This window comes from Streptomyces sp. NPDC058691 (assembly GCF_042714775.1).
Taxonomy (GTDB): Bacteria; Actinomycetota; Actinomycetes; order Streptomycetales; family Streptomycetaceae; genus Actinacidiphila.
This window is the reverse complement of record NZ_JBHXSO010000011.1, coordinates 1-55,712: the sequence shown is the minus strand read 5'-3', so window position 1 is coordinate 55,712 and position 55,712 is coordinate 1. Positions and strand designations below refer to the sequence as shown.

52 protein-coding genes are annotated in these 55,712 nt (G+C 73.4%); 28 read left to right on the top strand and 24 right to left on the bottom strand.

All coding sequences use genetic code 11. The annotated features are described in order from the left end of the window. Positions 1-49: 49 nt before the first annotated feature. The gene (locus tag ACFWVC_RS10415; RefSeq protein ID WP_384281621.1) at positions 50-1,087 is read right to left on the bottom strand and encodes a DUF2637 domain-containing protein; all 1,038 of its coding nucleotides are present in this window, start codon (positions 1,085-1,087) and stop codon (positions 50-52) included. Between the two features lie 422 nt (positions 1,088-1,509). Here ACFWVC_RS10415 and ACFWVC_RS10410 point away from each other — a divergent pair, with 422 nt between their 5' ends. The 5 genes from ACFWVC_RS10410 to ACFWVC_RS10390 all read left to right on the top strand — a co-directional run bounded on the left by ACFWVC_RS10410 (position 1,510) and on the right by ACFWVC_RS10390 (position 5,013). Then, positions 1,510-2,331 carry a GntR family transcriptional regulator gene (locus tag ACFWVC_RS10410; protein ID WP_384281620.1) on the top strand — a complete coding sequence of 274 codons (822 nt, stop codon included), beginning with the start codon at positions 1,510-1,512 and terminating at the stop codon, positions 2,329-2,331. 22 nt (positions 2,332-2,353) lie between these two features. Further along, positions 2,354-2,500, top strand: a complete 147-nt coding sequence (locus ACFWVC_RS10405) for a chaplin family protein (protein WP_384281618.1) — start codon at positions 2,354-2,356, stop codon at positions 2,498-2,500. A 363-nt stretch (positions 2,501-2,863) separates the two neighbouring features. Then, a complete protein-coding gene (locus ACFWVC_RS10400; protein ID WP_384281615.1) occupies positions 2,864-3,523 on the top strand; it encodes a fasciclin domain-containing protein in 660 nt (219 codons plus the stop codon). Positions 3,524-3,676: 153 nt separating this feature from the next. Further along, positions 3,677-4,264, top strand: coding sequence for an ECF RNA polymerase sigma factor SigK (gene sigK, locus ACFWVC_RS10395; RefSeq protein WP_384281613.1), 588 nt, complete (start codon positions 3,677-3,679; stop codon positions 4,262-4,264). Then, positions 4,261-5,013, top strand: coding sequence for an anti-sigma factor domain-containing protein (locus tag ACFWVC_RS10390; RefSeq protein WP_384281610.1), 753 nt, complete (start codon positions 4,261-4,263; stop codon positions 5,011-5,013). Before sigK ends, ACFWVC_RS10390 begins: the two co-directional genes overlap by 4 nt. A gap of 32 nt (positions 5,014-5,045) precedes the next feature. Here ACFWVC_RS10390 and ACFWVC_RS10385 read toward each other — a convergent pair whose 3' ends face one another. The 3 genes from ACFWVC_RS10385 to ACFWVC_RS10375 form a co-directional block, all read right to left on the bottom strand. Continuing rightward, positions 5,046-5,816, bottom strand: a complete 771-nt coding sequence (locus tag ACFWVC_RS10385) for a hypothetical protein (RefSeq protein WP_384281959.1) — start codon at positions 5,814-5,816, stop codon at positions 5,046-5,048. Positions 5,817-6,082: 266 nt separating this feature from the next. Then, entirely contained in the window at positions 6,083-7,540 is a 1,458-nt protein-coding gene (locus ACFWVC_RS10380) for an aldehyde dehydrogenase (protein WP_384281608.1), read from the bottom strand. Positions 7,541-7,617: 77 nt separating this feature from the next. Further along, entirely contained in the window at positions 7,618-8,457 is an 840-nt protein-coding gene (locus ACFWVC_RS10375; protein ID WP_384281605.1) for an oxidoreductase, read from the bottom strand. Between the two features lie 171 nt (positions 8,458-8,628). Between ACFWVC_RS10375 and ACFWVC_RS10370 the strand changes: the two genes are divergently transcribed. After that, complete coding sequence (locus tag ACFWVC_RS10370) at positions 8,629-9,177, top strand: TetR/AcrR family transcriptional regulator (RefSeq protein ID WP_384281602.1); 549 nt, start codon at positions 8,629-8,631, stop codon at positions 9,175-9,177. 21 nt (positions 9,178-9,198) lie between these two features. Here the strand turns inward: ACFWVC_RS10370 and ACFWVC_RS10365 are convergent, their stop codons facing one another. Then, positions 9,199-10,845 carry a PucR family transcriptional regulator gene (locus ACFWVC_RS10365; RefSeq protein ID WP_384281599.1) on the bottom strand — a complete coding sequence of 549 codons (1,647 nt, stop codon included), beginning with the start codon at positions 10,843-10,845 and terminating at the stop codon, positions 9,199-9,201. A gap of 269 nt (positions 10,846-11,114) precedes the next feature. Between ACFWVC_RS10365 and ACFWVC_RS10360 the strand changes: the two genes are divergently transcribed. The 4 genes from ACFWVC_RS10360 to ACFWVC_RS10345 are packed head-to-tail and all read left to right on the top strand — an operon-like array spanning position 11,115 to position 16,141. Next, the gene (locus tag ACFWVC_RS10360) at positions 11,115-12,023 is read left to right on the top strand and encodes an FAD binding domain-containing protein (RefSeq protein ID WP_384281596.1); all 909 of its coding nucleotides are present in this window, start codon (positions 11,115-11,117) and stop codon (positions 12,021-12,023) included. Beyond that, positions 12,014-12,592 carry a (2Fe-2S)-binding protein gene (locus ACFWVC_RS10355; protein ID WP_384281591.1) on the top strand — a complete coding sequence of 193 codons (579 nt, stop codon included), beginning with the start codon at positions 12,014-12,016 and terminating at the stop codon, positions 12,590-12,592. Before ACFWVC_RS10360 ends, ACFWVC_RS10355 begins: the two co-directional genes overlap by 10 nt. A gap of 5 nt (positions 12,593-12,597) precedes the next feature. Beyond that, the gene (gene pucD, locus ACFWVC_RS10350) at positions 12,598-14,979 is read left to right on the top strand and encodes a xanthine dehydrogenase subunit D (RefSeq protein WP_384281588.1); all 2,382 of its coding nucleotides are present in this window, start codon (positions 12,598-12,600) and stop codon (positions 14,977-14,979) included. Between the two features lie 22 nt (positions 14,980-15,001). Then, positions 15,002-16,141, top strand: a complete 1,140-nt coding sequence (locus ACFWVC_RS10345; protein WP_384281583.1) for an XdhC family protein — start codon at positions 15,002-15,004, stop codon at positions 16,139-16,141. Here ACFWVC_RS10345 and ACFWVC_RS10340 read toward each other — a convergent pair. Together ACFWVC_RS10340 and ACFWVC_RS10335 are read right to left on the bottom strand one after the other, a co-directional pair. Next, complete coding sequence (locus ACFWVC_RS10340; RefSeq protein ID WP_384281579.1) at positions 16,125-18,872, bottom strand: SpoIIE family protein phosphatase; 2,748 nt, start codon at positions 18,870-18,872, stop codon at positions 16,125-16,127. The genes ACFWVC_RS10345 and ACFWVC_RS10340 overlap by 17 nt on opposite strands. A gap of 142 nt (positions 18,873-19,014) precedes the next feature. Further along, positions 19,015-19,575: an NADPH-dependent FMN reductase gene (locus ACFWVC_RS10335; RefSeq protein ID WP_384281574.1), complete on the bottom strand. Its 561-nt coding sequence runs from the start codon at positions 19,573-19,575 to the stop codon at positions 19,015-19,017. 116 nt (positions 19,576-19,691) lie between these two features. Here ACFWVC_RS10335 and ACFWVC_RS10330 point away from each other — a divergent pair, with 116 nt between their 5' ends. Further along, positions 19,692-20,198, top strand: coding sequence for a MarR family winged helix-turn-helix transcriptional regulator (locus ACFWVC_RS10330; RefSeq protein WP_384281569.1), 507 nt, complete (start codon positions 19,692-19,694; stop codon positions 20,196-20,198). Between the two features lie 78 nt (positions 20,199-20,276). Here the strand turns inward: ACFWVC_RS10330 and ACFWVC_RS10325 are convergent, their stop codons facing one another. The 3 genes from ACFWVC_RS10325 to ACFWVC_RS10315 form a co-directional block, all read right to left on the bottom strand. Next, positions 20,277-21,071 carry a S1 family peptidase gene (locus ACFWVC_RS10325; protein WP_384281565.1) on the bottom strand — a complete coding sequence of 265 codons (795 nt, stop codon included), beginning with the start codon at positions 21,069-21,071 and terminating at the stop codon, positions 20,277-20,279. A 336-nt stretch (positions 21,072-21,407) separates the two neighbouring features. Next, positions 21,408-24,209, bottom strand: a complete 2,802-nt coding sequence (locus ACFWVC_RS10320; protein WP_384281561.1) for an ATP-binding protein — start codon at positions 24,207-24,209, stop codon at positions 21,408-21,410. Between the two features lie 375 nt (positions 24,210-24,584). Then, positions 24,585-25,442, bottom strand: a complete 858-nt coding sequence (locus ACFWVC_RS10315; protein ID WP_384281556.1) for a response regulator transcription factor — start codon at positions 25,440-25,442, stop codon at positions 24,585-24,587. Positions 25,443-25,535: 93 nt separating this feature from the next. On the opposite strand from ACFWVC_RS10315, the gene ACFWVC_RS10310 reads away from it, so the two are divergent. Together ACFWVC_RS10310 and ACFWVC_RS10305 are read left to right on the top strand one after the other, a co-directional pair. Beyond that, positions 25,536-27,212: an AMP-binding protein gene (locus ACFWVC_RS10310; RefSeq protein ID WP_384281551.1), complete on the top strand. Its 1,677-nt coding sequence runs from the start codon at positions 25,536-25,538 to the stop codon at positions 27,210-27,212. A 17-nt stretch (positions 27,213-27,229) separates the two neighbouring features. Next, positions 27,230-28,852: an AMP-binding protein gene (locus tag ACFWVC_RS10305; RefSeq protein WP_384281956.1), complete on the top strand. Its 1,623-nt coding sequence runs from the start codon at positions 27,230-27,232 to the stop codon at positions 28,850-28,852. Here the strand turns inward: ACFWVC_RS10305 and ACFWVC_RS10300 are convergent. From ACFWVC_RS10300 to ACFWVC_RS10290, 3 genes are read right to left on the bottom strand one after another with little or no spacing between them, the layout of a single operon-like run. Next, the gene (locus ACFWVC_RS10300) at positions 28,839-29,390 is read right to left on the bottom strand and encodes an AAA family ATPase (RefSeq protein WP_384281548.1); all 552 of its coding nucleotides are present in this window, start codon (positions 29,388-29,390) and stop codon (positions 28,839-28,841) included. The genes ACFWVC_RS10305 and ACFWVC_RS10300 overlap by 14 nt on opposite strands. 21 nt (positions 29,391-29,411) lie before the next feature. Next, complete coding sequence (locus ACFWVC_RS10295; RefSeq protein WP_384281543.1) at positions 29,412-29,879, bottom strand: hypothetical protein; 468 nt, start codon at positions 29,877-29,879, stop codon at positions 29,412-29,414. A 20-nt stretch (positions 29,880-29,899) separates the two neighbouring features. Continuing rightward, positions 29,900-30,679, bottom strand: coding sequence for a hypothetical protein (locus ACFWVC_RS10290; RefSeq protein WP_384281537.1), 780 nt, complete (start codon positions 30,677-30,679; stop codon positions 29,900-29,902). A 256-nt stretch (positions 30,680-30,935) separates the two neighbouring features. On the opposite strand from ACFWVC_RS10290, the gene gcl reads away from it, so the two are divergent. Then, positions 30,936-32,723 (top strand): glyoxylate carboligase, encoded by a 1,788-nt coding sequence (gene gcl / locus ACFWVC_RS10285; protein ID WP_384281532.1) that lies wholly within the window; start codon positions 30,936-30,938, stop codon positions 32,721-32,723. 84 nt (positions 32,724-32,807) lie between these two features. Here the strand turns inward: gcl and ACFWVC_RS10280 are convergent, their stop codons facing one another. The 4 genes from ACFWVC_RS10280 to ACFWVC_RS10265 all read right to left on the bottom strand — a co-directional run bounded on the left by ACFWVC_RS10280 (position 32,808) and on the right by ACFWVC_RS10265 (position 36,313). After that, positions 32,808-33,353, bottom strand: a complete 546-nt coding sequence (locus tag ACFWVC_RS10280) for an EF-hand domain-containing protein (RefSeq protein ID WP_384281525.1) — start codon at positions 33,351-33,353, stop codon at positions 32,808-32,810. A gap of 176 nt (positions 33,354-33,529) precedes the next feature. Beyond that, positions 33,530-34,258 carry a hypothetical protein gene (locus tag ACFWVC_RS10275; protein WP_384281520.1) on the bottom strand — a complete coding sequence of 243 codons (729 nt, stop codon included), beginning with the start codon at positions 34,256-34,258 and terminating at the stop codon, positions 33,530-33,532. Positions 34,259-34,526: 268 nt separating this feature from the next. Further along, positions 34,527-35,468 carry a 2-hydroxy-3-oxopropionate reductase gene (locus ACFWVC_RS10270; RefSeq protein ID WP_384281516.1) on the bottom strand — a complete coding sequence of 314 codons (942 nt, stop codon included), beginning with the start codon at positions 35,466-35,468 and terminating at the stop codon, positions 34,527-34,529. After that, positions 35,465-36,313 carry a TIM barrel protein gene (locus ACFWVC_RS10265; RefSeq protein WP_384281508.1) on the bottom strand — a complete coding sequence of 283 codons (849 nt, stop codon included), beginning with the start codon at positions 36,311-36,313 and terminating at the stop codon, positions 35,465-35,467. The genes ACFWVC_RS10270 and ACFWVC_RS10265 overlap by 4 nt, the downstream gene beginning before the upstream one ends. Positions 36,314-36,469: 156 nt before the next feature. Here ACFWVC_RS10265 and ACFWVC_RS10260 point away from each other — a divergent pair, with 156 nt between their 5' ends. The 9 genes from ACFWVC_RS10260 (at position 36,470) to ACFWVC_RS10220 (ending at position 44,525) form a co-directional block, all read left to right on the top strand. After that, positions 36,470-36,721 (top strand): hypothetical protein, encoded by a 252-nt coding sequence (locus ACFWVC_RS10260; RefSeq protein WP_384281502.1) that lies wholly within the window; start codon positions 36,470-36,472, stop codon positions 36,719-36,721. Next, positions 36,718-37,116 carry a helix-turn-helix domain-containing protein gene (locus ACFWVC_RS10255; protein WP_384281496.1) on the top strand — a complete coding sequence of 133 codons (399 nt, stop codon included), beginning with the start codon at positions 36,718-36,720 and terminating at the stop codon, positions 37,114-37,116. Before ACFWVC_RS10260 ends, ACFWVC_RS10255 begins: the two co-directional genes overlap by 4 nt. 117 nt (positions 37,117-37,233) lie before the next feature. Beyond that, on the top strand, positions 37,234-37,746 hold the full coding sequence (gene uraD, locus ACFWVC_RS10250; RefSeq protein ID WP_384281491.1) for a 2-oxo-4-hydroxy-4-carboxy-5-ureidoimidazoline decarboxylase: 513 nt from the start codon (positions 37,234-37,236) through the stop codon (positions 37,744-37,746). Continuing rightward, positions 37,743-38,081, top strand: a complete 339-nt coding sequence (gene uraH, locus ACFWVC_RS10245) for a hydroxyisourate hydrolase (RefSeq protein WP_384281486.1) — start codon at positions 37,743-37,745, stop codon at positions 38,079-38,081. The genes uraD and uraH overlap by 4 nt, the downstream gene beginning before the upstream one ends. Before the next feature lie 7 nt (positions 38,082-38,088). Continuing rightward, on the top strand, positions 38,089-38,976 hold the full coding sequence (gene pucL / locus ACFWVC_RS10240) for a factor-independent urate hydroxylase (protein ID WP_384281480.1): 888 nt from the start codon (positions 38,089-38,091) through the stop codon (positions 38,974-38,976). A gap of 11 nt (positions 38,977-38,987) precedes the next feature. Continuing rightward, entirely contained in the window at positions 38,988-40,373 is a 1,386-nt protein-coding gene (locus ACFWVC_RS10235; protein ID WP_384281475.1) for an 8-oxoguanine deaminase, read from the top strand. 179 nt (positions 40,374-40,552) lie between these two features. Then, complete coding sequence (locus ACFWVC_RS10230) at positions 40,553-41,992, top strand: hypothetical protein (RefSeq protein ID WP_384281472.1); 1,440 nt, start codon at positions 40,553-40,555, stop codon at positions 41,990-41,992. Further along, positions 41,989-43,149: a hypothetical protein gene (locus ACFWVC_RS10225; RefSeq protein WP_384281468.1), complete on the top strand. Its 1,161-nt coding sequence runs from the start codon at positions 41,989-41,991 to the stop codon at positions 43,147-43,149. Before ACFWVC_RS10230 ends, ACFWVC_RS10225 begins: the two co-directional genes overlap by 4 nt. A 254-nt stretch (positions 43,150-43,403) precedes the next feature. Then, positions 43,404-44,525, top strand: coding sequence for a substrate-binding domain-containing protein (locus tag ACFWVC_RS10220; protein ID WP_384281466.1), 1,122 nt, complete (start codon positions 43,404-43,406; stop codon positions 44,523-44,525). Here the strand turns inward: ACFWVC_RS10220 and ACFWVC_RS10215 are convergent. Then, positions 44,503-45,603: a PP2C family protein-serine/threonine phosphatase gene (locus ACFWVC_RS10215; RefSeq protein WP_384281461.1), complete on the bottom strand. Its 1,101-nt coding sequence runs from the start codon at positions 45,601-45,603 to the stop codon at positions 44,503-44,505. The two genes, ACFWVC_RS10220 and ACFWVC_RS10215, sit on opposite strands and share 23 nt — an antisense overlap. A 174-nt stretch (positions 45,604-45,777) precedes the next feature. Here ACFWVC_RS10215 and ACFWVC_RS10210 point away from each other — a divergent pair, with 174 nt between their 5' ends. Further along, the gene (locus ACFWVC_RS10210; protein WP_384281457.1) at positions 45,778-46,098 is read left to right on the top strand and encodes a nuclear transport factor 2 family protein; all 321 of its coding nucleotides are present in this window, start codon (positions 45,778-45,780) and stop codon (positions 46,096-46,098) included. Between the two features lie 9 nt (positions 46,099-46,107). Here ACFWVC_RS10210 and ACFWVC_RS10205 read toward each other — a convergent pair whose 3' ends face one another. The 3 genes from ACFWVC_RS10205 to ACFWVC_RS10195 form a co-directional block, all read right to left on the bottom strand. Continuing rightward, positions 46,108-46,713, bottom strand: coding sequence for a class I SAM-dependent methyltransferase (locus ACFWVC_RS10205; RefSeq protein ID WP_384281452.1), 606 nt, complete (start codon positions 46,711-46,713; stop codon positions 46,108-46,110). Between the two features lie 106 nt (positions 46,714-46,819). Then, a complete protein-coding gene (aceB, locus tag ACFWVC_RS10200; RefSeq protein WP_384281447.1) occupies positions 46,820-48,448 on the bottom strand; it encodes a malate synthase A in 1,629 nt (542 codons plus the stop codon). A 164-nt stretch (positions 48,449-48,612) separates the two neighbouring features. Further along, positions 48,613-49,266, bottom strand: coding sequence for an NTP transferase domain-containing protein (locus tag ACFWVC_RS10195; RefSeq protein ID WP_384281443.1), 654 nt, complete (start codon positions 49,264-49,266; stop codon positions 48,613-48,615). A gap of 47 nt (positions 49,267-49,313) precedes the next feature. Between ACFWVC_RS10195 and ACFWVC_RS10190 the strand changes: the two genes are divergently transcribed. Both ACFWVC_RS10190 and ACFWVC_RS10185 read left to right on the top strand, forming a co-directional pair. After that, positions 49,314-49,967 (top strand): histidine phosphatase family protein, encoded by a 654-nt coding sequence (locus ACFWVC_RS10190; RefSeq protein WP_384281438.1) that lies wholly within the window; start codon positions 49,314-49,316, stop codon positions 49,965-49,967. 176 nt (positions 49,968-50,143) lie between these two features. Next, positions 50,144-50,455 carry a DUF5955 family protein gene (locus tag ACFWVC_RS10185; RefSeq protein WP_384281953.1) on the top strand — a complete coding sequence of 104 codons (312 nt, stop codon included), beginning with the start codon at positions 50,144-50,146 and terminating at the stop codon, positions 50,453-50,455. 42 nt (positions 50,456-50,497) lie between these two features. Here ACFWVC_RS10185 and ACFWVC_RS10180 read toward each other — a convergent pair whose 3' ends face one another. Together ACFWVC_RS10180 and ACFWVC_RS10175 are read right to left on the bottom strand one after the other, a co-directional pair. Next, entirely contained in the window at positions 50,498-51,379 is an 882-nt protein-coding gene (locus ACFWVC_RS10180; protein ID WP_384281432.1) for an LLM class F420-dependent oxidoreductase, read from the bottom strand. 96 nt (positions 51,380-51,475) lie between these two features. Further along, entirely contained in the window at positions 51,476-52,240 is a 765-nt protein-coding gene (locus ACFWVC_RS10175) for an IclR family transcriptional regulator (protein WP_384281426.1), read from the bottom strand. Between the two features lie 313 nt (positions 52,241-52,553). Here ACFWVC_RS10175 and allB point away from each other — a divergent pair, with 313 nt between their 5' ends. Continuing rightward, complete coding sequence (allB, locus tag ACFWVC_RS10170; RefSeq protein WP_384281420.1) at positions 52,554-53,915, top strand: allantoinase AllB; 1,362 nt, start codon at positions 52,554-52,556, stop codon at positions 53,913-53,915. Further along, the gene (gene alc, locus ACFWVC_RS10165; protein ID WP_384281417.1) at positions 53,912-55,021 is read left to right on the top strand and encodes an allantoicase; all 1,110 of its coding nucleotides are present in this window, start codon (positions 53,912-53,914) and stop codon (positions 55,019-55,021) included. The genes allB and alc overlap by 4 nt, the downstream gene beginning before the upstream one ends. Before the next feature lie 6 nt (positions 55,022-55,027). On the opposite strand, the gene ACFWVC_RS10160 is transcribed toward alc, so the two are convergent. Further along, positions 55,028-55,615: an Imm21 family immunity protein gene (locus tag ACFWVC_RS10160; protein ID WP_384281413.1), complete on the bottom strand. Its 588-nt coding sequence runs from the start codon at positions 55,613-55,615 to the stop codon at positions 55,028-55,030. Positions 55,616-55,712: the final 97 nt, after the last annotated feature.

Sequence of the window (55,712 nt, the reverse complement as noted above, 5' to 3'; positions counted from 1 at the left end):
GGAAGTCCCGGGCCGGGGCAGCGAGGTGACGCGAGGAAGTGGGGGAGGGTCAGCCGTACTGGCGCTCCAGATCCGCCAGCTTGCGCTCCAGGGAGTCGAGCTTGGGCAGCGCCATGGTGTCGTCCTCGGCGGTGAGGTCGATGGTGGTGCGCAGGGCCTCTTCACGGACGGGTGACAGCGCGGGACGGGAGCGCGAGGGCAGTTCGGCCTTCTCCGGCTCTATGGCAGGCTCCGCGGAGGCCTGGGTGCCGGCCGGATTGGCGCTGGGCAGCTCGTACTTGCTGCCACCGCGGTTCCAGATGCGGTGCTGCCGGTTGATGGCCTTGATACGCGCGCGCTCCAGCCGCTCGTGCTCGCGGCGGCGCATCGCCTCCTGGTCCTTGCGGACCCGCTCGTCGCGGACCTCCTCGACCGCCTCGTCCAGGGTGCGGACGTTCTCGAGCAGCATGAGGGACCAGGCGCCGTACGTCTCGCGCGGGGCGCGCAGCCAGCGGACCATGCGGATCTGCGGCAGCGGGCGCGGAATGAGTCCCTGCTCGCGCAGGGCCGCGCGGCGGGTCTGCTTCAGGGCCCGGTCGAAGAGCACGGCCGCGGAGAGCGACATGCCGGCGAAGAACTCCGGGGCGCCGGCGTGGTCGCCGCCGCGCGGGGCGTGCACCCAGTTGAACCAGGCCGCGGCGCCCGCGAACAGCCAGACCAGGATGCGCGAGCCGAGGGCCGCGTCACCGTGGCTGGCCTCGCGGACCGCGAGCACGGAGCAGAACATCGCGGCGCCGTCGAGACCGAACGGCACCAGGTACTCCCAGCCTCCGGACAGGCCCAGGTTCTGCTGGCCGAAGCCGACCAGGCCGTGGAAGGACAGGGCCGCGGCGACGGAGGCGCAGCCGAAGAGCAGGACGTACGAGGCCGTGCCGTACATGGCCTCCTTCTTGCGGCGCCGCTCCTCCGAGCGCTCCCAGGAGTCGCCCTGGGCGGCCTCCTCCTTGCGGGCCTTGCGGTTGCGCAGGAACACCGCCGCGGCGGCGAGGACCGCCACGAACACGGCGCCCGAAAGCGTCCAGTCAAGCGTTATGTCCGTAAATCTCATACGTGCGATTCCTTGCGTCGCAGTACCGTCGCGCTCGGGCCGCGAGACGGCGTTCGCGCGACATCCTGGCGAACGCCTCGGGCGCGTGAAGCGGTTTCGGGACAAGAGAACGCCAACGGAGTGGTGGCGTGGGGAGAGACCGACAGAATACTCGAACTGAGGAGCGCGATTAGCGCAGTTGACCTACTTGAAACCTGCCGCCTGACCTGGCGTCAGGCCGTTCGGCGGGTGTGCTGCGGGGTGTGTGTCCGGTGGTCCGGACAAAAGATCCAAATGAGGTGAGCCTAGCCTTGCTTCGCTTCAGGGGGCACGACGGGAGGTAAGTTCTCGAAGCAGGTCGTGGAGAGTGTTGCAATAGAGGGCGGCGCGCACCGACCGTAGGAGTGCGCCAGGCGCACACCGACCCGTCCGAAGGAGCCCCCGTGGAGTACGCCCCCCGAGCCGCGCGGCGTCCCGAGGCGGCCACCGCCGCCGCGGCCTCCGGGCTGCCGCCCGGCCACGACGAGCTCGTCCGGGGTGCCCATCCGCATGCCGAGCCGCGCCGCGAGGCCGAGCCCCGCCGGGACGCCGTTCCGGGCCAGGCCGAGGCGCTGCCCCGGCCGCGCCGGATGCCCGAGCGGCACTCCGTGCGCGACCAGGTCCTGCGCGCGCTGCGCGGCGCCCTGGTCACCGGTGAGCTGCGGCCGGGCGCCGTGTACTCCGCCCCGGCGCTCGCGGAGCGCTTCGGGGTCTCGGCCACACCCGTCCGCGAGGCCATGCAGCTGCTGGCCCGCGAAGGCGCCGTCGAGGCCCTGCCCAACAAGGGCTTCCGGGTCGCCGAGCGCAGCCGCCGGGACCGCGCGGAACTCGCCGAGGTGCGCGCGCTCATCGAGGTGCCCGTCGTCCTGCGGCTGGCCCGCACCGTGCCGCCCTCCCGCTGGGAGCAGCTGCGGCCGCTGGCGGAGGCCACCGTCGCCGCCGCCGCGCTCGGCGACCGTGTCGCCTACGCCGAGGCCGACCGGGCCTTCCACCGCGCGCTCCTGGAGGTCTCCGGCAACCGGCAGCTCGTCGCCGTCGCGGAGGAGCTGCACCGCCGCGCCCAGTGGCCCGTCGCCGAGGACCACGCCCGCGCCGGCGGCGCGCCGCGCGGAATCCGCGCGGAACTCGTCGCCGACGCCGGCGAGCACGCCGCGCTCCTGGAGGCCCTCGTCAGCGGGGACCTCCCCGTGGTCGAGGCACTGACCCGCGGCCATTACGGCGGCTGAAGGGCCCCAAGGACCACGCACCTTGCGTCCCAGCGCCATCCGGGGCGGGAGGCGCGGAGCGCTGTCGGGCCACGTGCTCCAGGCACCGGTGACCTTCCCGGTCGGCCTGTGCGGCAACACCGTCGATGTGATCGGCCCGTCGAACCCGGTGTCCGGCGAATCCGGCTGACCGACGGCGGCCACGGCCGGCGGAACTAGTCGCCGGTGCACGGGCGTTGTCGCCCCCCGTCGACGGTGTCGCCTGCGTCGACGCGATCGCTCGTCACTCGATGGGGTGAGCCACCAATCTCTGCCCGGGGGCGTGACGAATCACTGGCATGAGGATCTTGGGCACGCGGCACACGCGGCAACCGGCGGGCGGTGCGCCCGGCACCGAATCCGAGTCGGATTCGGTGCGATGCGGCCATGGTCTCCTGCCCCGCGCCCGCGCCCACGGCCCCTCCCGTAACCACGAACTCCCCTAACCCCGAACCGCGAGGGCCGGCTTCATGAGCCCGCCTCCCCCTGAACGAACGATCAAGGAGATTCCCCGATGAACACCCTGCGCCTGCGCCGTGCCGCGATCGCCGTGGCCACCGCCGCCGTCCTGCCGCTCGCCCTGACCGCCTGCGGCGGCGACGACACCAAGGACAGCGGCTCCAAGGCCGCCTCCTCCACGGCGCCCTCCAGCCCGGCCGGCGAGTCCGTGAGCCAGGGCCCGGGGGATGCGATGGCGATGGACAAGCCCTTCGGTGCGGCGTGTTCGGCGGTGCCGGAGGACGGCGCCGGCAGCTTCGACGGGATGGCCCAGGACCCGGTGGCGACGGCGGCGTCGAACAACCCGGTGCTGTCCACGCTGGTGGCCGCGGTGAAGAAGGCCGGTCTGGTCGACACCCTCAACGGCGCCCAGAACATCACGGTGTTCGCGCCGACGAACGACGCGTTCGCGAAGATCCCGAAGGCCGATCTGGACAAGGTCCTGAACGACAAGGCCACCCTCACCAAGATCCTCACGTACCACGTGGTGGGGCAGCGGCTGACGCCCGCGCAGCTGGCGAACGGTTCGTTCAGCACGCTGGAGAAGGGCAAGCTCACCACGGCCGGTTCCGGTGCGGACTACACGGTCAACGACTCCTCGCACGTGGTGTGCGGCAACGTGACCACCTCCAACGCCACCGTCTACATCGTCGACACCGTCCTCATGCCCAAGTAGGCGACCGAGACCGGGCGGCCCGGGGGAGGGGAACGGCTGTGCGCGACGAGCGCCGCGCACACCTCCCCCCGGGCCGTCCTCCCCCTCCGCGGGACTTCGCCGGAACCCCAGGGCCCCGCAGAACCCACGGCCCCACCCACTTTGGAGACCCCCATGGACGTCGCGGCCCCCGGCGACCCCTCCGCGGCACCGCAGCACGGGTTCCTGGAGGCGCTGATCGGCCGCATCGCACGCGGCGACCAGGAGGCGTTCGAGACCCTCTACACCGCGATGGCCGGCTCCGTGCTCGGCCTCGTGCGCAAACTGCTGCGGGACGCGGCGCAGTCCGAGGAGGTCGCCCAGGAGGTCCTCATCGAGGTGTGGCGGTCCGCGGCCCGCTTCGACCCGGACAAGGGCAGCGCCACGGCGTGGATCATGACGGTCGCCCACCGGCGGGCCGTGGACCGGGTCCGCTCCGTCCAGCGGGCCGCCGACCGGGAGCACAAAGCGGCCGTCCGCGATTACGAGACGGCGTTCGACGTCGTCAGCGACCAGGTCGAGCGGCGCCTGGAACGCGAGCAGGTGCGCCGCTGCCTCAGCCGGCTCACCGACCTCCAGCGCGAGTCGGTGACGATGGCCTACTACCGCGGATACACCCACCAAGAGACCGCCGACCTGCTGAACGCGCCTTTGGGCACGGTCAAGACACGGCTCAGGGACGGTCTCATCCGGCTTCGCGACTGCCTGGGGGTAACGGCATGACGTCCACCGACGCGCACACCCTGACCGGCGCCTACGTTCTGGACGCCCTGTCGGAACGGGAGACCCGGGACTTCAAGGGGCACTTGGCGCGGTGCGAGACCTGCACCGCCGAGGTACGGGAGTTCCACGAGACCGCGGCACGCCTGGCCCTGGCCGCCGCGGTGGTCCCCCCGGCGTTTCTGCGCGCCCGGGTCATGGCGGCGCTCCCCGGTGTCAGGCAGCTTCCGCCGCTGCTGACCGGGACCGCCGGTGTGGTGCCCCTGGGCGGGCGGCGGTGGCGCGAGCGCCTGCCGTCGCTGGTCGCCGCCGCCTGCCTGGCCTCGGCGGCCGTGCTCGGGAGCTGGGCCGTCCACACCCGGCAGGCCGTCGACGGGGAGCGGGTGCGCGCCGTCCGGGCCCAGCAGCGGGCGGAGGCGCTGGCCGCGGTGATGGCCGACCCGCAGGCGAGGTTCCGCACCGCCGGGCTCGGCGGGGGCGGCACCGCGACCCTGGTGGTCTCCGCCCGGCAGGGCCGCGCGGCGCTCCTCTACGATGCGCTGCCGGCGCTCGCGGACCAGCGGGTCTACCAGCTCTGGTACAGCGACGACGGCGGGATGCGGCCCGCCGGGCTGCTCGACGCGGGACAGCGCACCGGAGCCGTCCTGCTCTCCGGTGACTCCCGGTCGGCCGAGGCGGTCGGCATCACCGCGGAACCGCACGGCGGCTCGCCCGCGCCCACGAGCGCGCCGCTGGCCCTGCTCGCGGTGTGACCGCTCCAGGAGGGGGTCCCTACGGGCGGTCCCTACGCCGCCTCCTCCGTGTCCAGGGTCTCCGCGAGCCACACGGGCACGCCGCCGAGCAGCCGGAACAGCCGGGCGGCCTCGGCCCGCAGCCGGGCCGCCTCCGGCTCGGGTTCCACGGTCGCCAGCGCGGCGAGCGCCGGTGCCGTCCCGATGAGGTACCCCGTCTCCACGCGCAGCCGCAGCGACTCCGCGAAACCGCGCCGGGCCGCGGCGATGTCGCCGTCCCGGGCCGCCAGCCCGGCCAGATGGCGCCAGGTGAACGAGGTCAGCAGCGCGTCCCCGTGCGCCTCGGCACCCGCGTGCGCCCGCAGGTAGGAGGCCCGGGCCGCCGTCGCGTCGTCGCCCAGCTTCTCGGCCACCAGGCCTCGCCGGAAGTCCAGCAGCGGCCGCCCGGCCGCACCCGGCTCCAGCAGCGCGGCGCTGCGCATCAGGGCCGCCCGTGCCTCGTCCGCGCGGTCCCGCGGCCCGAAGAGCGTCGCGAGGTACGCCAGGTTCCCCCGTTCGCAGGAGGCCTCGCCGCGCTCGTTGTCGGTACGGGCCAGGGCCTCCGCCGTGCGCAGCGCGTCCTCGGCCTCCGCCCAGCCGTCCAGGGTGAACATGCACCGCTCGATCAGCAGCGCGGCCCGCCGAGTGGCGGCCTCGGGCCGCTCCGCGGCGTACGGCGCCAGCAGGGCCGCGGCCTCCGTCCAGCAGCCCCGGTTGCGCAGCCGTGTCACGTCGGGTGGCGCAGCGCCGCCTTCGGCCGTCGGTCCCACCTGTGCGTCCGACATGGCGGTGTCCGCCACTTGCCCTCCCGAAGCGCGTCATCGAGCTCGTTGGGCGAAGTCCAGCACGGCACGGGGTGCCGCGCCAAGAGGGCGGACACGCTCTGATCACGGCGCCCCCCGCCCCGCGCGCTCCCGGCGCCCTCGCGGACCGGGACCGAATCCCCCGCGGAGGGCGGCCGAAACGCTCCCCGATCATCAACCGACCAGCGGCGGAGCGGACTTCACCACGCGCACACCGGCTCCCCGGCCCGTCCGTCAGGGGGCGGTGGCTACCGGTTGCGGGTGATCGACTTGTGCTCGACGTAGCCGGTCAGGCCGACCTTGCCGTACTCGCGGCCCATGCCGCTCGCCTTGTAGCCGCCGAACGGGCCGTCGAAGCTGATCGGCGAGCCGTTCAGGGTGACCGTGCCGGTGCGCAGCCTGCGGGCGACGGCCAGGGCGCGCTCCGGATCCGCCGTCCAGACTCCGCCGGACAGGCCGTACTCGGAGTCGTTGGCGATGCGGACCGCGTTGTCCTCGTCGTCGTAGGCGATGACGGCCAGGACCGGGCCGAAGATCTCCTCCTGGGCGATGCGCATGGAGTTGTCGACGTCGGCGAACACGGTCGGGGTGACGTAGTTGCCCTTCTCCAGGCCCTCGGGGACCCGCGGGCCGCCGGTGACCAGGCGGGCGCCCTCCTCGATGCCGAGGGTGATGTAGTCGATGACGCGCTGTTGCTGGTCGCGGCGGATCATCGGGCCGATGAACGTGTCCGGGTCGGACGGGTCGCCGACTTTCAGCGACTCCACCATCTCCTTCACCGCGGCGACGACCTCCTCGTAGCGGCTGCGCGGCGCCAGGATGCGGGTCTGCAGGATGCAGGCCTCGCCGTTGTTGGCCAACGCACCGAAGCGCAGGCCCCGCACCGCGGCCGTCAGGTCCGCGTCCTCCAGGACGATCGCGGCGGACTTGCCGCCCAGCTCCAGGCCGACCCGCTTGAGGTGCGCACCGGCGATCGAGGCGATCCGCCGGCCGGCCCGCGTCGAACCGGTGAAGGAGATCTTGTCCACGCCGGGGTGCGAGACGAGGTACTCGCTGGTCTCGCGGTCCGCCGGCAGGACGCTGAGCACGCCCTCGGGGAGCCCCGCCTCGTGCCACAGGTCCGCCAGCAGCATCATGCTGAGCGAGTTCTCCGGGGAGACCTTCAGCACGACGGTGTTGCCCGCCAGCAGGGCGGGTACCAGCTTGGCGGTGGCGGCGGAGAACGGCGAGTTCCACGGGATGACCGCGGCGACCACGCCGATCGCCTCACGTCGCACGATGGTGTCGAAGGCCACCGACGGATCGGACGGCGCGACGACCTCCTCCCAGCCGAACTCCTCGGCCGCCTTGAGATAGGCCTCCACCTGGCGGGTCAGGAACGGCTGGCCGGCCCTGGTGAACCAGCCGGCCGAGCCGTTCTCGGCGGAGATCGCGGCGGCCACCTCGTCGGCGCGCGCCGCGCGCAGGGCGTCGTAGCGCCGGACGATCTCCTGCCGCTCCTCCGGCGTGGTGCGCGGCCAGGGACCGTGGTCGAAGGCCTCCCGGGCGGCGGCGACGGCCGCGTCCACGTCGGCGGGCGCGGCCTGCGCCACGCTGCCCAGCAGCGACTGGTCGTGCGGGGAGAGGATGTCGAGCAGCAGGCCCGGGTCGCCGGGGGCTACCCAGGAACCGCCGATGTAGAGCTTGTCGCGGACGGTCACAGTCATGTCTCTCGGTTCCTTCGTACGGGACGTGGTTGGGGGGGAAGGTGGGCGGGAGTTCCGCCCGGGTCCTGGCCGTGCCGTCAGGCGGCGGGGTAGTCGGTGGAGCGGCTGACCCCGGCCCACTTGCGCGCCTCGGCGAGGCGGCCCTCCTCCGAGCCGATGGCGATCCCCAGGGCGTCGCTGCCGAGCAGCAGCCGGCGCGGGGGCTCTTCGGCGTCGACCGCGCCGATGATCGCGCGGGCCATGCGGTCCGGGTCGCCGGGCTCGTTGCCGGTGTACGCCGCGAACCTGGCCAGCCACGCGCCCACCGTCGGCTCGTAGTCGGGGGTGACAGGGCCGGACGGCTCCGCCGCGCCCGCGGCCCAGCCGGTGCGGATGCCGCCCGGCTCGACGATGGTGACCTTGATGCCGAACGGGGCCACCTCGCCCGCGAGGACCTCGGAGAAGCCCTCCACGGCGAACTTGGCCGTCTGGTAGGCGCCGAGGCCGGGTGTGCCGCCGACGCGTCCGCCGATGGAGGAGATCTGCACCACGTGCCCGGACCGCCGGCGGCGCATCACCGGCAGCACCGCCCGGGTCACGTTGACCACGCCGTAGAGGTTGGCCTCGACCTGCGCGCGGAACTCGTCCTCGGGGAAGTCCTCGATCGAACCGGTGGTGGCGTAACCGGCGTTGTTGACCACCACGTCGACCGAACCGAAGCGCTCCACCGCCGCCGTCACCACGTCCCGGGACTGCGACGCGGACGTGACGTCCAGCGCCACCGCCTCCAGCCGGTCGGGGTACCCGGCCCGCAGGGAGGCCAGTGCCTCCGGCGTGCGTGAGGTCGCCACCACCCGGTCGCCGGCCTCCAGGGCCGCCAGGACCATAGCCCTGCCCAGCCCCTGCGAACCACCGGTGATCAGCCAAGTCCGTGACATCGCATTTCCTTCGTCTCTTGTGCCGCTTCCTTCGCTGCCTCACGGACAGCAACTCCAACGTAGATGCTTTTCCCAAAAATGCAACATTAGTGTTGCGGTATGAGTCCGTGTTGCATCTCACGACGCGCCTTTGACGGGATAAGTGATGCGGGGAGATAGAATCGCCGGATCATGAGAGCCGACGCCGCGCGCAACCTGACCGCCGTCCTCCAGGCCGGGGCCCGCCTCCTGGCCGAGGACCCGGGCACCTCGATGGCGGCCATCGCCGCCGCCGCGGGAGTGGACCGCACCACCGTCCACCGCCGCTTCGCGAACCGTCAGGCCCTGCTCAGCGCCGTGTTCCAGGCCAAACTCGACTCCGCGGAACGTGTTCTGGACGAAGCCCGCCTGACCGAGGCCCCGGTCCAGGTCGCCCTTCACCGCTACCTCGAAGGGATCATCCCCGTCAGCCGCGAATGGCCCGTCGACACGCGGCGCATGATGGAGAAGGACCCCGGGGCCCGCGTCCGCCGCCTGGAGCAGAGCGCACGACTCGACGCCTTCATCGACCGCGCCATCGCCGAGGGCTTCCTGCGGGCGGATGCCGACGCGGCCTGGGCGCGGGCGGTCCTCGACGGACTCGTCGACGCCATCGCGCACCGGTTCCCCGCCGTGGACCCTCCACAGGCCGCCGACCTGGTCGTCGCGACGCTCCTGAACGGCCTCGGCGCGACCACCTGACGCGCCGTCGGCCGGGCGGGGTCAGCTCATCCGCAGGGCCAGGAAGAAGTCGACCTTGTCCTCCAGCCGGGACAGGTCACGGCCCGTCAGCTGCTCGATGCGCCCGATGCGGTAGCGCAGGGTGTTGACGTGCAGGTGCAGCCGGTTCGCGCAGCGCGTCCAGGAGCCGTCGCATTCGAGGAAGGCCCCCAGGGTGGGGATGAGTTCCGCGCGGTGCCGCAGGTCGTAGTCCCGCAGCGGGTCCAGCAGGCGGGCGGTGAAGGCGCGGCGGACGTCGTCGGGGACGAAGGGCAACAGCAGGACGTGGGAGGCGAGTTCCTCGTGGCCCGCGGCGCAGACGCGGCCGGGGCGGGCGGCGGCGACACGGCGGGCGTGGCGGGCCTCCTCCAGGGCTCCGCGCAGCCCGTCGGCGGAGTGGACGGCGGCGCTCACGCCTATGGTGAGGCGGCCGTCGCCGTCGAGGCCGCGGCTGAGGGGGGCGCGGAGCATGCCGAGCAGCCGCTGTGCGGACAGTTCGGGCGCGGGACCCTCGGTGTCGACGGAGGAGAGCGGTACGAGGGCCAGGGCCTCGTCGCCCGCGTGGGCCACGGCGATACGGTCGGCGGGGGCGGAGCCGACCGCGGCGGGGTCGACGAGGGCCTCCTCCAGCAGGGCCTGGGCCACCGGCCCGGACGACACACCGCCGCCCGTCCAGTCGACGCGGGCGACGACGACCTGCCAGTGCGGGGCGCTGCCGAGTCCGGGCGCGAGGACGGGCGCGGCGACGCGCAGCCGCGCGGCGATCTCGGCCGGGGGCGCGCCCGCCTGGACCAGGTCCATGACCTCCGCGGCGAGCCGGCGGCGCACCGTGCGCGAGGCGTCGCGGCGCTCACGTTCGACGGAGATGAGCTGGGTGACCCCCTGGAGCAGGTCGAGCCGCTCGGCGGGCCACTCGCCGGCGTCGGCGTCGACGGCCAGGAACCAGTCGGACAGCAGGGTGGCGCGGACGTCGGCCGCCGGGTCGCCGCTGCGGATCGGGAAGAGGGAGTAGGGGCGGCCGGCCACGTACGCGCGGTGCGGGGAGGGCCGTCCCGTCCGGGACGCGGCAAGGTGCTCCCCGGCCAGTTCGGCGCGGACCGGCGCCGCCAGGGGGTGCTCGGACCCGGCGATGCGGCGTCCGGTCGTCGACAGCACCCAGGCACGCAGGTCCAGGTCGCTGCCGAGCAGGTCGAGGACGGCGTCGGGGCCCCCGCCCGCCGGGCCCGAGGCCATCAGCCGGCGGTGCCGCTCGACGACGGCGGCCAGGTCCCCGGCGCGCTCGGTGGAGACCTGCCGTACGACGTGCTCGGTGATGGAGGCGAACGACACGTCCTCGTCCACCGCGAACAGCGGCAGCCGGTGCCGGGCGCAGGCCAGCACCAGGTCGTCCGGGACGGCGCCGAGTTCGGCCTCGCCGGCCGCGAGCCCGGCGACCCCGGCCGCGGTGAGGATGCGCACGAAGCGCTCGGAGTCCGCGGGCTCCCGGCGCCAGGCCAGACCGGTCAGGACGAGTTCGCCGCCGGTGAGATACCGGCTGGGGTCCTTCAGGTCGGTGGTCATCACCCCGCGGACGGTGCGGTCGAGCTCCTCCTCGCCGCCGAGCAGCCGCAGGCCGAGGGCTTCGGTGTCCAGGAGTGCGCGCAGCCGCATCGTCGTCGCCTTGTCTCGTACGCCTCCGGGGTCCGAGGCGGTACCAGGGTGGCGCCCGGTGGATTGCGTCGGTGTTGCCACCTCGATGCCGACAGGTTTCCGTTCCGCGTTTTTCAGAGGAATCTACAAGGCAAGCCTACCGACCAGCCAAGTGCTTCATGCGTTCGGTGACTGCACCCGGATGGGTGCCTGGAAGTGTACTGAGTCACATCGGGTGAACAGGAGATATGGACGAGCCGTTCCGATCCTCGACGAGAAGAGAGCACCGCATGGACTTCCTGCGCCCCGCGAGCTGGGAGGAGGCGCTCGCCGCGAAGGCGGCGCATCCCTCGGCCGTGCCCATCGCGGGTGGTACCGATGTGATGGTCGAGATCAACTTCGACCGGCGTCGCCCCGATGTCCTGCTCGACCTGAACCGCGTCGCCGAACTTTACGAGTGGGAGGTGGGGGACACGGGCAAGGGGACCGTGCGGCTGGGGGCCTCCGTCCCCTACACCCGCATCATGGAGCACCTGCGGCCGCAGCTGCCCGGCCTCGCCCTGGCCGCCCACACCGTCGGCTCCCCCCAGATCCGCAACCGCGGGAGCGTCGGCGGCAACCTCGGCGCCGCCTCCCCCGCCGGCGACGCGCACCCGGCGCTGCTGGCCGCGGGCGCCGAGGTCGAGGCCGTCTCGGTGCGGGGCACCCGGATGATCCCGGTCGAGGAGTTCTACACCGGTGTGAAGCGCAACGCGCTCGCCCCGGACGAGCTGATCCGCGCCGTGCACATCGAGAGCGCCGACGGGCCCCAGCAGTTCTCCAAGGTCGGCACCCGCAACGCGATGGTCATCGCGGTCTGTGCCTTCGGCCTGGCCCTGCATCCCGCCACGCGCACGGTGCGCACCGGCATCGGATCGGCGGCGCCCACCCCGATCCGCGCCACCACCGCGGAGGAGTTCTTGAACGCGGCCCTGGAGGAGGGCGGGTTCTGGGACAACGGCCGGATCATCACGCCCTCCGTGGCCCGGCAGTTCGCCGAGCTGGTCGCCGCCTGCGCGAGCCCCATCGACGACGTTCGCGGCAGCGCCGCGTACCGCCGCCACGCGCTGACCGTCATGGCCCGCCGCACCCTCGGCTGGACGTGGGACGAGTACCGCGGCGGTGCCCGCGGAGGGAAGGAGGGCCCCCGATGCGCGTGACCTTCACCGTCAACGGCCGCCGGCAGGAGGCGGACGACGTCTGGGAGGGCGAGAGCCTGCTCTACGTCCTGCGCGAGCGGATGGGCCTGCCCGGCTCGAAGAACGCCTGCGAGCAGGGCGAGTGCGGCTCGTGCACGGTCCGCCTGGACGGGGTTTCGGTGTGCGCGTGCCTGGTGGCCGCCGGGCAGGCGCAGGACCGGGACGTCGTCACCGTCGAGGGCCTGGCGCAGTACGCCAAGGAGCGCGAGGCCGGCACCCCCGGCGGCGGGACCGGCGGGACCGGCGGCACCGGCCTGGACGCCGCCCGGCAGTGGCAGGCCCACCCCGACGACCCGGCCACCGCGCTGTCGCCCGTCCAGCAGGCGTTCCTCGACGCCGGCGCCGTGCAGTGCGGCTTCTGCACCCCGGGCCTGCTGGTCGCCGCCGACGAACTGCTGGAGCACAACGCCCGGCCCACCGACGCCGACATCCGCGAGGCCCTGTCCGGCAACCTGTGCCGCTGCACCGGCTACGAGAAGATCCTCGACGCGGTCCGCCTCGCGGCGGCCCGCGACGGGGCGGAGGGCTGACCGCGATGGGCGCGACCCGTACCCCCAGGCCCACCACCCAGGGCAGCGCGACCAGGGGCGGCATCGGCGAGTCCACGCTGCGCCCCGACGGACTCCTCAAGACCACCGGCGAGTTCGCCTACGCCTCGGACCTGTGGCACGAGGACATGCTGTGGGGGCACACGCTGCGCAGCCCGCACGCGCACGCCGAGATCGTCGCCATCGACATCTCGGCGGCCCTCGCGCAGCCAGGGGTGTACGCGGTCCTCACCCACGAGGACCTGCCGACCGAGGTGAGGCACTACGGGCTGGAGATCCGGGACACGCCCGTCCTGGCCCACGGCCGCGTCCGCCACCACGGCGAGCCGGTCGCGCTGGTGGCCGCGGACCACCCGGAGACCGCGCGCCGGGCCGCCGCGAAGATCCGGGTCGAGTACCGCCGACTGCCCGTAGTGGTGGACGAGGCCACCGCGACCGCACCGGACGCGCCCCTCCTCCACGAGGGCCGCACCGACCACCACATCGGCCACGTCCCGCACCCCAACATCGTGCACCGCCAGCCGATCGTCCGCGGGAACGCCGAGGAGGCGGCCCGGCGCGCCGACGTCGTCGTCACCGGCGACTACGAGGTCGGGATGCAGGACCAGGCCTTCCTCGGCCCCGAGTCGGGACTCGCCGTCCCGGCCGAGGACGGCGGCGTGGACCTCTACATCGCCACCCAGTGGCTCCACGCGGACCTGCGGCAGATCGCCCCCGTCCTCGGACTGCCCGAGGACAAGGTCCGTATGACGCTCTCCGGGGTGGGCGGCGCCTTCGGCGGCCGCGAGGACCTGTCGATGCAGATCCACGCCTGTCTGCTGGCGCTGCGCACCGGCAAGCCGGTGAAGATGGTCTACAACCGCTTCGAGTCCTTCTTCGGCCACGTCCACCGTCACCCGGCGAGGCTCCACTACGAGCACGGCGCCACCCGCGACGGCAGGATCACCCACATGAAGTGCCGGATCGTGCTCGACGGCGGCGCCTACGCCTCCTCCTCCCCGGCGGTCGTCGGCAACGCCGCGTCGCTCGGCGCCGGCCCGTACGTCATCGATGACGTCGACATCGAGGCGATCGCGCTCTACACCAACAACCCGCCCTGCGGCGCCATGCGCGGCTTCGGCGCGGTCCAGGCGTGCTTCGCCTACGAGGCGCAGATGGACAGGCTGGCCGCCGCACTCGACATGGACCCGGTGGAGTTCCGGCAGCTCAACGCCATGTCGCAGGGCTCCGTCATGCCCACCGGCCAGGTCGTGGACTCCCCGGCGCCGGTCGCCGAACTGCTGCGCCGCGTCAAGGCGATGCCGATGCCCCCGGAGACGCAGTGGGAGGGCGCCGGCGGCGCGGTCGACGTGCGCGCCCTGCCGGGCGGGCTCTCCAACACCACGCACGGCGAGGGGGTCGTGCGCGGCGTCGGCTACGCGGTCGGCATCAAGAACGTCGGCTTCTCCGAGGGATTCGACGACTACTCCACCGCCCGGGTCCGCCTGGAGGTCATCGGCGGCGAGCCCGTGGCGACCGTGCACACCGCGATGGCCGAGGTCGGCCAGGGCGGTATCACCGTGCACGCGCAGATCGCCCGCACCGAGCTCGGCGTCAGCCAGGTCACCATCAACCCGGCCGACACGCAGGTCGGTTCGGCCGGTTCGACCTCCGCCTCCCGGCAGACCTACGTCACCGGTGGCGCGGTGCGGCACACCTGCGAGGCCGTGCGCGAACGCGCCCTGGAGCGGGGCCGCGCCGCGTTCGGCACGTACCATCCGGCCTGGGCGAACGCCGAACTGCTCCTGGAGGGCGGCAAGGTGGTCACCGACGGCGGCGAGGTGCTGGCCTCGCTGGCCGAGGTCCTCGGCGACGAGGCCATCGACATCGAGCTGGAGTGGCGGCACCGCCCGACCGAGCCTTTCGACCTGCGCACCGGCCAGGGCTCCGGCCACGTCCAGTACTCCTTCGCCGCGCACCGCGCGGTCGTCGACGTCGACACCGAACTCGGGCTGGTGAAGGTCGTCGAGCTGGCCTGCGCCCAGGACGTCGGCAAGGCGCTCAATCCGCTGTCGGTCGTCGGCCAGATCCAGGGCGGCACGACCCAGGGCCTGGGGCTGGCCGTCATGGAGGAGATCATCGTCTCCGACGGGGCCGAGGTCAGGAACCCGTCCTTCACCGACTACCTGATCCCCACGATCCTCGACACGCCGCCCATCCCGGTCGACATGCTCGAACTCGCCGACGACCACGCCCCGTACGGGCTGCGCGGCGTCGGCGAGGCGCCCACCCTGTCCTCCACCCCTGCCGTCGTCGCCGCCATCCGCGCGGCGACCGGACTGCCCCTCAAACGCGTACCGGTACGGCCCGAGCACCTCACCGGTACCTGACGCAGGGTCAAGGAGTCCCCGCATGCTGGACATCGCCGACGAGCTGCACCGCTGGGCCGGGCAGGGCAGGCCGTTCGCCGTCGCGACCGTCGTCGCGGTCGGCGGCAGCGCCCCCCGGCAGCCCGGCGCGGCGCTGGCCGTCGACGCCGAGGGCACGGCCGTGGGCAGCGTGTCCGGCGGGTGCGTCGAAGGTGCCGTCTACGAGTTGTGCCGGGAGGTACTGGAGTCCGGCGACCCTGTGCTCCAGCGCTTCGGTCACGACGACGACGACGCCTTCGCCGTCGGTCTGACCTGCGGCGGAGTCATCGACGTCTTCGTCCAGCGGATCGACCCCGGCGCCGATCCGCACCTCGCCGCGGCGCCGGCCGCCGCGGTCGCCGGTGACGCCGTGGCGGTGGCCAGGGTCGTCCGGGGCCCGGCCGCGCTCCTGGGCCGGGGCCTGCTGGTGCGTCCCGGCGGGGCGTACGAGGGCACCTTCGGCGACCCCCGCCTGGACCGCGCGGCGGCCGCCGAGGCCCGCGCGCTGCTGGACGCCGGACGCACCGCGACCGTGCACATCGGCGCGGACGGCAGCCGCTGCGGCGAACCGGTGACCCTGCTGGTCGAGGCGGCCGTCCCGCCGCCGCGCATGCTGGTGTTCGGCGCCGTGGACTTCGCCGCCGCCCTCGTACGGGCCGGCAGATTCCTGGGATACACGGTGACCGTCTGCGACGCCCGCCCGGTCTTCGCGACCGCGCGCCGCTTCCCCGACGCCGACGAGGTGGTGCTCGACTGGCCGCACCGCTACCTCGACCGGACCCCGGTCGACGGCCGCACCGTGGTCTGCGTGCTCACCCATGACGCCAGGTTCGACGTGCCGCTGCTGGAGCGCGCCCTGCGCCTGCCGGTCGGGTACGTCGGCGCCATGGGCTCCCGGCGCACCCACGAGCAGCGCTTGGAGCGGCTGCGCGCGACGGGCCTGACGGAACGGGAACTCGCCCGGCTGCACAGCCCCATCGGGCTCGACCTCGGCGCCCGGACCCCGGAGGAGACCGCGCTGTCCATCGCCGCCGAGATCGTCGCCCACCGGCGCGGCGGCTCCGGTGCGCCCCTCACCGGCGGGCACACCCCCATCCACCGTGACGAGACCGTGCCGGCCGTCCCCGTCACTCCGGCGGCGTGACCGGTGCGAGTGCCTGCTCCGCCCAGATGACCTTGCCCTGGGCGGTGTAGCGGGTGCCCCAGCGCTCGGCGAACTGGGCGACGAGGAAGAGACCCCGGCCGCCCTCGTCCGTGCTGGCCGCGTAGCGCAGGTGCGGGGCGGTGCTGCCGCCGTCGGAGACCTCGCAGATGAGGGCCCGGTCCAGGATCAGCCGGACGTGGATGGGCTCGGCCCCGTAGCGGATGGCGTTGGTGATCAGCTCGCTCAGCAGCAGCTCGGTGGTGAAGGACAGCTCCTCCAGGCCCCAGCCCGCCAAGTGCCGCGTCACCGCCGCCCTGACGCCGGACACCGCCGCGGGGTCGCCCGGCACGTCCCACTCCGCGACCCGGCTGCCGTCCAGCACGCGGGTGCGGGCCACGAGCAGCGCGATGTCGTCGTCGGGCTCGGACGGCAGCATCGCGTGGAGCACGTCCCGGCAGACCGTCTCGGGGTCCCGGCCCGGGTGGTCGGCCAGCACCCCGCGCAGCTGTTGCAGGCCCTCGTCGACGTCGCGCTCACGTCCCTCGACGAGGCCGTCGGTGTACAGGACCAGGGTGCTGTCCTCGGGCAGCACCAGTTCCACCGCTGTGAAGGGCATACCGCCCAGGCCCAGCGGGGGTGCCTGGGGCAGTTCGAGGAAGTCCACCGTGCCGTCGGGGCGCACCAGCGCGGGCAGCAGATGCCCCGCGCGGGCCAGCGTGCACGCCCCGGAGACCGGGTCGTAGACCGCGTAGAGGCAGGTGGCGCCGGACACCGGGGCGCCGGAGGCGGTGCCGGTGCCGCTGGCCGCGGGGCCGTCGCCGGTGCCGGCCTCCGGCAGCGCGTCCGGCTGGTCCATCCGGCCGACCAGCTCGTCCAGGTGGCTCAGCAGCTCGTCCGGCGGCAGGTCCAGGGAGGAGAAGTTGTGCACCGCGGTGCGCAGCCGCCCCATCGTGGCCGCCGCGTGCAGGCCGTGCCCCACCACGTCCCCCACCACCAGGGCGACCCGCGCCCCCGGCAGCGGAAGCACGTCGAACCAGTCGCCGCCCACCCCCGCCTGCGCGGGCAGATAGCGGTAGGCGGCGTCGATCGCGTTCAGCCGGGGGAGTTTCTGCGGCAGCAGGCTGCGCTGCAGGGTCTCCGCCATGGTGTGCTCGCGGGTGAACCGGCGGGCGTTGTCGATGCACACCGCCGCGCGCGCCGCCAGTTCCTCGGCAGGCGACAGGTCCTCCTCGTCGAAGGGCCGGGTCTCGTGCGAACGCCAGAAGTTGACCACGCCGAGCAGCACGCCGCGTGCGCTCAGCGGCGCGCAGATCAGGGAGTGGATGCCGAAGGAGATGACCCTGGCGTTGCGCTCCGGGTTCTGGCTCTGCCATTCCGGGGAGTCCGGGAGGCACGGTTCCAGGACCGCCCGGCCGCTCGCCAGCCCGGCGGCCTGCGGACTCGACGGCTCGATCACCACCGGGTGCCCCTCCGGGCCCAGCGGCGGCGCCGGGCGCACCCCGTTCACCGCGACCCGGCGCATCGTCGCGGACGGGCCGGGCCGCAGCGGCTCCTCGCCGTGCAGGACGGGTTCTGCCAGGTCCACTGTGACGTAGTCGGCGAAGCGCGGGACGGCGACCTCGGCCAGCTCCTCGGCGGTGCGGGTGATGTCCAGCGTGGTGCCGATCGCCACACTCGCGTCGTACAGCAGCCGCAGCCGGGTCCTGGCCGTCTCGGCGCGGCCGGACAGGGCGCGCAGCTCGGTGGCGTCCCGCAGGGTGGCCACGGAGCCGGGCGGGCCGCCGTCGCGGTCGGTGGGGCGGTTGTTCAGCACCAGGAGGCGGTCGCCGGCCGGCAGCACCTCGTCGGTCACCGTCCGGCCCGAGGACAGCAGCTCGCGCGCCCGCTCGTCCAGGCCGAGGTCGCCGACGGGCCGGCCCTCGGCGTCCGCGGGCAGACGGAGCAGCCGCCGCGCCTCGTCGTTGGCGAGCTGGAGCCGTCCGTCCCCGTCGAAGATGAGGACGCCCTCGCGGACCGCGTGCAGCACCGCGTCGTGGTGCTCGTACATGCGGGTCATCTCCAGCGGCCCGAGGCCGCCGGTCTGGCGCAGCAGCCGTCTGCTGATCAGCCAGGTGCCGCCCATGGCGAGCGCCATCGCCACCGCCGCGCTGCCCAGCAGGATGGGCAGCATCTGGTTGACCACACCGCCGACCTTGGCGATCGTGATGCCCGCGGACACGACGCCGACGACCTTGCCCTGCGTGTCGAAGACCGGCACGTTCGCCTGGACGAGCGGCCCGAGGGTGCCGGTGATGGTCTCCGTCACCACCTCGCCGTGCAGCGCGGGGCCGATGTCGCCGACGAACTTCTCCCCGATGCGCTCCGGCACGGGGTGGGTGTAGCGGGTCCCCTCGGTGTCGGTCACGACGATGAAGTCCACGCCGGAGCGTTTGCGCGCCTCTTCCGCCCGCGGCTGGAGGATCGCGGAGGGATCCGGCGACGTCAGTGCCTGCGCGACCCCCGGCGCGCTGGCGAAAGCGGTGGCCACGGCCACCGAGCGGTTGCCCACCTCCTGGCGGCTGTCGTGCTGCGCCTGGACGAGCAGTTCGACCACCGCTGCGGCGACCAGCAGGAGCACGACCACGACCTGCAGGAGGAACACCTGGCCGGCGACGCTTCGTCCGGCCAGCAGAAAGCGCAGGCCCCGGGCCGGCGGTTTTCGCGAGGCCTGCTGGTCGATGGGGCCCGCCATAGGGCTATGTCTACACGCACGGAACCAATGAGGCGACTGGTACGCCGGAGTACGTTCCGCGGCCGTCCGGCCGCCTCCGCGGGGCCGGCGGGGTACCGCCGGACGGTACCCGCGGTACCGTCCGGCGGCGGGTGCGCAGTGCTCAGCCGCGCAGGGGCGCCAGGGCGCTGCTCCAGGCGACGAGCTCGTCGAGGAGGGTCGACAGGGTGGCGGCCTGGTGCTCGCCCGGGGCGAACTCGGAGAAGTTGACGAAGTCCGTGAAGAGCGACAGCGCGACCTGGGTGCGCACGTCGGCCATCTTCAGCTCGCCGGCGATCAGCCGCAGGTGCTCGGCGGCGCGGGCGCCGCCCACGGCGCCGTAGGACACGATGCCGACGGCCTTGTTGTTCCACTCGGAGAAGAGGTAGTCGATCGCGTTCTTCAGCACGCCCGACGTGGAGTGGTTGTACTCCGGGGTGACGAAGACGAAGCCGTCGAAGCTCGCGATCTTGGCGGCCCACTCCTTGGTGTGGGCGTTCTGGTACTGGCCCATGGACGGGGGCAGGGGCTCGTCGAGGTGGGGGAGCGGGTAGTCCGCGAGGTCCACCAGCTCGAAGGTCGCGCCACTGCCGTGGGTGCGGGCCTGCTCGAGGACCCACTGGGCCACCTTCTCGCCGTTGCGGCCGGGGCGGGTGCTGCCGAGGATGATGCCGATCCTGGTCATGTCGGGGAATTCCGCTCTGTGCAGACAAAAGTGACATTGAAGCTTCAAGTGAAGCCTGCGCCGACTGTAACCCAGTCGAACTTGAAGCTTCAAGCCCGTCCGATAGCCTGGTCGGCATGACAGAGAACCCGGACGCGTCGCGAGACCAGGAGGCAGCGGAGCCTCGCTGGCTGCGCGGCGACGACCTGGCGGCCTGGATGTCGATGGCCCGGGTGCTGACCCTGCTCCTGCCGGCGCTGGAGCGGCGGCTGGAGCGCGACGCCGGGCTGAACTGGATGGAGTACCACGTCCTGGCGAAGCTTTCCGAGCAGGAGTGCCACACGATGCGGATGAGCGGGCTGGCCGACCTCGCCAGCGCGTCCCTGTCGCGCCTGTCCCATGTGGTCAAGCGCCTGGAGGGGCGGGGCTACGTCCGTCGCGAGACCGACCCGTGCGACGGCCGGTACACCAACGCGACGCTCACGTGCGAGGGCTACGAGAAGCTGGTGGCGTCCGCGCCCGCGCACGTCGAGGCGGTCCGCAGCCTGATCTTCGACGCCTTGGAACCCGGTGAGGCCGCGTCGCTCAAGTCCGCCTTCGACCGCATCTTCGCCGCCGTCGAGGCGGCCGACCGCGTGTGCTGACACCGCCGGACGTGGAGAGGGGCGCCGTGGGTGGCTCGTGGCCTGCCCGCGGCGCCCCCGGCGCTTCCTGACGGATGGTCAGGAGTTCACTTGGGCGGTCACCAGGGACGAGAAGGTCGTCAGCCGGGTGTAGACGCCCGGGTAGCCCGCCCGGGCGCAGCCCTCGCCCCAGGAGGTGATGCCGGCGAGGACGCCGCCGATGAGCAGCGGGCCGCCGCTGTCGCCCTGGCACGTGTCGACGCCGCCGGAGGAGTAGCCGGCGCACACCATGTCGGAGGCGACGTAGTCGGAGCCGTACGCGCCGCGGCAGCCGGAGTCGGAGACCGTCGGCACGGTCGCGGTGCGCAGTTGGTTGGAACTCGCCCCGTTCTCCCGGGTGGTGCCCCAGCCCAGGACGCGGGCGGTGGTGCCGGTCGCGTACACGCCGGTGTCGGACGGGGAGACGTAGGCGGCGGCGGTGTACGGCATCGACGCCGACAGCGTCAGGACCGCCACGTCGTCGCCGTCGGCGGCGTCGGTGTAGCCGGGATGGACCCAGATCCTGCTGACTCTGGCGACGGTGCCGTTCGTGCCGTTGAGGTTGGTGCGGCCGCCGACCACGCGCACACTGCCCGTGGTCTCGCCGGCCATGCAGTGGGCGGCGGTGACGACCTTGCGGGGTGCGACCAGCGTGCCGCCGCAGAACTGGTTCTGCGAGGCGTCGGTGATCTGCATCATGAACGGGTAGGCCGTGGTCGTCGTGGTGGAACCCCCGACGACATCGGCGTGGACGTCCGCCTGTGCGGCGGGAGCGGCGAACAACAGGCCTGCCGCGGTCGCCGCGGTCGCCGTGACCGCGGCGGCGGCCTTCCTTGCACGGGTGAGCCAGGACATGAAGCTCCTCAGGTTGCCGGTGGGGGGACGCGCGGCTGCCGGTGGGGCGGCAGGGGAACCCGCGCGAACGGCACGGCCTGAGCCGACGTCGTCGACGACCGTGGAACGAAGAGACAAGACGCACAGGGCGCCTCGCGGTACTGAACAGCGGTGCTGTGTACGGCACTTACGCTAGGGGCGGCCCGGTCGCCCCTCAACGAGGGATGGCCCTCGCCCGGTTGCGTAGGGAAATCCCTCGGTCACGCACAGGCACCGGATCCGGCCGCCGCGCGGCCGGAACCCGCCGCCCGGACCGCTCGTGGGAGCGTGCCCGGGCCGGCCGCGGGGCCGCGCGGCTCAGCCCGCGCGGCGGCCGGCGGCGAGGCGGACGATGTCGACCCGCGAGCGGATGCCGAGCTTGCGGTAGACGCGGGTGAGGGTCGCCTCGACGGTCTTGACGCTGATGAACAGGGTCGCCGCGATCTCCCGGTTGGTGGCGCCCTCCAGCACCAGGGCGGCGACCTGGCGCTCCATCGTGGCCAGTCCGTCCAGTTCGGGCGGAGCGGCAGCGGGCGACTCCGACGCGGGACCGACCTGGTCGAGCCACGGCAGGGCCTTGGCGCGGCGGAAGAGACGGGCGGCCTCCTCCAGCGCGGCGTTGGCGGCGGAACGGTCGCGGCGGTCGGCCTCGACCTGGGCGAGGGCGAGCACCGCCCGCGCCTCCTCCAGGCCGTAGCCCAGCCCGGCGAGCCGCTGCCGGGCGGCGGTGAGGACGGCCACCGCGCTCTCGGCGTCGCCGCGGGCGGCCAGCAGCATGCCCTCGGCGCGCTCCAGTACGGCGAGGATGCTGTGCCGCCTCAGCCGCACGGCGTGCGCGCGGGTCTCGTCGATGACCTCGCGTGCCTCGCCGAGCGCGCCTGTGAGGACGAGGGCCTCGGCGAGATCGCCCTGCCAGCGGCCGCGCGCGGGTTCGGTCACGCCCATCTCGCGTTCCAGTTCGCGCACCCGGCGCAGCGCCTCCACCGCGCCCTGCGGATCCGCGCCGACCAGCCGCGCGTGCCCGAGCGCGTACAACGCCCGCGTCAGATACGGCATGTCGCTGTCGGCCTCGGCCCGCCGCACCGCGTCCCCGGCCAGCGACAAGGCGCGCTCCACCGTGCCGCCGCCCGCCTCGGCCAGAGCGGCGATCTGCAGCGCGAAGCCCTCGCCGATGCCGATGTCCTCGGCCAGCCGCAGGCTCTCCCGGGCCAGTTCGAGGGCCGTTCCGCAGCGGCCGGAGCGCAGTTCGATCTCGGCGAGGCTGCGGACGGAGTAGACCTCGCTCTCCACCGCGCCGCGCTGTCGCGCCTCGCCGACCAGCCAGGTCAACGCGGTCCGCGCCTCGTCGAGTTGATCGCTCATCAGCAGGTAGCGGGAGCGGATGTAGACCGGGCCGTTGTGGTTCATGGCGACATCGGGGTCCTGCGGTTCCGCGGAGGCCAGCGCCAGGGTGGCGGCGGCGTCCGGATGGCCCGTCGTCGTCTCGTTGAGCGCCTTGAAGGACAGCGCGAGCAGTTCGGTCCGCCGGTCGCCCGCCTGCGCGGCGAGCGCCGCCGACCGGGCGGCCTCGGCGCGGGCCTGGCTCATCTGGCCGTCCACCAGGGCCCGCCAGGCGGTCTGGTAGCGCACCAGGCCCTGCAGCCGCGGGTCGTCGCCCGCGTCCGCCAGGGCCTGCGGGTAGACGTCGTCGACCTCGGACAGGGCCTGGCCGACGGAGGCGATCACCACGATCCACGCCCGCACGCGGTCGGCCGGTACGGTCGCGGTCGCCAGCACCTCGTGGGCGGTGGCCCGGGCGAGTTCCGGCTCCGCGGCGGTGAGCGCGTCCTCGGCGGCCTGCAACCGCCGCTCGTCGGCGGTCGGGACAGTGCCGGCCGGGGTGTGCCGGGCCGCCAGCAGGCCCAGTTGCGCGGCCATCGACGGGGCCCCTCGCAGCCGGGCCTCGTCCGCGGCCTCGGCCAGGCTCGCCGCGACCTGCCGGTCCTTGCCGGTCGTCGCCAGCGCCAGGTGCCGGGCACGTTCGATCGGGTCGCCGGCCACCGCGGCCAGCGCGGCGTGGGCGCTGCGCCGGTCCTCGGGCGTGGCCTCCGCGTACAGCGCCGCGGATATCAGCGGGTGGGCGAAGCGGATGAGCCCGCTGTGGTCGTGGTCCATCTCGACCAGGCCGAGCGACGCCGCGACCCCGGTCTCGCTCTCGGCGTTGGCCCGCCCGGCGCTGCGCAGCGTCGCGAGGGTGGGTCGCGCCCCGGCGCTGGCGATCAGGAGGGTCCGCCGGGTCTCGGCGGACAGCATCTCCAGCCGGTTGAGCACGAGGGCACGCAGCGAGGTCGGCACCGGCAGCGGCTCGCCGGGCCGGGGCGGTGTCCGGCTCTCCGCCAGGGCGCGGCCCAGTTCCAGCGCGAACAGCGGATTGCCCCCGCTGGTGACGTGGATGTCCCGGACGACCGCGCGCGGCAGCCCGGTGTGCCCGCGCCCCTCGAGGAGTTCGGACACCTGGGGGCGGGACAGCGGCGTCACCCGCAGCGTCAGCGTGTCCTGCGGCAACGCCCACAGATAGCGCTCCTGCTGGTCCTGCGGATCGGCGTCGGTGCGCACGGCGCCGAGCACCCGCACCGGCAGTCCCGCCACGCGGCGGGCCGCGAAGGCCAGCAGTTCGGCGCTCGCCGGGTCCATCCACTGCAGGTCGTCCACGACGATCAGCACCGGCCCCCGGGCGGCGAGCGCGCGCAGCACGGACAGCACCGCCAGTCGCAGGGCCAGTCCGTCCCGTTGCAGCGAGGACTCGCCGCGCCCGGTCAGCGCCGACTCCAGCGCGGCGCGCTGCGGGGCCGGCAGGCCCTCGGACACCTCGTCGGCGACGAGCCCCAGCAGGTCGACCAGGGCGAGGAAGGGGAGATGGGATTCCGATTCCGTCGCGGAACAGCGCAGCACCGCGGTCGCCCCGTCGGCGCATTCGGCCGCCAGGGTCCGCAGCACGGTGGACTTCCCGATTCCGGCCGGGCCGTACAACAGGAGGCTGCCCCCCTCGGTCACATGCCCGCGTGCGCGTGCGAGCACATCACCTCGCCCAATCACCTGGTCGGGACGGGGTCTGGCCGGCACGTCGAAGACCTGCTCCACGGTCGCCGCTCCCCTCAGTGTCGTGTCCGGGACAATGTTAATCAAAGGGCCATTGAAACCCGACAGGTATGTGGCTGGCAGAGTTTAGTGATTGTCCGCTATGCGGAATATCCCTGTGGCGCAGAATTTATATCCGGCGATGAGGGGCCAAGTCCGGAAAAAGCCGGGAGTCGATCCGGTCTGACGTCCTTTCAGTCGCGCCCCGGCGTCCGCGCGCTGAGCCATATGGGCGGGCTTGACGCACGGCGACGTGTCGCGCCGCCCTCACGGCCCTCCGTGGCCGATCGTCGCAGAGGGAATGGTGACGGAGCGTCAGCCCCGCCCATGCCGTGGCCGCCGCCACGCCTCCAGCGGCGGCCACGGACCTGCCACCGCCTACGGCAGCAGCCCCGCCCGGCGGGCCGTGACCACGGCCTCCAGTCGGCTGTGCGCGCCCAGCTTGCGCATGGCGGAGCGCAGATAGCTCTTGACGGTCTCCGGGCGCACGCCCAGCCGCTCGGCCGCCGCGATGTTGGTGGCACCGCCGGCGACGCAGGCGAGGACATCGATCTCACGGGCGGACAGCGGCACGGGCCGGGCGCCGGGCCCGGGCGGGGCCGCGGAGGCGAGGGACGCGGCGGCCAGCCGGCCGCAGGCGGCGAGCAGTTCCTGGCGGAGCAGGGGGTCGGTGACGCGATGGGCGAGGGCGCGCAGTTCGACATGGGCCTCGCGGACCTCCTCCCACGCGGCCGGATCACCGGCCGTCGGCTGGCGGCACGTGGACAGCAGGCGGTCGGCCTCGTCGCGGACCACCAGCCGGTGCTCCAGTTCACGGGCCGCCTCCACGGCCGCGCTCACCGGCCGGTCGCCGAGCGCGGTCGGGTGGCGCAGCGCGCCGTACAGGACACCGCGCACCCGGCGGCGTACGACCACCGGCACCGCGAGCACCGAGCGCAGCCCCTCGGCGGCCACCGCGCCGTCGTACTCGTGGCTGATCACCCGCGAGGCGCCGTAGTCGGTCACCGCCAGCGGCCGCCCGAGCGCGATGGTCTTGCCGCCGAGGCCGTTGCCCAGGGTGACGGCGAGCCCCTGCAGAGAAGCGGTGGCGGTGCCGGACAGCTCGGATATGCGCAGTTCACGCGGGTCGGGGAGCAGCCCGCCGAATGCCACCGGCAGCCCGCTGGCGCGCCGCATCCGCAGCAGTGCCGCCCGCAGCTCCGCCGCCTCACCCGGTCCCGTCCCGCTTCCCCGCATCTCCTCGCGCTCCTTCACCCCCGATCGGGGGTAGTGAGAGCTCTGTCGCTCACCACAGGATGCTACTGAGGGGGCAGGCGACAAGGAGGACACATGGCGGCAACCAGCCGGACAGACGAGTTCCGGTCGGCCCGGGACTTCCTGCTGCGCCACCGGGAGGACTACAAGGCGGCGTACGAAGGCTTCCGCTGGCCGCGGCCCGAGCACTTCAACTGGGCGCTCGACTGGTTCGACGTGATCGCTGAGGGCAACGACCGCGCGGCACTGCACATCGTCGAGGAGGACGGCGGACAGACCGTGGTCTCCTTCGCCGAGATGTCCGCGCGCTCGAACCGGGTGGCCCACTGGCTCCGTGACCAAGGCGTGCGCGCGGGCGACCGGATCGTGGTGATGCTCGGCAACCAGGCCGAACTGTGGGAGACCGCGCTGGCCGCCATGAAACTGCGCGCCGTCGTCATCCCGGCCACCCCGCTGCTCGGCCCCGCCGACCTGACCGACCGCGTCGAGCGCGGGCAGGCCCGCCACGTGATCGTCCGCGCCGCGGACACCGCCAAGTTCGACGCCGTGCCGGGGGACTACACCCGGATCGCGGTCGGCGGCGCGCCCGACGGCTGGCTCGCGTACGAGGACACCTCCGCCGCCCCCGCGGGCTTCGCCCCCGACGGCGACACCCGCGCCGACGAGCCGCTGATGCTCTACTTCACCTCGGGCACCACCGCCAGGCCCAAGCTCGTCGAGCACACCCACCTGTCCTACCCCGTGGGCCACCTGGCCACCATGTACTGGATCGGCCTGCGCCCCGGCGACGTCCACCTCAACATCTCCTCGCCGGGCTGGGCCAAGCACGCCTGGTCCAACCTGTTCGCACCGTGGAGCGCCGAGGCGACCGTCTTCATCCACAACTACTCGCGCTTCGACGCGGGCCGCCTCATGGCCGAGATGGACCGGGCCGGCGTCACCAGCTTCTGCGCCCCGCCGACCGTCTGGCGCATGCTGATCCAGGCCGACCTGAGCGCGCTGCGCACCCCGCCGCGCGAGGTCGTCGCCGCCGGCGAGCCGCTGAACCCCGAGGTCATCGAACACGTGCGGCGCGCCTGGGGGCTCACCATCCGGGACGGATTCGGCCAGACCGAGACCGCCGTCCAGGTCGCCAACCCGCCCGGCCAGCCCCTCAAGCCGGGCTCGATGGGCCGCCCGAGTCCGGGATACGTGGTGGAACTGGTGGACCCCGTCACGGGCAAGCCCGGCGACGAGGGCGAGATCTGCCTGGACCTGTCCGCCCGCCCGGTCGGCCTGATGACCGGCTACGCCGGGGACCCGGAGCGCACCGCCGAGGCGATGGCGGGCGGCTACTACCGCACCGGCGACATCGGCTCTCGCGACGCCGACGGGTACATCACCTACGTGGGCCGCTCGGACGACGTCTTCAAGGCCTCCGACTACAAGATCAGCCCGTTCGAGCTGGAGAGCGCCCTGCTGGAGCACGACGCCGTCGCCGAGGCGGCCGTCGTCCCGTCGCCCGATCCGCTGCGGCTGGCCGTGCCGAAGGCGTACGTCGTGCTCGCCGAGGGGTGGGAGCCGGACGCGGAGACCGCGGCCGCGCTCTTCGCGCACTCGCGGGAGGTGCTCGCCCCGTACAAGCGGGTGCGCGTCCTGGAGTTCGCCGACCTGCCCAAGACCGTCTCCGGCAAGATCCGCCGCATCGAGCTGCGGCAGCACACCGCCGAGGGCACCACCGGCACCGAGTACCGCGAGGAGGACCACAGGTGACCGCGCCCGTGGACGCCATGGAGCCCCTGGAGCCCCTGGAGTTCTCCTACGCCAGCGGCACCGGCACCACCCCGCTGCTCGGCGACACCATCGGCCGCAACCTCGCCCGCGCCGTGGCCGCATGGCCGGACCGGGACGCTCTGGTCGACGTACCCAGCGGCCGCCGCTGGACCTACGCGGAGTTCGCCGCCGCGGTGGACGACGTGGCGCGCGGCCTGCTCGCCAGGGGCGTCGGCAAGGGCGACCGGGTCGGGATCTGGGCGGTCAACTGCCCGGAGTGGGTGCTGGTCCAGTACGCCACCGCCCGCATCGGCGCGATCATGGTCAACATCAACCCGGCTTACCGCGTGCACGAACTGGCCTACGTGCTCAAGCAGGCCGGCATCGGGCTCCTGGTCTCCTCGACCGAATACCGGGCCAGTGACTACCGGGCCATGGTCGACCAGGTCCGCCCGCAGTGCCCGTCGCTGAGCGAGGTCGTGTACATCGGCGACCCCACCTGGGACGCGCTCGTGGCGGTCGGCGCCCACGTGCCGTACGAGCGACTGGCGGAGCGCGCCGCCGAGCTGTCCTGCGACGACCCGGTCAACATCCAGTACACCTCAGGCACGACCGGCTTCCCCAAGGGCGCGACGCTCTCGCACCACAACATCCTCAACAACGGCTACTTCGTGGGGGAGTTGGTCGCGTACACCGAGCAGGACAGGGTCTGCCTGCCGGTCCCGTTTTATCACTGTTTCGGCATGGTGATGGGCAATCTGGGCATCACCTCGCACGGCGCCTGCATCGTCATTCCGGCGCCCGCCTTCGACCCGGCGGCCACGCTGCGGGCGGTCGAGCAGGAGCGCTGCACCTCGCTCTACGGGGTGCCGACGATGTTCATCGCCGAGCTCAATCTGCCCGGCTTCGCCACGTACGACCTGTCCTCGCTGCGCACCGGCATCATGGCCGGCTCGCCCTGCCCGGTCGAGGTCATGAAGCGGGTCGTCGCCGAGATGCACATGGCCGAGGTCTCCATCTGCTACGGGATGACCGAGACCTCGCCGGTCTCCTGCCAGACCCGCCGCGACGACGACCTGGAACGCCGCACCGGCACGGTCGGCCGGGTGCTGCCGCACATCGAGGTCAAGGTCGTCGACCCGGCCGGTGTGACCGTCCCGCGCGGCGTGGCGGGCGAACTGTGCACCCGCGGCTACTCGGTGATGCTCGGCTACTGGGACGAGCCCGAGAAGACCGCCGAGGCCATCGACGCGGGCCGCTGGATGCACACCGGCGACCTCGCGGTGATGCGCGAGGACGGCTGTCTGCAGATCGTCGGCCGCATCAAGGACATGATCATCCGCGGTGGGGAGAACGTCTATCCGCGCGAGATCGAGGAGTTCCTCTACGGGCACCCCAAGATCGCCGACGTGCAGGTGGTCGGCGTCCCCGACGAGCGCTACGGCGAGGAGATCCTCGCCTGCGTCGTGCTCAAGGACCCGGCCGAGCGGCTCACCGTCCAGGATCTCGCCGACTACTGCCGCGGCCGGCTGGCGCACTACAAGGTGCCCCGCCATCTGCGGCTCATGGATTCCTTCCCGATGACCGTCAGCGGCAAGGTGCGGAAGATCGAGCTGCGGGAGTCCTTCAGCCCGCGGTGACCTCGGCGGTGTGCTCCGAGGCGGCCTGCGCGATCCGGCGTGCCACCTCGCGCGGCGGCACGCCGGTGGTGTCCACCACCGTGCCCGCGGCGTGCAGCCACGGCAGGGCCGCCTCGTACGCCGCGAGGTGGTCCAGCCGCCACTGCCGGGCGCCGGTCTCGACCGTGTCCCCCTCGATGCGCCGCGCCAGGCCGGCGCTGTCGGTGTGCAGCACGAAGTGCCTTACGGGCAGGCCCCGTCGGGTCAGGCCGTCGTGGATCTCCGCCCAGTACGCCTCCACGATCACGGTCTGCGGCACGATCAGCGGACCGCCGAGGAAGCGCCGCACCTGCGCGATCGACTCCACGGCCAGCGTGCGCCACGGCGGCCATTCCTGGAAGTCGCGCACGGGCGCGGGCTCCGCCAGCACATGACGGAGCATGAAGCCGACGTGCTCGGTGTCGAAGACATGGGCCCCGGGCAGCAGGCGGGCCAGTTCCGCGGAGGTCGTGGTCTTGCCCGCGCCGAAGGTCCCGTTCAGCCAGATGATCCCGTCCATCGGGCCATCATGGCACCGCCGTCACGCCGGCCGGCAGCGGTCCGCGGTGGCGATGAACGTCCAGTACTCGCGCACCCCCGACTCCGGGAAGGGCCATGCGGAGCGGCTGAGGGAAAGGGTCCAGCCGTGCCGCGCGTAGGTGGTCGAGCCGGGCAACTGCCTTGGTGCGGGGGCGAGTCGGCGCCAGCCGTGCCGGCGCAGGGCCGCGGCGACGCGGGAGGCGGTACCGCGCGGCTCCACGGGACCGGTGTCGTGCGTCACCACGCACTCCCGCCGCAGCGGCCGGCCGTCCCTGCCGGCGCCGGCGACCAGCACGGCCGTGCCCGTGTTCGTCCCGGAGACGGCCGCGGCCTCGTGCACGACGGCGGCGATGTCCGCCCTGACGGCCGCTCCGCTCATGGGCTTCTCCGCGACCGCCGCGTCGCCGGCCGCACTCCACGCCGCGGCCGCCACCATCACGGCCACCGCCGCCCGTCCCGTCCTGCGCACCTGTGACCCCCCGGCGTGCTTCAGACCCCGCTGTTCTGGGCCACGCCGCCGTTCCGGGCCAGGCACAGGACGTACCGGGTGGACCTGTGCTCCTCGGAGAAGGCGGCCACACTGCTGGGGTAGGCGCCGCAGAGGCTGGTGTCGGCGGTGCCCTCGAAGCGGCCGACGATCTCGTACTGGGCCTGGACGGAACCGCAGTCGACGATGGAGACATCGGGGAAGAGCGCGTCGCCGCTGACGCTGGCGCAGTCGCCGACGGCGGCGAACTCCGGGTCGTCGTGGAAGTAGAGCCACAACGCCCCGACGATCGCGACCGGGATGAGCAGGCCGAAGGCGACCGGACGCCGGAAGAGGGGCCTGCCGGGGTCGGCGGGCATGCGGGGGGCGCCGGCGACGGGTTCGCCGAGCCGGACGATCTTCCGCCACTGCACCAGGTTGAGGAGCATGATGATGGGGTTGATCAGCATCGACGGCGCGCCCCACCAGCCCTGCCACAGGCTGTCGCCGGTCATCTTGCGGTGGGCGGCGAGGCCGCAGGACCGGCAGAACCGGCCCTTGACCCGCAGCCGCCGCATGATGAAGACCATGCCCTGGTGCCCGCGGATGGTGGCGGCCGTCGCGGGCACCGAGCCGCAGAAGGTGCAGGAGGGGCCGTAGCCCGGTACGTCCACGCTCAGCGACCGTTGCGGCAGGTACGGCCACTGGAACGGGTAGAGCGACGGGGGCCGCTGCGTATCGGCGTTCGGCTGCGGCTGGGTCTGGGCTGCGGGCTGCGGCGCGGGCGGCGTCGGCGTGGTCACGGAGGTCCCCCCCGGGATCTGTGGTGCTGAGGTGCGGTGCTGATGTGCGTACGGAGCCCCCGCACCCTACTGGTCCGTACAGGCGTTCCACCACGGATTTCGGCACCGCCGGCCGCCCCTTCTTCTTGACCGGTGTGCTCGGCACGCCCTATGTTCGAGGCAGTTCCACATAACAAAAACTTCTTTCCGTATTGCGGAAAATGAGAGTGGACTAGGGCGCGACACCTGGACCGCAGGACGACGCAGGAGTGAGCGAATGCCTCGAATGACCGCCGCCCGAGCGGCAGTGGAGATCCTCAAGCGGGAGGGTGTCGACACCGCGTTCGGCGTCCCCGGTGCCGCGATCAATCCCTTCTACGCGGCCCTCCGGGCCTCCGGAGGCATCGCCCACACGCTCGCCCGCCATGTCGAGGGCGCCTCCCACATGGCCGAGGGCTACACCCGTACCGCCCCGGGGAACATCGGCGTCTGCATCGGCACCTCGGGCCCGGCAGGCACCGACATGATCACCGGCCTCTACTCGGCCATCGGCGACTCGATCCCGATCCTGTGCATCACCGGCCAGGCACCCACCGCGGTGATCCACAAGGAGGACTTCCAGGCCGTCGACATCGCCTCCATCGCCGCGCCGGTCACCAAGGCCGCGACCACCGTGCTGGAGGCCGCGCAGGTTCCCGGGGTCTTCCAGAAGGCTTTCCACCTCATGCGCTCCGGCCGCCCCGGCCCGGTCCTCATCGACCTGCCGGTGGACGTCCAGCTCACCGAGATCGAGTTCGATCCCGAGACGTACGAGCCGCTGCCGGTCTGGAAGCCCGCCGCCACCCGGCGGCAGATCGAGAAGGCGCTGGCGATGCTGTGCGCCGCCGAGCGCCCGCTGATCGTCGCGGGCGGCGGTGTCATCAACGCCGACGCCTGCGCCCTGCTCGTGGAGTTCGCCGAGCTGACCGGCATCCCGGTCGTCCCGACCCTGATGGGCTGGGGCGCCATCGCGGACGACCACCCGCTGAACGCCGGAATGGTCGGCCTGCAGACCTCGCACCGCTACGGCAACGCGACGTTCCTGGAATCCGACTTCGTGCTCGGCATCGGCAACCGCTGGGCCAACCGCCACACCGGCCGCATCGACGTGTACACCGCCGGCCGCACTTTCGTGCACGTCGACATCGAGCCCACCCAGATCGGCAAGATCTTCGCGCCCGACTACGGCATCACCTCCGACGCCGCGGCCGCCCTGGAGCTCTTCGTCGAAGTGGCGGGGGAGCTCAGGGACTCGGGCCGGCTGCCGGACCGCGGCGCCTGGGCCGCCACCGCGCGCGAGCGCAAGGCCACGCTGCACCGCCGCACGCACTTCGACGACATCCCGATGAAGCCGCAGCGGGTGTACGAGGAGATGAACAAGGTCTTCGGCCCGGAGACCCGGTACGTCTCCACCATCGGGCTCTCCCAGATCGCCGGTGCCCAGATGCTGCACGTCTACCGGCCGCGGCACTGGATCAACTGCGGCCAGGCCGGGCCGCTCGGCTGGACCGTCCCCGCCGCGCTCGGCGTGGCGAAGGCCGACCCGGAGGCGTCCGTGGTGGCCCTGTCCGGCGACTACGACTTCCAGTTCATGATCGAGGAACTGGCGGTCGGCGCGCAGCACCGCATCCCGTACGTCCACGTCCTGGTGAACAACGCCTATCTGGGGCTGATCCGCCAGGCGCAACGGGCCTTCGACATCGACTTCGAGGTCAACCTGGAGTTCGAGAACATCAACTCGCCCGAGCTGGGCGTCTACGGCGTCGACCACGTCAAGGTCGCCGAGGGCCTGGGCTGCAAGGCGCTCCGGGTCACCGACCCGGCGGAGCTGGGCGCCGCCTTCGAACTGGCGAAGAAGCTCGCCGCCGAGCACCGGGTGCCGGTGGTGGTCGAGGCGATCCTGGAGCGCGTCACCAACATCGCGATGAGCGTCACCAACGACATCGGCAATGTGGTGGAGTTCGAGGAACTGGCCACCGAGCCCGGCCACGCGCCCACCGAGATCCTTCCCCTCGCCGGAGCCTGACCGGACGGCGTGGTTCCCGGCCGCCGCCTCCCCGCCCCGGCGGGTGCGGCGGCCGGCTTCACCCTGTGCGGGCGGCGACCGCGCTCACAGCGGGCCGAAGAGCCAGTTGCCGGGGGCCGCGGGATCGGTGCCGGTGTAGTACGCCCGGATCGCCGTCACGAGCTCGGCCGTGCTCACCAGGCCGTCGCCGTCGGTGTCGAGACGGGCGAAGGCGGCGACGACCGCGGAGTCCGGGGTGTTGAAAGCGCGTTGCAGGATCTCGAACTCGCCCCGCACGACCCGCCCGTCGCCGTCGGTGTCGCAGAGATGGACGACCGCCTCGGCGGCGGGATGGAAGACGGGGTCGAAGGCCGGGCCCTCGATGAAGGCCCGGGTCATGCCATGGCGGTACTCCGCGGAGGACAGCCGCCCGTCGCGGTCGCCGTCGGCGTAGGCCGCGAGCTCCGCCCAGACGGCGTCGAGGCGTACCGCGACCGACCTGCCCTTCGGCGAGGTGGGGGACTGGCCGAAACCGTGGATCAGCCGCGCGCCGACGTCCTGCAAGTCGGCGCGCTCGGCATACCCGTTGCCGTCCGTGTCCAGGCGGCGGAACGATATGTCGAGCTTGCGCTTCAAGAGGGCGGTAGACATCGCTGCGTCCTGACGTAGTCCTGGGGTCTCCTGGAGTCGGGAGAGGGGAACTTCTCGATATTCCCCCGAGAGCGCCGCTCGCGCGACCCGAGTGACCACGCAGGGTGAAGTCAGGGGCAGGGTCAGGCCGGGCCGGGCCGGGCCGGGCCGGCGGTGAGGTCGTCAGGCCCCTGCCCTCAGGGCCGGGCGCGCGGTCCGGTGCGGATCAGGGCGTCCGCGGCGTCGTTCACCGGCTGGGGAGTGCCGGTGAGGTCCATGACGAAGAGCGGCACGCCGAGCTGGTCGGCCCGCAGCCGGGCGTCGTGCGCGTAGCCGGCCAGTGAGAAGAAGGCGCCCGAGGCGTCCTCGTTGAGGCAGTTCAGCCAGAGGGTCTCCACGTCCCGCAGCACGCTCGGCCGGGTCGTCGGGTCCACCTGGGCGACGACACCGTCCCCGCGCAGGTCGATGCCGTTGGCGGCACGCTCCGAGGCGATCCGCACACCGCCGAAGCCGAGCCACTTCAGATACTGCGCGGCCGCGGTCAGCGCGTCCCGCGCGGTACGGATGGTCACCGGCCGGAACGGCGCCCGCTCACCCGGCGCCACGGGGGCCGTCCCGGCGGGGCGCTCCGCGACGGCCGGGCGGGACGGTGGCATGCGCAGCGCCCGCGTGTCCACCGGCAGCCGGATCACCGCCCCGCACTCACAGCCCAGTTCGGGCTGCGGCCACTCGTCCTCGCGGTGACAGTCGGGGCAGCGCATGCCCACCCAGGAGTCGGACCAGGAGCGGTGGCGGATCAGCAGCGGGATGCCGCCGCGCAGCAGCGGCAGCGCCAGGGGCGTGCCGCAGGCACAGGGGAAGACGGGGGCGGTGTACGTGTGCTCCCGGCGGCAGGCCGGGCAGCGCACGGGCACGCTCTCTGCCATGGTTCGGGACTCCAGGGCGGGTGCTTACCGGGCGGCGGACGTACCCTTCATGTTCCCCTAAGGTACGCCGCTCCCGCAGCTCTCCCGCCGTCCCGCGCGCGCCGGTTGACGCACGGGAGGGTGTCCGCGCCGCCTGACCAACCCCTCAGAAGTTCACGGCGGCGCGGACGGTTCCTGGCCCCTCCCTTGTCGGCGGGAGGGATTCCGGGCGGCGGCGCCCGTCGGGCGCGACAGGACGGATACGGACGCCACCGCCCGGAGACTGGGGTCAGCCGGTGACCGGCAGGCCGGACAGGCGCTCCACGCCGCGCAGCAGGGCGGAGTGGTCGAGGCCGCCGTCGCCCTGGGCCCGCAGCGAGGCCACGAGGTTCGCGACGACGGAACCGACCGGCAGGGCCGCGCCGACGGTGCGCGCGGCGTCGGTGACGATGCCCATGTCCTTGTGGTGGAGGTCGATGCGGAAGCCGGGGGCGAACTCGCGGTGGAGGAAGTTCTGCTTCTTGCGGTTCAGCACGGTGGAGCCGGCCAGGCCGCCGCCGAGCACCTCCAGGGCCGCCGTCAGGTCGACGCCCGACTTCTCCAGGAACACCACGGCCTCGGCGCAGGCCTGGATGTTGACGGCGACGATCAGCTGGTTGGCCGCCTTCACCGTCTGGCCGGCGCCGTGCGGACCGCACAGGACGATGGTCCTGCCGAGCGCTTCGAACAGGGGGCGCGCCTCGTCGAAGTCGGCCTGCGCGCCGCCCACCATGATGGACAGCACGGCCTCGATCGCCCCCGCCTCGCCCCCGGAGACCGGGGCGTCCAGGACCCGGATGCCCTTGCTCGCCGCGGCGTTGGCCAGGTCGACGGAGGTCTGCGGCGTGATCGACGACATGTCGACGAGCAGGGCGCCCGCCTTCGCGTGGGCCAGGATGCCGTCGTCCCCGTACGCGATCGCCTCGACCTGCGGGGAGGCCGGGACCATCGTGACGATGACGTCCGCGTCCTTGACGGCCTCGGCGACCGAGCCCGCGGCGGTGCCGCCGGCGGCCGTGAGGCGGTCGAGCTTGTCCTGTTCCAGGGTGTACCCGGTGACGGAGTATCCGGCCTTGATCAGGTTCTCCGCCATGGGTGAGCCCATGATGCCGAGGCCGATCCAGGCCACCTTCGGAAGGGACGAGCGGGAGGAGTGGGAGGAGCCGGAGGATGCCGGGGGCGTGGTGGTCATGATGTCCTCTCGGATTGCTGGGCGGCGTCGGCGAGCCAGCCGAAGGAGGCGGCGCTCCCCTCCGGGCCCGGCTTGTACTCCAGGCCGATCCAGCCGTCGTAGCCCGCCGCGCGCAGGCGGTCGACGAGCCCGGCCAGCGGCAGCGAGCCCGTTCCCGGGGCCCCGCGGCCGGGGTTGTCGGCGATCTGGACGTGGCCGGTGCGATCGGCGTAGGCGTCGATCACGGCGGGCAGGTCCTCGCCGTTCATCGACAGGTGGTAGAGGTCGAGCAGGAACCTGGCGTTGCCGAGGCCGGTCTCCGCGTTGACCTTGTCGACGACCTCGACGGCGGCGGGCGCGCTCACCAGCGGATAGCGCGGCGACTCCGGCGCGTTGAGGGCCTCGACGAGCAGGGTCGCGCCGACCCGGTGGGCGGCGTGCGCGGCACGGACCAGGTTCTCCAGGGCGAGTTCGTCCTGCGCCTCGGCGCCGGCGCCGTCGACCCGGTTGCCGTAGAGGGCGTTGAGGGCCGTGCAGCCGACCGAGCGCGCGAAGTCCGCGGCGATGTCGATGTTGGCGCGGAAGCGCGCGGACTCCTCGCCGGGCAGGGACAGCGCGCCGCGGTCGGGCCCCGGCAGCTGCCCCGCGTAGAAGTTCAGCCCCACCAGCCGGGTGCCCGCGTCCTCCAGGGCGGAGCGCAGTTCGTCGAGCCGCGCCTTGGGCGGGGTGGGGGAGTCCGGCCACGGCCACCACAGCTCCACCGCGTCGAAGCCCGCGGCCGCGGCGGCGGCGGGGCGCTCCAGGAGCGGGAGTTCGGTGAAGAGGATCGAGAGGTTCACATCGCAGCGCGTGGAGTCCAAGCCCATCTCGTGCGCCCTTTCCGTCTGGTGCGTCGCCTCGGCGTTTGCGTGCGATTTCCGTATCGCGGAAACTGTTTTCTGCTTACCGGAAGACTGGATCACCCGACCGGGGACTGTCAAGGGGGATGTCCTCGAAAGCCGCTGACCAGCTAGGTTGAAGGCGTGCGCCTGAGACTCGAATTCACCACCGAGCCCTTCGATCTCGACGTGCTCCCGGAGCACGCCGCGGTGGCCCGGGAGGTCGTCGGTTCGGCCGCTCTGGAGAAGGTCGACGTCGGGCCGTTCGGCAATACGGCCGAGGGCGCCGCCGACCAGGTGGTGGACGCGGTCGGCGATCTGCTGCGGCGCACTCTGGGCGCGGGGGCCACGCGGGTGTCGCTGCAGATCAGTGTCATCGGGGAGGCGGATCGATGACCGTGGACGGCGAGCGGGGCGGGCGCGGCGAGCACCCGTTCAGCGCGGCCATCACCCCGCTGGTCGCCGCGATGGGCGCGGAGATGGTGCCGCCCGGCGAGGCGCGCGGCGACGACGTCGTGCTGAGCTGGGAGGGCGAGGCCGTCGTGGCGGTCCGCCTGCCGCACCTGGCCGACTCCCTCGATCACCTCCTGGCGGACCTGGAGCGCCGGCACGGCAAGGCGCTGGCCGAACTCGGCCGCAAGGAGAAGCAGACGGTCGTGCGCATCCTGGAGGAACGCGGCGCGTTCTCGGTGCGGCACGGGGTGGAGACGGTCGCCTCGGCCCTCGGGGTGAGCCGCTTCACCGTCTACAACTACCTGAACCGCGAGAACGCGGCTAAGGAGCGCGAGTAGCCGACCGGCCCGCCGCCCGCTCGCTTTGGCCCGTCCGGCCGTCGTGCGGTCGCCGCGGAGTGGGCATTTTTCAACAAAGTGTTGACGTTGTGCGGTAGGCGCTCCTAGCGTGCTGGTGTGACCTCCCGTCCTTCCCCGGCCCTGGCCCGGTTCAACGCCGTCGGCGCGGCGGAGGCCGCCGCCCTGCTGCACGAGGTGTGCGCGAGCCGTGCCTGGGGCGCGGAGGTGGCCGCCGGCCGCCCCTACGGCAGCGTCGAGGCGCTGCTCGAAGCGAGCGACACGGCGATGACCGGCCTCACCGCGGACGACCTGGCCGAGGCGATGGCCGGCCACCCGCCGATCGGCCGGCCGAAGCCCGGCGACCCGGCCTCCGCCCGCGAGCAGAGCGGCGTGCAGGACTCCCTGCGCGCCCGGCTGCTGGAGCTGAACCTCGCGTACCAGGAGCGGCACGGCCATGTCTTCCTCATCTGCGCCACCGGCAGGACCGGCGACGAGATGCTGGCCGCCCTCCACGAGCGGATCGGGAACGACTCCGCCACCGAGCGCGGGATCGTCCGCACCGAACTGGGGAAGATCAACCGCATCCGGCTCACCCGGTTCGCCGCGCCCGCCGAGGAGGACCCCTCATGACGACCGTGTCCACCCACGTCCTGGACACCAGCGCCGGCCGCCCCGCCGCGGAGGTCGCCGTCCGGCTGGAGGTCCGCGCAGGCGGTGACGCCCCCTGGGTGCCGCACGGCGCCTCGGCGACGGACGCGGACGGCCGCTGCAAGGACCTGCCCGCGCTGCCCGACGCCACGACCCATGCACGGCTGGAGTTCGCCACCGGGCCGTACCTCACCCGCACACGAGCCGGAGCCTTCTTCCCGGAGGTGGCGGTCGCCTTCGCCGTCGAGCCGGGCGAGCACTACCACGTACCGCTGCTGCTCAACCCGTTCGGCTACTCCGTATACCGAGGGAGCTAGCACCGACATGTCGCCCACCCGTCTCGGACAGAACCAGTACGGCAAGGCGGAGACCCGCGTCGTGCGCGTCACCCGCGAGGGCCCGACGCACCACGTCAGGGACCTCAACGTCTCCGTCGCGCTTTCCGGCGCCATGGACGAGGTCCACTACTCCGGCAGCAACGCCAACGTCCTGCCCACCGACACCACCAAGAACACGGTGTTCGCGTTCGCCCAGCAGTACGGGATCGAGTCAGCCGAGCAGTTCGGCATCCGCCTCGCCCGGCACTTCGTCACGAGCCAGGACACGATCGAGCGGGCCAGGATCCGCGTCGAGGAGTACACCTGGGAACGCATCGCCGGGGAGCACTCGTTCGCCCGCAAGGGCCAGGAGACCCGCACCGCCGAGGTGACCTTCGACGGCACGCGCTGGCAGGTCCTCGCCGGCCTGAAGGACCTCGTCGTCATGAACACCACCGACTCCGAGTTCTGGGGCTTCGTCAAGGACCGGTACACCACACTGCCGGAGACCCGCGACCGCGTCCTCGCCACCGAGGTCGAGGCCCGCTGGCGGTTCGGCTGGACCCGCGACGAGGACCCCGCCCCCCGGTGGGACGAGTCGTACGCCGAGGTCCGCCGCCACCTGCTGGAGGCCTTCGCCGGCACCTACTCGCTCTCGCTGCAGCAGACGCTGTACGCGATGGGGGACCGGGTCGTCGAGCACCGCCCCGAGATCGAGGAGGTGCGGCTCTCCCTCCCCAACAAGCACCACTTCCCGGTCGACCTCGAACCCTTCGGCCTGGCGAACGACACCCCCGACGGCGCGGTGTACTTCGCGGCCGACCGCCCCTACGGGCTCATCGAGGGCACGGTCCTGCGCGAGGGCGCCGAGCCCCGCATCCCGGTGACGGACTGAGAGGCCCCGCCATGACCCCCGCAGCGCAGCGCATCGTCATCGAGAACTGCGCCGTCGCCACCGTCGACGCGCACGACACGGAGTACGCCACCGGGCACCTCGTCGTCGCCGGCAACCGCATCGAGTCGGTCGGCGCCGGGCCCGCCCCCGCGGGACTCGAGGGCGTCGTGCGAAGGGTGGACGGCACCGGCCATCTGCTGACCCCGGGCCTGGTCAACACCCACCACCACTTCTACCAGTGGCTCACCCGGGGCCTGGCCACCGACCACAACCTCTTCGACTGGCTCGTCGCCCTCTACCCGACCTGGGCGCGGATCGACGAGCGGATGACCCACGCGGCCGCCCAGGGCTCCCTCGCCATGATGGCCCGCGGCGGTGTCACCACCGCCATGGACCACCACTACGTCTTCCCGCGCGGCACCGGCGACCTGTCCGGCTCCATCATCCGGGCCGCCGCCGGCATGGGCGTGCGCTTCACCCTCGCCCGCGGCTCCATGGACCGCGGCGCCTCCGACGGCGGCCTGCCGCCGGACTTCGCGGTGGAGACCCTGGACGGCGCGCTCGCCGCGACCGAGGAGACGGTCGACACGCACCACGACGCCTCCTTCGACGCCATGACGCAGATCGCCGTCGCGCCCTGCTCCCCGTTCTCCGTCTCCACCGAACTGCTGCGCCAGGGCGCCGAACTGGCCCGGCGCAAGGGCGTGCGCCTGCACACCCACGGCAGCGAGACCGTCGAGGAGGAGCAGTTCTGCAAGGAACTGTTCGGCATGGGGCCGACGGACTACTTCGAGTCCACCGGCTGGCTCGGCGCCGACGTGTGGATGGCGCACTGCGTCCACATGAACGACGCCGACATCGCCGCCTTCGCCCGCACGCGGACCGGCGTCGCCCACTGCCCCTCCTCCAACGCCCGCCTCGCCGCGGGCATCGCCCGTGTCCCCGACATGCTCGCGGCCGGCATCCCGGTCGGCCTCGGCGTGGACGGCACGGCGTCCAACGAATCGGGCGAGCTGCACACCGAGTTGCGCAACGCGCTGCTCGTCAACCGCCTCGGGCCGCACCGCGAGGCCGCGCTGACCGCCCGTCAGGCGCTGCGGCTGGGCACATACGGCGGGGCCCAAGTCCTCGGCCGGGCCGAGCAGATCGGCTCCCTGGAGCCGGGAAAGCTCGCCGACCTCGTCCTGTGGCGGATGGACACCCTCGCCCACGCCTCGATCGCCGACCCGGTCGCCGCCCTGGTCCTCGGGGCCGCGGCCCCCGTCACCCTCTCGCTGGTGAACGGCCGGCCGGTGGTGGAGGACAACCACCTGGTCACCGCCGACGAGGACGCCATCGCCGCCACCACCCGCGCCGAGGCCCGGAGACTCGCCCGCATCGCGGGCCTGACGGGCTGATCCGGGCGGCTCGGCGCACGGCGCGGAATGCGGTGGAGCCGCCCGCGCGCGCTCTGTTACGGTCCCGATGCCGGCCGCGGGACTTCGGTGCGACTTCCGGAACCTGCCTGTGAAGCAATGATTCGCTGCTCGTGCCCCCATTCCCCGGCCGGCATCCACAACCGGGGGGAGCACACGTCATGGGCGAGCGGGGGGCGGCCGTCGCGGCCGAGGACGTGCTGCTGTTCGTCAACGCGGCGATCACCGCGACCGGTCAGCGCGAGTTCCGCGACAGCGCCGGACAGCAGAGGCTGTCCCTGGACTTCCTCCACGCGTACATGCTGGGGAACTACCGCGACCTGTACGCCGGGGTGCTCGCGCTGGACATCAACGACCACAACGCGGTCCTGATCATCCGCCGGCTGCTGGAGACCACGGCCGAGGCCACCTCCGGACAGCGCCGCAGCGAGGGCCGGCTGATCGCCGCCCGGCTGGCACTGCTGCCGCCGCAGCGGGCGTACGGGCTCTTCCGCGCACTGCGCCGGGCCGGAGTGAACAACCGGCGCACCCGCGCCATCGTCCGCGACTGGCTGGCCGCGCGCCCGGACCTCGCGTTCGACGCCGTCAAGTACCGCGGCGGTCTGCGGGAGACTCTGCGGCACACCCACCTCGCCCCCGCCGGGGGCGAACTGGGCACGTTCGTCTTCCGGCCGCTGACCCGGGCCCGATATGCCACGCCCCTGCTCGAGGCGTGGCGTCGCGCGCACTACGAGCAGGAGGCCCTGTACGAGCTGCCCTACACCGTCGCCGAGGGCTTCGCGGCCAAGCACCGCGTCCCCCGGGAGGTCTTCCTGGAGCGCATCGCCCCGCGCATGACGCGCCTGGAGACCCTGCGACTGCGGGAGGCCGCCCGGGAGCGCGGCGCCGTCCCCGTGCCGGGCGAGCTGGACCGCATGCCGCTCACCCGGCTGGCGTCCTACGTGCTGGCGCTGCCCCTCGACGAGCGCCGGCGCCGGCGCGGTGAGCTGACCGGCGCCCTGGAGGCGGCCGCGGCACGGGTGGCCGGGCGGCACCGCGGAAGCTGGGGAAAGGTGACCGCCGTCCTGGACGACAGCTTCTCCGCCTCCGGCTCGGGCACCAAGCGCCGCCGCCCGCTGGCCGTCGCCCTGGCCTGCCACCATCTGCTCGCGGCCCTGGCGGGCGAGTACACCGGGCTGTGGACCTCCGGACGGGACGACGCGCTACTGGTCCACCCGTACGGTCCGACACCGCTGGGCCGGCGTGTGCTCGACGCCCTGGACACCGCGCCGTCCCGCCTGGTGATCGTCTCCGACGGCTGGGACAACGCGCCCCCGGGCCTGGCCGCCGAGGTGCTGCGGGTGTGGCGCACCCGCCTCGATCCCGGCGGGCGTACCAGTGTCGTCCACCTCAACCCCGTGTACGACGCTGACGCGTTCGACGTGCGCCGGCTGTCCGCGACCGTGGCCACGGCCGGTATCCGCGACGCCGAGGACCTGCCCGCGCTCGTGGAGATCGCCCAGTTCGCCGAGGGCCGCACGGAGCTCGCCGAACTCACCGCCTACATGGAATCCCGCGCCGACCGCATGACGGCCGAAGTCCCCCAGGAGCGTGCCCGGTGACCGCGATGGACCTCACCGGCCTGGACACCCGCCCTTCCCAGGTGTGGGGCGCGGTGCGCCTGGTGCCGCTGGTGCGCCCCGCACCCGTCGAGGACCTGCGCCTGCACCCGCGGATCCTGGGCGACGGCCCCTCCGTCGTGAGCGTCGGCCCCCGCACGGCCTACTTCTCCTACATCCCGCACGCCTTCGTCGCCGACTGGACCGAGGACGGCACTCCGGCGGCCGCCTACGGCACCCACCTGGCCCCCGGAGGGGACGCGACGCCGCCCGCCACCACCGGCCTGCGCTTCCACCGCAGGATGGCCCGCCGTGAGGAGAAGCACCGGCTGCGCTTCCTCCCGCTGCACCTGGCGCTGGAGGGCTATCTGGCGCTGCACTTCGGCGGACCCTCGGTCGCCTGGGAGGAGTGGTCGCAGCAGGCGCTGCGCCGCGGTCTGTCGCCGCGCGTCGAGCAGGCGTACACCGGCGCCGAGGTCACCGGACTCGCGGACGCGCTGCGCGTCTTCGAGATCCACCCCGGGCAGTGCGGTGTGCTGCTCTACGTCGCCGACGCCCTGGCTGCCGTGTTCGTCGTGCCGCATCCGGACGACTACCGGGTGCTCCACCCGACCCTGGTGCAGGACCTGTACGGCGAACTCGTCCACCACTACGCGCTCCTGATGCCGCCGGTGCCGGAGTTCCGGGCCCGCCTGGGCGACGAGGGTCTCGACTCCCTGGCCCGGCTGCGCGCGGCGGCCGGGGAACAGGAGCGCGCCTGGGCCGGTTTCCACGACACGACGATGGCCGCCGGGGCGACGGAACAGGACGGGACCTGGCGGACGGTGTACCGGATGGGGCCCTTCACCCTCGCCCGCTTCCTGCCGGAGTTCCGGCCCAAGCAGGAGAACCACATCGGCGAGGCCATCACCGACGGCAGCGGCAGGACGGTGTACCTCAAGACGTTCCGGCTCTCGGAGAGCCAGATCCGCCGTGGCCACCTGCTCAGCCGCCTGGCCGCCGCCGACTGGCACCTGGCGGACGCCGCGGCCGGCCTCGGCATCGACGAGGCTGCTCTCGGCCTGCGGCTGGAGTCGGCGGGTTTTGGATTCCTGCTCCGGCAGGACGTGCTGGACGCCTACCGCAAGCGGGCGGCGCCGCCGCGCCGACGGCGGAGCTGACGCATCGTCACCTCCGGTGACGGCGGGCCGTGCCCGAGCTTCACGGCGTACGCGAAGCGGCCGGGGCCGGCGTGCCCTGGCTGTGGATCCCTTCGCGCCCCGGGAGGGGCGTCCCGAGCGTTCGACCGAACGAAACGGGGCGGTGGCCGGGGCGATCCGTTCGGGGCATCCGGTCTGCCGTGCGGCGTACAGTCGGGGGAGTGGGGACGGGCCGCGAAATCGCCGTCCCTGCCGTCCCGAGCAGGGAGAAGACCGTGCGGCTCCATGTCGGCCAGCGCCACGAGCGGGTCCTCGCACTGGTCCGCGAGCGGGGCAGCCTGCGGGTCACGGACCTCGCCGGGGAACTGGGCGTCTCCACGGTCACGCTGCGCCGGGACGTCGAGACGCTCGCGACCCAGGGACGGCTGCGCCGCGTGCACGGCTCGGTCGTGTGGCCGGGCGCCGGGACCGGTCCCGCACCGGGCACCGCTCCGACTCCCGCTCTCGCCGCGGCTGCCCGGGACGCCGAGGGCGTGGTGGCCGGCATGGTCGTTCCCACGCTCGACCACCCCTTCGGCGAGATCGTCCAGGGCGCCCGCGACGCCCTGGAGGCCCGCGGCGGACGGCTGGTGCTCGGCCTGTCCGGGCACCCCGAGGGCGACGCCGAGCAGGCCGGCGGGCTGGTCGCCGCAGGCGCGCAGGGTCTGCTGCTCACTCCCGGCCCGGGCTCCGGCGACGACGACCTGACCGTCGGGACCGGGGTGCCGCTGGTGCTCGTGGAGCGGCACGCGCCGCCGGGCAGCCAGGCGGCGGATCTGGACCATGTCCGTTCCGACGCCGCGCACGGCGCCGCCCTGGCCGTGCGGCATCTGGCCTCGCTCGGCCACCACTCGGTCGCGCTGGTGCTGCGGGAGGCCGCACACGCCGACCGCCTGCGGGCCGGGTACGCCGCCGCCGTCGAGGCGCTGGGGCTGACCCCGGCGCCCGGCTCGCCGTACTGCGCGCCCGCGCGGCTGCCCGAGGCCGAGCGGATCGGGCAGACGGCCGATCATCTGCGCGCGCTGGCCGAGGAGCACGGCGTGCGCGCGGTACTCCTGGACGGTGACGAGTTCGCGGTGGTGCTCGTCCCGCGGCTGCGGGCGCTCGGCGTGCTCGTTCCCGAGGACCTGGCGATCGTCGTCCACGGCGACGAGGTGGCGAGCCTGGCCGACCCACCGCTCACCGCTGTCGCGCCACCCAAGCGCGCGGTCGGCGAGGCCGCGGTGGCGCTGCTCCTGGAGCGGATCGCCGAGCGCCGCTCGGGGGATTCCGGGCCGCGACGGCACGTCGGCCTGCTGCCCGCGCTGCGCGTACGGACCTCGTGCGGGGCGGTGCTCAGGGCAGCAGGTCGTGGGTGACGGCGAGCAGGGCCATGTCGTCGTTGCGGGGGCCGCCGGTGTGGCGGTGGACGTCGTCCAGCAGGGTCTGCAGCAGTTCGGCGGGCCCCTCGAAGCGCACGCCGGCGAGCCGGGTCACCGGGTCGTAGAAGGTGCCGTCGGAATTGCGCGCCTCGGTGACGCCGTCGGTGTGCATCAGCAGCGAGGTGCCGGGCGGGAAGGGCAGGGTGTCCACCGAGGCCACGCCGGTCTCCAGGCCCATGCCGAGAGGCAGGGCGTGCCGGGAGGGCTCGGCGTAGTACACCCGCCCCTCGCGGAGCACGAGCGGCGGAGGGTGGCCGCGGTTGACGAGGCGGAGCTGCCCGCCGTCCGGGGGGATCTCCGCCAGGACGGCCGTGGTGAAGCCTTCCAGCCGGTCCAGGCCCTCGCGCCGTTCGGACTCCCGCCACAGGGCGCGGTCCATGCGCGCGGCCAGTCCGGCGAGCGTCGGCTCCTCGTCGGCCGCCATACGGAAGGCGCCCAGCACCACCGTGGCCGCCTCTACCGCGTCCATCCCCTTGCCGCGGACGTCGCCGATGACGCAGCGCAGCCCGAAGGGGGTCTCCTGAACGGCGTAGAGGTCACCGCCGATGTCCGCGTCCTGCTGGGCGGCCTCGTAGCGGGCGGCGATCCGGAACGGGCCGACGCGTTCCGGCGGCTCGGGCAGCACCGCCCGCTGCACCGCCGCCGCGATGCCGCGGGCGGAGCGCAGCCGCATCTCGCGGACGTGCAGCACCCGGTTGATGAACACCGCGACCGCCGACACCGCCGTGATCGACAGCAGCTCGCTGACGCCGCCGGCGCCGTCGATGTAGCCGAAGTGGTTCAGGATGCCCGCGTCCGCCGCGACGGCCCCGGCACCGACCAGGCACGTGCCGCGCAGCGACATGAGCGGCGCGGCGATCATCGGGGCGACGGAGTAGAAGGCCGTTCCGCTGAACTCGGCGGGAGTCAGGTAGTCCACGAGGAAGCCGCCGACGAGCAGCACGACGGGCAGCAGCCGGACGTAGCGCGCCACATCCCTGCGGTCGTCGGTGCCGCCCTCGTCGACACTTCCCACGCGCGCGCTCCCGCCGTCCGTCCCGGCCCGCCGGGCTGTCGTCCCAGACTCCCCGCGCCCGCCCCGCCCGGCCAGCGGGGGCCGTCCCCCGGGTGAACCGCCGTCCCCCGGGTGGCGCAGGGCGCTTCGGCCGACCAGGCTGGTGGCCCGTACACCGGCACAGGGAGTTCGACGATGATCCGCAACGACGCCCTCAACGAGCCCGCCGTCCGCGCCTTCGTCGAGGCGGTCAACGACGGCGACCGCGAGGCCTTCCACAAGGCGCTCACCGATGACGCGACCATGTCGGACGACGGCTCGGAACGCAGCCTCGGCGAATGGGCCGACCGGGAGATCTTCGACTCCCACGGTCACATGGGCGTCCAGTCGCAGGACGCCGCGGGGTGCACCCTGATCGCCGACTACCGCAACGACACCTGGGGCGAGATGCGCACCAAGTGGCACTTCACCGTCGACGACGGGAAGATCAGCCGCTTCGACACCGGCCAGGCCTGACGGGGCGCGTCAGCGCGCGGCGTCCTCGTGGAACACCAGCAGGTGGCGCCAGAACAGCAGGCGGCGCACCCGGCTGCCCGGCAGGAGGCGCTCCGCCTCGGCGCGGATCTCTGGCAGCGGCATCGTGGGCGGGCGCACCGGCGCGCGCACGGCCGGGCGGGGCCGGCCGCGCAGCCGCTCCCAGACGGCGACGGCGAGCCGGGCGACGGCGTTGACCGGGACGGCGAGCAGGCTCACCGCCCAGTCGGCGGCGCTGTGTTCGGGATGGCAGCCGAGGACCAGGAGCACACCGCCCGGGGCGAGGGCGGCCCGCAGGGTGGTCACGGTGGAGAACGGCACATGGTGCAGGCTCGCCAGGCAGGTGATCACGTCGTAGCGGCCCTCGGGCAGGCGGACGCGCGTCACGTCGGCCACCCGGAAGACCACGCCGGGCGCGGTGCCCGCCGCCGTGACGACCTCATCCGAGGCGTCGACCGCCTCCACCCGCAGCCCCCGTTCCGCCAGTTTGCGCGCGAAGCGGCCGGTGCCGCAGCCCACGTCGAGCGCGGTCAGCGCGCCGGGCGGTACGTGGCGCAGCAGCAGCCGGTGGTAGTGGTCGTTGTGGTCGAAGGGCATGCCCGGACCCTTCCCACGCGATCGGGCCGGTGAACGGCCCCGCCTGTTCGATCACTTCGCCCGCGGGCCGGAGTCCGCGGTGGAAGGCCCGGGGGTCTGGAACGGGTCAGCGGAGCAACTCGTAGGCGGGCAAGGTGAGGAAGTCGACGTAGGTCTCGTCGAGCGCGGTCTTCAGCAGCAGGTCGTGGGCCTGCTGCCAGCGGCCCGCCGAGAAGGCCTCCTCGCCCGCCTCGGCACGGATCGCGGCCAGTTCCCGGCCCGCCACGGCGCGCACCAGCTCGGCGGTGGCCTTCTCGCCGTTGTCGGCGAAGACCACGCCCGCGTTGACCCACTGCCAGATCTGCGAGCGGGAGATCTCGGCGGTGGCGGCGTCCTCCATGAGGTTGAAGATGGCGACCGCGCCGAGGCCGCGCAGCCATGCCTCGATGTAGCGGGTGCCGACCTGGACGGCATTGCGCAGCCCCTCGTACGTGGGCCTGGCCTCCAGCGAGTCGACGGCCAGCAGTTCGGCGGCGGTGACGTGGACGTCCTCGCGCAGCCGCTCCTTCTGGTTCGGCCGGTCGCCGAGGACCGCGTCGAAGGAGGCGCGGGCGATCGGCACCAGGTCGGGGTGGGCGACCCAGGAGCCGTCGAAGCCGTCCCCGGCCTCGCGGTCCTTGTCGGCCTTGACCTTCTCGAAGGCGACCGCGTTGACCTCCGCGTCGCGCCGGGAGGGGATGAAGGCGGCCATGCCGCCGATGGCGTGGGCGCCGCGCTTGTGGCAGGTGCGCACCAGCAGTTCGGTGTACGCGCGCATGAAGGGCGCGGTCATCGTGACGGCGTTGCGGTCGGGCAGCACGAAGCGCTCGCCCGCGTCGCGGAAGTTCTTCACGATGGAGAACAGGTAGTCCCAGCGGCCCGCGTTCAACCCGCTCGCGTGGTCGCGGAGTTCGTGCAGGATCTCCTCCATCTCGAAGGCCGCGGTGATCGTCTCGATCAGCACGGTGGCACGGATCGTGCCCTGCCCGACCCCGACGTGGTCCTGGGCGAAGACGAAGACGTCGTTCCAGAGGCGGGCTTCGAGGTGCGACTCGGTCTTGGGGAGGTAGAAGTACGGTCCCTTGCCCTTGGCGAGCAGCCGGTGCGCGTTGTGGAAGAAGTAGAGCCCGAAGTCCACCAGGGCGCCGGGGACGGGCTCGCCGTCGACGGTGAGGTGGCGCTCGTCCAGGTGCCAGCCGCGGGGGCGCACGACGACCGTGGCGAGCGCGGCCTCGTCCCCGAGTGCGTAGGACTTGCCCTCGGGGGAGGTGAAGTCGATGCGGCGCTCGAAGGCGTCGATCAGGTTGATCTGGCCGCCGACGACGTTCTCCCAGGTGGGGGCGGAGGCGTCCTCGAAGTCCGCGAGCCAGACCTTCGCACCGGAGTTGAGGGCGTTGATCGTCATCTTGCGGTCGGTGGGGCCGGTGATCTCCACCCGGCGGTCGTCGAGCGCGGCCGGGGCGTCCGCGACCCGCCAGTCTCCCTCCCGGATGTGCGCGGTGTCCGGGAGGAAGTCCAGGGTGCCGGTGCGGGCGATCTCCTCGCGGCGCTCCTTGCGACGGGCGAGGAGTCCGGCGCGGCGTGGCGCGAACCGGCGGTGCAGTTCGCCGAGGAAGGCGAGTGCCGATTCGGTCAGCACCTCCTCCGAGCGCTCGACGGGGGGCGCGGTGTCGGCGACGACGGCGTGCGGAAAAGGCCCTGCTCCTGCTGCGGACATGAAGCTGATCTCCTCTGGCTGCGGCTGCTGTCGGCGCGGGGGGACGCGGCACGGCGAAGGTGCGGGCGGCACGGGGTGCCGGGCGGGCCGGGGGGCGGCCGCGGGGCGCCCTGGCCGGACGGGCGCTTCTGCTGCGTGGAGCATAGTTTTTGCATTGCGGAACTTCAACGTTTTGTGGCATCGGGTGCCGGCGGCCGCGGACCGCTGCCGAGCCGCCACAGGTCGTCCGGGGTGTCGATGTCGCCCGGGAGCGCGATGTCCGCGCACTCCACGAGGACGATCGCCGCCTCGTGCCGCTTCAGGTACGAGCGTGCCCCCTGGTCGCCGACCGCAGTCGCCGCGATCGCTGGCCAGTGGCCGGCGCCCAGCAGGATGGGGTGCCCGCGCCTGCCTTCGTACGCGGCGGCGGCCAGCGTCTCCGGCGAGGCGTACGCCGCCATCACCCGCGCCACGGCCTCCGCGCCCACGCCGGGCTGGTCCACGAGCGCGACCACCGCGGCCCGTGCCCCTGTGCCCGCCAGCGATTCCAGGCCGGCCCGCAGCGAGGTCCCCATGCCCTGCTCCCAGTCCGGGTTCACGACCACCGCGCAGCCGTCGAGCACCGCCCGCGCGCGGACCTCGCCGGCCGCGGCGCCCAGCACGATGTGCACCGGCCCGCAGCCGCCCTCGCGCAGCACCCGCGCGGCGTGCTCCACCAGCGGGCGCCCGCCGTACTCCAGCAGCGCCTTGGGCCGGCCGCCGAGCCGGCGGCCGCCCCCGGCGGCCAGCAGCAGCCCGGCGACGGCAGTGTCTGCCCCGCTTCCACCGTTCCGTTCCACGTCCCCTGGATACCGTGGATGGCGGACGAGGGAAAGGTGGACCCGCCATGGTGAGCTGGATCATCGCCGTGCGGCACGGCGAGAGCACCGCGAACGCGGCCTTCGCGCGCGGCGTCTCCCCGGAGGGCGTCCGCGACGCCGACATCGGCCTCACCGACCTCGGCCGCGACCAGGCGGCACGGCTCGCCGGCGCGCTGTCGGGCCTCGGCGGGGACGCCCCCGGCACGGTGCTCTGCTCCCCCTACCGACGCGCCCGGCAGACCCTCGCCGTCCTCGCGGACGGCTACAGCGCCGCGGGGCGCCCACTGCCCCCGGCGTCGTACGAGCCCCGTCTGGCCGACCGCGGCACCGGCGCGCTCGAACTGCTCACGCCGGAGGCCGTCCGTGAGCGCTTTCCGCGGGAGGCGGCCCGCCGCGAACGCGAGGGCGAGTTCGCGTACCGGCCGCCCGGTGGTGGCGAGTCGATGGACGACGTCGCCCGGCGCGTGCGGTCCGTGCTGGACGGGATCGACGCCGGCGGGGACGGCGCGTCATGGCTGCTGGTCACGCATGACGCCGTCGTGCTGATGCTCCGTCATCTCCTGGGGCCGCCGCTGCCGGAGGGGGCGTGTGTCGCCAACGGCTCCTTCGCGCGCTGGCGGTACGGCGCCTCGGGGTGGCAGCTCGCCGACTGGAACCGAACAGCGCCCCTCGGACGTTGATGTCGGCAAGTCGCTTTGCGCGAGAGGAACTTACGGCCGATTTCGCTCTCCGTATAGCGGGCGGAGCGCTCCGTCGCGTTTACTGTCCTCCCCGATGCGGCGCCGGGTGGGGCCGGTCCCGCGCGGGTGCGATCAGCGGGGGTCGATCAATGGGGGATGTATCAGTGGTCAAGGACATGGCGGCCCGTGCGGCGCTGGACGGGGACGGCGCCGAGGACCCGAGGGTGGCCACGCTGCGCGCGGCGGTCTCCCACTGCCGCCGCGCGCTCGCCGGGTACCGCTCGAACTTACCGGACCGTCACATCGCGGAGGACGAACTCGCCGCGCTGGCGGCCGCGGCCGCCGCCGGTGTCCCCGACGTCCCGCGCCTGCGCCGCGGCCTCCTGGTCGTCACCGGCGCCCTCGGCTCCGTCAGCGCCCTGTCCGCCGCCCTCACCGAGGTGCGGCGCGCGATCGAGCTCTTCGGCGCGCCGCCCTCCGCCGACTGAGCGGACGGGACCGGCCGACCGGACGGGCCCGGCTGGAGCCGGTCAGCCGAGTTCGGCCAGCCGGCCCACCGCGGGAGCGCAGCGGCTCTCGATCCACCCGGCGGAAACCGCCTCGGGAGGCATCACGATCGCGCTCTCCACGCCGAGCGCGGCATAGCCGGCCATCTCCTTGACGAACGTGTCCGGGTCCCCGTCGCGAAGCGCGCTTCCCGTGTACAGCATCGTCTTGCGGATCGAGTCGTAGTCCCGGCCCGCCTCGTCGCAGTGCCGGCGCAGCACGTCCAGCTTGTGCGCGACCTCGGCGGGCGAGGAGCCGAACAGATTGCACGCGTCCGCGTAGCGGGCCACCAGCCTGAGGGTCTTGCGCTCCCCGCCGCCGCCGATCATCACCTCGGGGTGGGGCGAGCTGACGGGCGCCGGGGTGCAGCGGGTCTCCGCGAGCCGGTAGTGCCTGCCCTCGAAGGGGCCGTCGTTCTCCTGGTCCCACATCTGCAGACAGATGCGCAGCGTCTCCTCCAGCCGTTCGAAGCGCTCCGAGAGCGGCGGGAACGGCACGCCCAGGCCCAGGTGCTCGCGTTCGTACCACGCAGCGCCCAGTCCCAGGGTCGCCCGGCCGCCGGACAGCACGTCGAGCGTCGTGGCGATCTTGGCCAGCAGTCCGGGATGGCGGTACGTCGTCCCCGTGACCAGGACCCCGAGGCGCACGGAGGACGTGCGGGCGGCGAGGTAGCCCAGCGTCGTGTAGCACTCCAGCATGGCCGCCTCGGCGCCGCCGTTGTGCTCCATCTGGAAGTAGTGGTCCATGACCGACAGCCATCCCACCCCGGCCGCCTCCGCCGCGGCCCCGGCCTCCGCCAGCGCCGGGCCCAGCGCGACGGACCCCTCCGGGTGGTCGAACTTCGTGAGATGCAGGCCAAGTTGCACGGTCACTCCCCGCCTCGGGTCGTTGTCGCGGACCCCTGCGACGCTAGGCCCTGGAGTGCGCTCGAGGTCAAGCCCCGGCGTGCTGCCCCGGGGCGGTCAGCCCGCGGTGCCGGCGGTGAGGGCCGCGGACAGGTGACGGGCCGCGGCCTGGAGGACGGGGACGATCTTCTCCGTGGCGGCCTCGGTGACGCGGCCGGCCGGGCCGGAGACCGAGATTGCGGCGGCCGTGGGGGAGCCGGGGACGGTGACGGCGAGGCAGCGGACCCCTATCTCCTGCTCGTTGTCGTCCACGGCGTAGCCCTGCTCGCGGATGTGCGCGAGTTCGGCGAGGAAGGCGTCCGGGTCGGTGATGGTCCGCTCCGTGGCGGCCGGCATGCCGGTGCGGCCCAGCAGCGCGCGCACCTCCTCCGGCGGGACGTGGGCGAGCAGCGCCTTGCCGACGCCGGTGGAGTGGGGCAGGACGCGGCGTCCGACCTCGGTGAACATCCGCATGGAGTGGCGCGAGGGGACCTGGGCGACGTAGACGACCTCGTCGCCGTCGAGGAGGGCCATGTTGGCGGTCTCGCCGGTCGCGTCGACGAGTTCGGCGAGGTAGGGGCGGGCCCAGGTGCCCAGCAGGCGGGAGGCGGTCTCGCCGAGGCGGATCAGCCGGGGGCCGAGGGCGTAGCGCCGGTTGGGCTGCTGGCGTACGTAGCCGCAGTCGACGAGGGTCCGCATCAGGCGGTGGATGGTGGGCAGCGGCAGCCCGCTGCTCGTGGACAGCTCGCTGAGGCCGACCTCGCCCCCCGCGTCGGCCATCCGCTCCAGCAGGTCGAAGGCGCGTTCAAGGGACTGGACGCCCCCGGCGCGGTCTGACGCCACGGTTCCTCCCCAGGCGGACGATGTGGTGGTGCAGCCTACCGGCGGTCACCAGCCGTTGATCGTCGTCGGCCGCGTCCTTGTGCGGAGCCACGAGCGGCTGTGCCGGAAGCGGGCTTCCGTTTGGTGGAATCCACCAACCCTACTCCCGGGGCTCCCGGTCCGCCCGCCCGTTCCGACGGGCCCAGGGGGGCCCAGGGGGTCTCCGGGGGTTCCCGCGCGCCCCGGGCGGGTCTTGACGGGCCGTATGGCCCGGCGGAGGATCTGATTCAACAGAACGTTGAATGTCCGTGCGACGCCGGTGGAAGGGGAACGCGTGTCCGAGGCCGCTGTCGCGACCGGGCTGGTGCTGCGCTCGACGCGGGTCGTCACGCCCGAAGGCGAACGCGCCGCCGACGTGGCCGTCGCCGCAGGCAGGATCTCCGCCGTCCTGCCGTACGGGAGCACGCCACCGGCCGGCGCCCGCCTGGTCGACCTGGGGCGTGACGCACTGCTGCCCGGCCTGGTCGACACCCACGTCCACATCAACGACCCCGGCCGCACCGAGTGGGAGGGCTTCGAGACCGCCACCCGCGCGGCCGCCGCCGGGGGTGTGACCACGCTGATCGACATGCCGCTCAACAGCGTCCCGCCGACCACCACGACCGCGCACCTGGACCTCAAGCGGGACACCGCGCGCGGCAGGGTCCACACCGACGTCGGCTTCTGGGGCGGCGCCGTCCCCGGCAACGTCAAGGACCTGCGGCCGCTCCACGAGGCCGGCGTCTTCGGCTTCAAGTGCTTCCTCCTGCACTCCGGCGTCGAGGAGTTCCCGCAGCTGGACCCCGCGGAGCTGGCGGAGGCGATGGCCGAGATCGCCCGCTTCGACGGGCTGCTGATCGTGCACGCCGAGGACCCCGCGCTCATCGACGGCGCCCCGCCGCCCTCCGGCCCCAGGTACGCCGACTTCCTCGCCTCCCGCCCGCGCGCCGCCGAGAACACCGCGATCGAGGGGCTGATCGCACTCGCCCGCCGCCTCGACTGCCGGGTGCACGTCCTGCACCTGTCCTCCGCCGAGGCGCTGCCGCTGATCGCCGCCGCCCGCCGCGAGGGTGTACGCCTGACGGCCGAGAGCTGCCCGCACTATCTGACGCTGACCGCCGAGGAGGTGCCCGACGGCGCCACCCAGTTCAAGTGCTGCCCGCCGATCCGCGAGGCGGCCAACCGGGACGCCCTCTGGCAGGGCCTGCTCGACGGCACGATCGACTGCGTGGTCTCCGACCACTCGCCCTCCACGGCCGGTCTCAAGCACTTCGACACCGGCGACTTCGGCGCCGCATGGGGCGGCATCTCCTCCCTCCAGCTCGGCCTGCCCGCGATCTGGACCGAGGCCCGGCGGCGTGGCGCCGGCCTCGCCGACGTGGTGCGCTGGATGGCACAGGGCCCGGCGCGCCTGGCGGGCTTGAGCACCAAGGGCGCGATCGCGCCCGGTCACGACGCCGACTTCGCCGTCCTGGCGCCCGACGAGAGCTTCACCGTGGACCCCGCCGCCCTCCACCACCGCAACCAGGTCACCGCCTACGCGGGCCGCACTCTCCAGGGGGTCGTCCGCAGCACCTGGCTGCGCGGCGAGCGCATCGCCGACCACGGCGCCCCGGCGCACCCCTCCGGCCGCCTCATCGACAGGGAGGACGCGTGACCGCCGTACCCCGGTACACCGGCGACGCCCAGCCGTACTCCGGAGGGGACCCCTGGGCCGACTACCGCGGCGCCGACCTGCCGTTCACCGGGTTCGTCGACCTCGCCGACCGGCGGCTGGGCGCCGGGGTGATCGCCGCCAACGACGAGTTCTTCGCCGAGCGGGAGAACCTGCTCGTCCCGGAGCGCCCCGAGTTCCGGCCCGAGCACTTCGGCCACAAGGGGCAGGTCATGGACGGCTGGGAGACCCGGCGGCGCCGCGGCACGGGCCCCGACGACCCGCACCCCGTCGACGCCGACCACGACTGGGCGCTGATCCGCCTCGCCGCCCCCGGCCTCGTCCGCGGCCTGGTCGTGGACACGGCCCACTTCCGCGGCAACCACCCCCGGCAGGTCGCGGTCGAGGGCACCTCCGCCCCGCTGTCCGCCGCCCCGGAGGACCTGCTCGCGGGCGGCGTGGAGTGGACCGAACTGGTGCCGCGCACGGCCATCGGCGGTCACGCCGCCAACGGCTTCGGCGTGACCGTGGAACGCCGCTTCACGCACCTGAGACTCCGTCAGTTCCCCGACGGGGGAATCGCGCGGCTGCGCGTCCACGGCGAGGTGGTCCCCGACCCCGCGTGGCTGGCGGCGCTCGGCACCTTCGACCTGGCCGCCCTGGAGAACGGCGGCGCCGCCGAGGACGTCTCCGACCGCTTCTACTCCTCGCCGGTCAACCCGATCCTGCCCGGCAGGTCGCGCCGGATGGGCGACGGCTGGGAGACCCGGCGGCGCCGCGACAAGGGCCACGACTGGGCCAGCTACCGTCTCGCAGGGCAGGGGGTCATCCGCGCCGTCGAGATCGACACCGGCTACTACAAGGGCAACGCCCCCGGCTGGGCGGCACTGCTGGGGCGCGACGGCGAGAGCGGCGAGTGGTTCACGGTCCTTCCCCGCACCCGCCTGCAGCCCGACACCGTCCACCGTTTCGTGGTGGTCGCCCCCGCCGCCACCCACGTGCGGATCGAGACCTACCCCGACGGCGGCGTCGCGCGGCTGCGGCTCTGGGGCTCGCTGACGGAAGCGGGCGCGGGGCGCCTCACCCGGCGCTGGGAGGAACTGGCCTGACGGGGCTCAGGAGACGGCGGGCACGAGTCGCACCAGGCCGAGCGAAGTGCGGCCGCCCGCCCTCGCCTCGACGGCGTCGACCGTCCAGCGACCGGGAGGCAGCGGGACGCGGGCCTGTTCGGGCAGGCCGCCGCCGGGGTGTCCGACGCCCGGCAGGCTGCCCGCCGCGGCGGAGTCCATGAGCACCGCGGGCCCGTCGGTGTCCCATGTCCCGCACTGCTCCCACGTGATGGCGGGATCCGCGAGTACCGCCTCGGCCGCGTCGATCAGACCGGCCTCCGAGCCGGCGCCGAGCCAGCGTAGGAAGGCCCGGTGCGCGGGGAGGTAACACGTCGTGGCGGGCTCGTCCCCCAGCACCAGCGCCAAGGCGCCGTCCCGGCCGACGGGGATCACCTCCGCCAGGTCGTCCACGGCGCAGGCCCGGTCGTAGTCGTCCGGGACGTCCCCGTCGCCCAGGACCATCCCCGCTTCCGTGCAGCCGCCCCAAGCGGCGAGCGCGGAGACGGGAACAACGATCATCGGACCGCCCATGGACTCCACCCACACCGGAGCGGGACGGGGCACAGCGGAAACCTCGGACGGGAAGGCGTTCATGGCCCCAGTGTGCCGCCGGCCACCGACAGCGCCGCCCCGGGCCCGTGACGGGACCAGGGCATGGTGCCGCGCGGCGCCGGCGTCTCCCTCGTACGCC

Coding starts and splice junctions, on each gene's coding strand:
- ACFWVC_RS10210 (WP_384281457.1), top strand. CDS start 45,778: ATGATCCGCAACGACGCCCTCAACGAGCCCGCCGTCCGCGCCTTCGTC.
- ACFWVC_RS10305 (WP_384281956.1), top strand. CDS start 27,230: ATGGAGCCCCTGGAGCCCCTGGAGTTCTCCTACGCCAGCGGCACCGGC.
- ACFWVC_RS10275 (WP_384281520.1), bottom strand. CDS start 34,258: ATGGCAGAGAGCGTGCCCGTGCGCTGCCCGGCCTGCCGCCGGGAGCAC.
- ACFWVC_RS10375 (WP_384281605.1), bottom strand. CDS start 8,457: ATGTCACGGACTTGGCTGATCACCGGTGGTTCGCAGGGGCTGGGCAGG.
- ACFWVC_RS10265 (WP_384281508.1), bottom strand. CDS start 36,313: ATGGGCTTGGACTCCACGCGCTGCGATGTGAACCTCTCGATCCTCTTC.
- pucL (WP_384281480.1), top strand. CDS start 38,089: ATGTCGCCCACCCGTCTCGGACAGAACCAGTACGGCAAGGCGGAGACC.
- ACFWVC_RS10370 (WP_384281602.1), top strand. CDS start 8,629: ATGAGAGCCGACGCCGCGCGCAACCTGACCGCCGTCCTCCAGGCCGGG.
- ACFWVC_RS10415 (WP_384281621.1), bottom strand. CDS start 1,087: ATGAGATTTACGGACATAACGCTTGACTGGACGCTTTCGGGCGCCGTG.
- ACFWVC_RS10255 (WP_384281496.1), top strand. CDS start 36,718: ATGACCGTGGACGGCGAGCGGGGCGGGCGCGGCGAGCACCCGTTCAGC.
- ACFWVC_RS10400 (WP_384281615.1), top strand. CDS start 2,864: ATGAACACCCTGCGCCTGCGCCGTGCCGCGATCGCCGTGGCCACCGCC.
- ACFWVC_RS10390 (WP_384281610.1), top strand. CDS start 4,261: ATGACGTCCACCGACGCGCACACCCTGACCGGCGCCTACGTTCTGGAC.
- ACFWVC_RS10385 (WP_384281959.1), bottom strand. CDS start 5,816: ATGTCGGACGCACAGGTGGGACCGACGGCCGAAGGCGGCGCTGCGCCA.
- ACFWVC_RS10315 (WP_384281556.1), bottom strand. CDS start 25,442: ATGCGGGGAAGCGGGACGGGACCGGGTGAGGCGGCGGAGCTGCGGGCG.
- ACFWVC_RS10355 (WP_384281591.1), top strand. CDS start 12,014: ATGCGCGTGACCTTCACCGTCAACGGCCGCCGGCAGGAGGCGGACGAC.
- ACFWVC_RS10310 (WP_384281551.1), top strand. CDS start 25,536: ATGGCGGCAACCAGCCGGACAGACGAGTTCCGGTCGGCCCGGGACTTC.
- ACFWVC_RS10185 (WP_384281953.1), top strand. CDS start 50,144: ATGGCGGCCCGTGCGGCGCTGGACGGGGACGGCGCCGAGGACCCGAGG.
- ACFWVC_RS10380 (WP_384281608.1), bottom strand. CDS start 7,540: ATGACTGTGACCGTCCGCGACAAGCTCTACATCGGCGGTTCCTGGGTA.
- aceB (WP_384281447.1), bottom strand. CDS start 48,448: ATGTCCGCAGCAGGAGCAGGGCCTTTTCCGCACGCCGTCGTCGCCGAC.
- ACFWVC_RS10330 (WP_384281569.1), top strand. CDS start 19,692: ATGACAGAGAACCCGGACGCGTCGCGAGACCAGGAGGCAGCGGAGCCT.
- ACFWVC_RS10235 (WP_384281475.1), top strand. CDS start 38,988: ATGACCCCCGCAGCGCAGCGCATCGTCATCGAGAACTGCGCCGTCGCC.
- ACFWVC_RS10160 (WP_384281413.1), bottom strand. CDS start 55,615: ATGAACGCCTTCCCGTCCGAGGTTTCCGCTGTGCCCCGTCCCGCTCCG.
- ACFWVC_RS10340 (WP_384281579.1), bottom strand. CDS start 18,872: ATGGCGGGCCCCATCGACCAGCAGGCCTCGCGAAAACCGCCGGCCCGG.
- ACFWVC_RS10230 (WP_384281472.1), top strand. CDS start 40,553: ATGGGCGAGCGGGGGGCGGCCGTCGCGGCCGAGGACGTGCTGCTGTTC.
- ACFWVC_RS10205 (WP_384281452.1), bottom strand. CDS start 46,713: ATGCCCTTCGACCACAACGACCACTACCACCGGCTGCTGCTGCGCCAC.
- ACFWVC_RS10345 (WP_384281583.1), top strand. CDS start 15,002: ATGCTGGACATCGCCGACGAGCTGCACCGCTGGGCCGGGCAGGGCAGG.
- ACFWVC_RS10300 (WP_384281548.1), bottom strand. CDS start 29,390: ATGGACGGGATCATCTGGCTGAACGGGACCTTCGGCGCGGGCAAGACC.
- ACFWVC_RS10270 (WP_384281516.1), bottom strand. CDS start 35,468: ATGACCACCACGCCCCCGGCATCCTCCGGCTCCTCCCACTCCTCCCGC.
- ACFWVC_RS10280 (WP_384281525.1), bottom strand. CDS start 33,353: ATGTCTACCGCCCTCTTGAAGCGCAAGCTCGACATATCGTTCCGCCGC.
- ACFWVC_RS10360 (WP_384281596.1), top strand. CDS start 11,115: ATGGACTTCCTGCGCCCCGCGAGCTGGGAGGAGGCGCTCGCCGCGAAG.
- uraH (WP_384281486.1), top strand. CDS start 37,743: ATGACGACCGTGTCCACCCACGTCCTGGACACCAGCGCCGGCCGCCCC.
- ACFWVC_RS10335 (WP_384281574.1), bottom strand. CDS start 19,575: ATGACCAGGATCGGCATCATCCTCGGCAGCACCCGCCCCGGCCGCAAC.
- pucD (WP_384281588.1), top strand. CDS start 12,598: ATGGGCGCGACCCGTACCCCCAGGCCCACCACCCAGGGCAGCGCGACC.
- ACFWVC_RS10325 (WP_384281565.1), bottom strand. CDS start 21,071: ATGTCCTGGCTCACCCGTGCAAGGAAGGCCGCCGCCGCGGTCACGGCG.
- ACFWVC_RS10190 (WP_384281438.1), top strand. CDS start 49,314: ATGGTGAGCTGGATCATCGCCGTGCGGCACGGCGAGAGCACCGCGAAC.
- gcl (WP_384281532.1), top strand. CDS start 30,936: ATGCCTCGAATGACCGCCGCCCGAGCGGCAGTGGAGATCCTCAAGCGG.
- sigK (WP_384281613.1), top strand. CDS start 3,677: ATGGACGTCGCGGCCCCCGGCGACCCCTCCGCGGCACCGCAGCACGGG.
- ACFWVC_RS10365 (WP_384281599.1), bottom strand. CDS start 10,845: ATGCGGCTGCGCGCACTCCTGGACACCGAAGCCCTCGGCCTGCGGCTG.